This is a genomic window from Bartonella sp. LJL80 (genome assembly GCF_054871565.1).
Window position 1 is genome coordinate 230687 of record NZ_JBTXLM010000002.1, and the last position, 57671, is coordinate 288357.

The 57671-nt window shown below is 48.7% G+C and carries 54 protein-coding genes, 1 tRNA gene, 1 pseudogene and 1 riboswitch (1 of these 57 cut by a window edge); of the genes and pseudogenes, 23 read left to right on the forward strand and 33 right to left on the reverse strand.

Annotation, left to right across the window (positions count from 1 at the left end):
- Window positions 1-206 precede the first annotated feature (206 nt).
- Window positions 207-281: transfer RNA gene (locus tag ACYSNS_RS05300), tRNA-Gln, on the forward strand.
- Between the two features lie 88 nt (window positions 282-369).
- Here the strand turns inward: ACYSNS_RS05300 and ACYSNS_RS05305 are convergent.
- The 3 genes from ACYSNS_RS05305 to ACYSNS_RS05315 all read right to left on the reverse strand — a co-directional run bounded on the left by ACYSNS_RS05305 (window position 370) and on the right by ACYSNS_RS05315 (window position 3361).
- Window positions 370-603: a hypothetical protein gene (locus tag ACYSNS_RS05305; protein ID WP_461722103.1), complete on the reverse strand. Its 234-nt coding sequence runs from the start codon at window positions 601-603 to the stop codon at window positions 370-372.
- 449 nt (window positions 604-1052) lie between these two features.
- Complete coding sequence (locus ACYSNS_RS05310; RefSeq protein WP_461722104.1) at window positions 1053-2045, reverse strand: magnesium transporter CorA family protein; 993 nt, start codon at window positions 2043-2045, stop codon at window positions 1053-1055.
- Window positions 2042-3361, reverse strand: a complete 1320-nt coding sequence (locus ACYSNS_RS05315; RefSeq protein ID WP_461722105.1) for a methylmalonyl-CoA mutase family protein — start codon at window positions 3359-3361, stop codon at window positions 2042-2044. The genes ACYSNS_RS05310 and ACYSNS_RS05315 overlap by 4 nt, the downstream gene beginning before the upstream one ends.
- 192 nt (window positions 3362-3553) lie before the next feature.
- Between ACYSNS_RS05315 and ACYSNS_RS05320 the strand changes: the two are divergent.
- The 3 genes and pseudogenes from ACYSNS_RS05320 to ACYSNS_RS05330 all read left to right on the forward strand — a co-directional run bounded on the left by ACYSNS_RS05320 (window position 3554) and on the right by ACYSNS_RS05330 (window position 7064).
- Window positions 3554-4236, forward strand: a pseudogene (locus ACYSNS_RS05320) (FadR/GntR family transcriptional regulator).
- Window positions 4233-5450 (forward strand): CynX/NimT family MFS transporter, encoded by a 1218-nt coding sequence (locus tag ACYSNS_RS05325; RefSeq protein ID WP_461722106.1) that lies wholly within the window; start codon window positions 4233-4235, stop codon window positions 5448-5450. The pseudogene ACYSNS_RS05320 and the gene ACYSNS_RS05325 overlap by 4 nt, the downstream one beginning before the upstream one ends.
- Window positions 5451-5543: 93 nt before the next feature.
- The gene (locus ACYSNS_RS05330; protein ID WP_461722107.1) at window positions 5544-7064 is read left to right on the forward strand and encodes a helicase HerA-like C-terminal domain-containing protein; all 1521 of its coding nucleotides are present in this window, start codon (window positions 5544-5546) and stop codon (window positions 7062-7064) included.
- Window positions 7065-7392: 328 nt separating this feature from the next.
- Here ACYSNS_RS05330 and ACYSNS_RS05335 read toward each other — a convergent pair whose 3' ends face one another.
- Window positions 7393-8091: a L,D-transpeptidase family protein gene (locus ACYSNS_RS05335; RefSeq protein WP_461722108.1), complete on the reverse strand. Its 699-nt coding sequence runs from the start codon at window positions 8089-8091 to the stop codon at window positions 7393-7395.
- A 270-nt stretch (window positions 8092-8361) separates the two neighbouring features.
- Between ACYSNS_RS05335 and ACYSNS_RS05340 the strand changes: the two genes are divergently transcribed.
- Entirely contained in the window at window positions 8362-8958 is a 597-nt protein-coding gene (locus tag ACYSNS_RS05340; protein ID WP_461722109.1) for a superoxide dismutase, read from the forward strand.
- A gap of 200 nt (window positions 8959-9158) precedes the next feature.
- Here ACYSNS_RS05340 and ACYSNS_RS05345 read toward each other — a convergent pair whose 3' ends face one another.
- From ACYSNS_RS05345 to msrB, 5 genes are all read right to left on the reverse strand, one after another.
- Window positions 9159-9494 carry a hypothetical protein gene (locus tag ACYSNS_RS05345; protein WP_461722110.1) on the reverse strand — a complete coding sequence of 112 codons (336 nt, stop codon included), beginning with the start codon at window positions 9492-9494 and terminating at the stop codon, window positions 9159-9161.
- Between the two features lie 33 nt (window positions 9495-9527).
- Window positions 9528-9839 (reverse strand): hypothetical protein, encoded by a 312-nt coding sequence (locus ACYSNS_RS05350; protein WP_461722111.1) that lies wholly within the window; start codon window positions 9837-9839, stop codon window positions 9528-9530.
- An 8-nt stretch (window positions 9840-9847) separates the two neighbouring features.
- Entirely contained in the window at window positions 9848-10153 is a 306-nt protein-coding gene (locus tag ACYSNS_RS05355; RefSeq protein WP_461722112.1) for a metallophosphoesterase, read from the reverse strand.
- 294 nt (window positions 10154-10447) lie between these two features.
- On the reverse strand, window positions 10448-12535 hold the full coding sequence (locus ACYSNS_RS05360) for a S9 family peptidase (RefSeq protein WP_461722113.1): 2088 nt from the start codon (window positions 12533-12535) through the stop codon (window positions 10448-10450).
- Window positions 12536-12556: 21 nt separating this feature from the next.
- Window positions 12557-12967, reverse strand: coding sequence for a peptide-methionine (R)-S-oxide reductase MsrB (gene msrB, locus ACYSNS_RS05365; RefSeq protein WP_461722114.1), 411 nt, complete (start codon window positions 12965-12967; stop codon window positions 12557-12559).
- Window positions 12968-13486: 519 nt separating this feature from the next.
- On the opposite strand from msrB, the gene ACYSNS_RS05370 reads away from it, so the two are divergent.
- The gene (locus ACYSNS_RS05370; RefSeq protein WP_461722115.1) at window positions 13487-13924 is read left to right on the forward strand and encodes a Ros/MucR family transcriptional regulator; all 438 of its coding nucleotides are present in this window, start codon (window positions 13487-13489) and stop codon (window positions 13922-13924) included.
- A 181-nt stretch (window positions 13925-14105) separates the two neighbouring features.
- Here the strand turns inward: ACYSNS_RS05370 and ACYSNS_RS05375 are convergent, their stop codons facing one another.
- Together ACYSNS_RS05375 and ACYSNS_RS05380 are read right to left on the reverse strand one after the other, a co-directional pair.
- The gene (locus tag ACYSNS_RS05375; RefSeq protein ID WP_461722116.1) at window positions 14106-14516 is read right to left on the reverse strand and encodes a SufE family protein; all 411 of its coding nucleotides are present in this window, start codon (window positions 14514-14516) and stop codon (window positions 14106-14108) included.
- 77 nt (window positions 14517-14593) lie between these two features.
- A complete protein-coding gene (locus ACYSNS_RS05380; protein WP_461722117.1) occupies window positions 14594-14983 on the reverse strand; it encodes a DUF5330 domain-containing protein in 390 nt (129 codons plus the stop codon).
- 404 nt (window positions 14984-15387) lie between these two features.
- Here ACYSNS_RS05380 and ACYSNS_RS05385 point away from each other — a divergent pair, with 404 nt between their 5' ends.
- The 3 genes from ACYSNS_RS05385 to ACYSNS_RS05395 all read left to right on the forward strand — a co-directional run bounded on the left by ACYSNS_RS05385 (window position 15388) and on the right by ACYSNS_RS05395 (window position 17795).
- A complete protein-coding gene (locus ACYSNS_RS05385; protein WP_461722118.1) occupies window positions 15388-16515 on the forward strand; it encodes a sensor histidine kinase in 1128 nt (375 codons plus the stop codon).
- 7 nt (window positions 16516-16522) lie between these two features.
- The gene (locus ACYSNS_RS05390; protein WP_461722119.1) at window positions 16523-17362 is read left to right on the forward strand and encodes a peptidoglycan-binding domain-containing protein; all 840 of its coding nucleotides are present in this window, start codon (window positions 16523-16525) and stop codon (window positions 17360-17362) included.
- An 82-nt stretch (window positions 17363-17444) separates the two neighbouring features.
- Window positions 17445-17795, forward strand: a complete 351-nt coding sequence (locus ACYSNS_RS05395) for a DUF1491 family protein (RefSeq protein ID WP_461722120.1) — start codon at window positions 17445-17447, stop codon at window positions 17793-17795.
- A 9-nt stretch (window positions 17796-17804) separates the two neighbouring features.
- Here the strand turns inward: ACYSNS_RS05395 and ACYSNS_RS05400 are convergent, their stop codons facing one another.
- The 3 genes from ACYSNS_RS05400 to ACYSNS_RS05410 are packed head-to-tail and all read right to left on the reverse strand — an operon-like array spanning window position 17805 to window position 21104.
- Window positions 17805-18338, reverse strand: a complete 534-nt coding sequence (locus ACYSNS_RS05400) for a DUF1254 domain-containing protein (RefSeq protein ID WP_461722121.1) — start codon at window positions 18336-18338, stop codon at window positions 17805-17807.
- A complete protein-coding gene (locus tag ACYSNS_RS05405; RefSeq protein WP_461722122.1) occupies window positions 18331-18927 on the reverse strand; it encodes a DUF1214 domain-containing protein in 597 nt (198 codons plus the stop codon). Before ACYSNS_RS05405 ends, ACYSNS_RS05400 begins: the two co-directional genes overlap by 8 nt.
- Before the next feature lie 17 nt (window positions 18928-18944).
- On the reverse strand, window positions 18945-21104 hold the full coding sequence (locus ACYSNS_RS05410; RefSeq protein WP_461722123.1) for a transglycosylase domain-containing protein: 2160 nt from the start codon (window positions 21102-21104) through the stop codon (window positions 18945-18947).
- Window positions 21105-21625: 521 nt separating this feature from the next.
- On the opposite strand from ACYSNS_RS05410, the gene ACYSNS_RS05415 reads away from it, so the two are divergent.
- From ACYSNS_RS05415 to ACYSNS_RS05425, 3 genes are read left to right on the forward strand one after another with little or no spacing between them, the layout of a single operon-like run.
- A complete protein-coding gene (locus ACYSNS_RS05415) occupies window positions 21626-21859 on the forward strand; it encodes a hypothetical protein (protein ID WP_461722395.1) in 234 nt (77 codons plus the stop codon).
- A gap of 25 nt (window positions 21860-21884) precedes the next feature.
- The gene (locus tag ACYSNS_RS05420; protein ID WP_461722124.1) at window positions 21885-22553 is read left to right on the forward strand and encodes a response regulator transcription factor; all 669 of its coding nucleotides are present in this window, start codon (window positions 21885-21887) and stop codon (window positions 22551-22553) included.
- The gene (locus tag ACYSNS_RS05425; protein ID WP_461722396.1) at window positions 22553-23971 is read left to right on the forward strand and encodes an ATP-binding protein; all 1419 of its coding nucleotides are present in this window, start codon (window positions 22553-22555) and stop codon (window positions 23969-23971) included. The genes ACYSNS_RS05420 and ACYSNS_RS05425 overlap by 1 nt, the downstream gene beginning before the upstream one ends.
- A gap of 117 nt (window positions 23972-24088) precedes the next feature.
- Here ACYSNS_RS05425 and ACYSNS_RS05430 read toward each other — a convergent pair whose 3' ends face one another.
- Window positions 24089-25453, reverse strand: a complete 1365-nt coding sequence (locus tag ACYSNS_RS05430) for an LLM class flavin-dependent oxidoreductase (RefSeq protein WP_461722125.1) — start codon at window positions 25451-25453, stop codon at window positions 24089-24091.
- Window positions 25454-25668: 215 nt separating this feature from the next.
- On the opposite strand from ACYSNS_RS05430, the gene ACYSNS_RS05435 reads away from it, so the two are divergent.
- The 10 genes from ACYSNS_RS05435 to ACYSNS_RS05480 all read left to right on the forward strand — a co-directional run bounded on the left by ACYSNS_RS05435 (window position 25669) and on the right by ACYSNS_RS05480 (window position 38193).
- Window positions 25669-26070 carry an RT0821/Lpp0805 family surface protein gene (locus ACYSNS_RS05435; protein ID WP_461722126.1) on the forward strand — a complete coding sequence of 134 codons (402 nt, stop codon included), beginning with the start codon at window positions 25669-25671 and terminating at the stop codon, window positions 26068-26070.
- 76 nt (window positions 26071-26146) lie between these two features.
- A complete protein-coding gene (gene ccmI / locus ACYSNS_RS05440) occupies window positions 26147-27313 on the forward strand; it encodes a c-type cytochrome biogenesis protein CcmI (RefSeq protein ID WP_461722127.1) in 1167 nt (388 codons plus the stop codon).
- Complete coding sequence (gene ccmE, locus ACYSNS_RS05445; RefSeq protein WP_461722128.1) at window positions 27310-27807, forward strand: cytochrome c maturation protein CcmE; 498 nt, start codon at window positions 27310-27312, stop codon at window positions 27805-27807. Before ccmI ends, ccmE begins: the two co-directional genes overlap by 4 nt.
- On the forward strand, window positions 27797-29779 hold the full coding sequence (locus ACYSNS_RS05450) for a heme lyase CcmF/NrfE family subunit (RefSeq protein ID WP_461722129.1): 1983 nt from the start codon (window positions 27797-27799) through the stop codon (window positions 29777-29779). The genes ccmE and ACYSNS_RS05450 overlap by 11 nt, the downstream gene beginning before the upstream one ends.
- Window positions 29780-29814: 35 nt before the next feature.
- Entirely contained in the window at window positions 29815-30243 is a 429-nt protein-coding gene (locus ACYSNS_RS05455; RefSeq protein ID WP_461722397.1) for a cytochrome c-type biogenesis protein, read from the forward strand.
- Window positions 30244-30413: 170 nt separating this feature from the next.
- Entirely contained in the window at window positions 30414-31916 is a 1503-nt protein-coding gene (locus tag ACYSNS_RS05460) for a Do family serine endopeptidase (RefSeq protein WP_461722130.1), read from the forward strand.
- 71 nt (window positions 31917-31987) lie between these two features.
- The gene (locus ACYSNS_RS05465) at window positions 31988-32674 is read left to right on the forward strand and encodes a response regulator transcription factor (RefSeq protein ID WP_461722131.1); all 687 of its coding nucleotides are present in this window, start codon (window positions 31988-31990) and stop codon (window positions 32672-32674) included.
- Window positions 32671-34062, forward strand: coding sequence for a sensor histidine kinase (locus ACYSNS_RS05470; protein ID WP_461722132.1), 1392 nt, complete (start codon window positions 32671-32673; stop codon window positions 34060-34062). The genes ACYSNS_RS05465 and ACYSNS_RS05470 overlap by 4 nt, the downstream gene beginning before the upstream one ends.
- A gap of 201 nt (window positions 34063-34263) precedes the next feature.
- Window positions 34264-37185 carry a bifunctional [glutamine synthetase] adenylyltransferase/[glutamine synthetase]-adenylyl-L-tyrosine phosphorylase gene (locus tag ACYSNS_RS05475; RefSeq protein ID WP_461722398.1) on the forward strand — a complete coding sequence of 974 codons (2922 nt, stop codon included), beginning with the start codon at window positions 34264-34266 and terminating at the stop codon, window positions 37183-37185.
- 132 nt (window positions 37186-37317) lie between these two features.
- Window positions 37318-38193, forward strand: a complete 876-nt coding sequence (locus ACYSNS_RS05480) for a methylated-DNA--[protein]-cysteine S-methyltransferase (RefSeq protein ID WP_461722133.1) — start codon at window positions 37318-37320, stop codon at window positions 38191-38193.
- Between the two features lie 103 nt (window positions 38194-38296).
- Here ACYSNS_RS05480 and ACYSNS_RS05485 read toward each other — a convergent pair whose 3' ends face one another.
- Both ACYSNS_RS05485 and pepN read right to left on the reverse strand, forming a co-directional pair.
- Complete coding sequence (locus ACYSNS_RS05485) at window positions 38297-40615, reverse strand: sensor histidine kinase (protein WP_461722134.1); 2319 nt, start codon at window positions 40613-40615, stop codon at window positions 38297-38299.
- A gap of 522 nt (window positions 40616-41137) precedes the next feature.
- Entirely contained in the window at window positions 41138-43765 is a 2628-nt protein-coding gene (gene pepN / locus ACYSNS_RS05490; RefSeq protein WP_461722135.1) for an aminopeptidase N, read from the reverse strand.
- A gap of 293 nt (window positions 43766-44058) precedes the next feature.
- Here pepN and ACYSNS_RS05495 point away from each other — a divergent pair, with 293 nt between their 5' ends.
- Complete coding sequence (locus tag ACYSNS_RS05495) at window positions 44059-44973, forward strand: DMT family transporter (protein ID WP_461722399.1); 915 nt, start codon at window positions 44059-44061, stop codon at window positions 44971-44973.
- A 75-nt stretch (window positions 44974-45048) separates the two neighbouring features.
- Here the strand turns inward: ACYSNS_RS05495 and ACYSNS_RS05500 are convergent, their stop codons facing one another.
- From ACYSNS_RS05500 to ACYSNS_RS05575, 16 genes are all read right to left on the reverse strand, one after another.
- Entirely contained in the window at window positions 45049-45873 is an 825-nt protein-coding gene (locus ACYSNS_RS05500) for a uracil-DNA glycosylase (RefSeq protein WP_461722400.1), read from the reverse strand.
- 50 nt (window positions 45874-45923) lie between these two features.
- Window positions 45924-46499, reverse strand: coding sequence for an SAM-dependent methyltransferase (locus ACYSNS_RS05505; RefSeq protein WP_461722136.1), 576 nt, complete (start codon window positions 46497-46499; stop codon window positions 45924-45926).
- On the reverse strand, window positions 46477-47229 hold the full coding sequence (locus tag ACYSNS_RS05510; protein WP_461722137.1) for a PIG-L deacetylase family protein: 753 nt from the start codon (window positions 47227-47229) through the stop codon (window positions 46477-46479). The genes ACYSNS_RS05505 and ACYSNS_RS05510 overlap by 23 nt, the downstream gene beginning before the upstream one ends.
- Entirely contained in the window at window positions 47223-48332 is a 1110-nt protein-coding gene (locus ACYSNS_RS05515) for an acyl-CoA dehydrogenase family protein (RefSeq protein WP_461722138.1), read from the reverse strand. The genes ACYSNS_RS05510 and ACYSNS_RS05515 overlap by 7 nt, the downstream gene beginning before the upstream one ends.
- 173 nt (window positions 48333-48505) lie before the next feature.
- Window positions 48506-49261: an endonuclease/exonuclease/phosphatase family protein gene (locus ACYSNS_RS05520; protein WP_461722139.1), complete on the reverse strand. Its 756-nt coding sequence runs from the start codon at window positions 49259-49261 to the stop codon at window positions 48506-48508.
- 292 nt (window positions 49262-49553) lie between these two features.
- Window positions 49554-49694, reverse strand: a complete 141-nt coding sequence (locus ACYSNS_RS05525; RefSeq protein WP_461722140.1) for a hypothetical protein — start codon at window positions 49692-49694, stop codon at window positions 49554-49556.
- A gap of 65 nt (window positions 49695-49759) precedes the next feature.
- Window positions 49760-50182, reverse strand: coding sequence for a hypothetical protein (locus tag ACYSNS_RS05530; RefSeq protein WP_461722141.1), 423 nt, complete (start codon window positions 50180-50182; stop codon window positions 49760-49762).
- Between the two features lie 44 nt (window positions 50183-50226).
- On the reverse strand, window positions 50227-50760 hold the full coding sequence (locus tag ACYSNS_RS05535; protein WP_461722142.1) for an O-acetyl-ADP-ribose deacetylase: 534 nt from the start codon (window positions 50758-50760) through the stop codon (window positions 50227-50229).
- A gap of 35 nt (window positions 50761-50795) precedes the next feature.
- Entirely contained in the window at window positions 50796-51584 is a 789-nt protein-coding gene (locus ACYSNS_RS05540; RefSeq protein WP_461722143.1) for a hydroxymethylpyrimidine/phosphomethylpyrimidine kinase, read from the reverse strand.
- Window positions 51554-52159, reverse strand: coding sequence for a thiamine phosphate synthase (locus ACYSNS_RS05545; protein WP_461722144.1), 606 nt, complete (start codon window positions 52157-52159; stop codon window positions 51554-51556). The genes ACYSNS_RS05540 and ACYSNS_RS05545 overlap by 31 nt, the downstream gene beginning before the upstream one ends.
- Window positions 52156-52929 carry a thiazole synthase gene (locus ACYSNS_RS05550; RefSeq protein ID WP_461722145.1) on the reverse strand — a complete coding sequence of 258 codons (774 nt, stop codon included), beginning with the start codon at window positions 52927-52929 and terminating at the stop codon, window positions 52156-52158. The genes ACYSNS_RS05545 and ACYSNS_RS05550 overlap by 4 nt, the downstream gene beginning before the upstream one ends.
- Before the next feature lie 4 nt (window positions 52930-52933).
- Window positions 52934-53131 carry a sulfur carrier protein ThiS gene (gene thiS, locus ACYSNS_RS05555; RefSeq protein WP_461722146.1) on the reverse strand — a complete coding sequence of 66 codons (198 nt, stop codon included), beginning with the start codon at window positions 53129-53131 and terminating at the stop codon, window positions 52934-52936.
- Between the two features lie 3 nt (window positions 53132-53134).
- Complete coding sequence (locus ACYSNS_RS05560; RefSeq protein ID WP_461722147.1) at window positions 53135-54085, reverse strand: FAD-dependent oxidoreductase; 951 nt, start codon at window positions 54083-54085, stop codon at window positions 53135-53137.
- Window positions 54082-55917, reverse strand: a complete 1836-nt coding sequence (gene thiC / locus ACYSNS_RS05565) for a phosphomethylpyrimidine synthase ThiC (protein WP_461722148.1) — start codon at window positions 55915-55917, stop codon at window positions 54082-54084. Before thiC ends, ACYSNS_RS05560 begins: the two co-directional genes overlap by 4 nt.
- A gap of 81 nt (window positions 55918-55998) precedes the next feature.
- Window positions 55999-56129: riboswitch (TPP riboswitch) on the reverse strand.
- 291 nt (window positions 56130-56420) lie between these two features.
- Window positions 56421-56786 (reverse strand): DUF423 domain-containing protein, encoded by a 366-nt coding sequence (locus ACYSNS_RS05570; protein ID WP_461722149.1) that lies wholly within the window; start codon window positions 56784-56786, stop codon window positions 56421-56423.
- A gap of 4 nt (window positions 56787-56790) precedes the next feature.
- Window positions 56791-57671, reverse strand: partial view of a pyridoxal phosphate-dependent aminotransferase gene (locus tag ACYSNS_RS05575; protein WP_461722150.1) — the 3' portion only. The gene runs 241 nt beyond the window's last position; the window shows 881 of its 1122 coding nt (coding positions 242-1122); its start codon lies beyond the right edge, outside the window; its stop codon occupies window positions 56791-56793.

The following is a 57671-nucleotide window of genomic DNA, read 5'->3' on the forward strand; positions in this document are numbered from 1 at the left end:
GGCATCGCAATTTTACGACAATCTTTATGATATGCCGATGGCGAGCAAGTGTCGCTTCTTTGTCGCACAGCCTGCCATGAACTGCAAGAAATGCGCATTTTGCAAAACAAGGTGATGAAAAAAAAGTGCTGCTTTCGGTTTGACATATTGCGCAATCAAACATGAGTCGTTATAAGGCCCGAGCAAAGCACGTTTTGACTGCTTTTTGGGGTATAGCCAAGCGGTAAGGCACCGGTTTTTGGTACCGGCATTCCCTGGTTCGAATCCAGGTACCCCAGCCACTTCTCAAAATAAAATGATCGTTAAACTGTCGCGCTTCTAAATACGCTTGATGAAGCCTAATTCTGGCTACGTTTTGAGGACTCTTGCCTATCGTTTTAAATTGACGATCTGCGCCATAACATCGTCAGCCATTTGAAAGACCCGGAAATTGGCTTTGAAAACATGTTCTGACATGACCATATCGGTCATGTCATTGGCAATGTCGGTATCATTATTGCCCATAGCGGTTGCGGAAGCGACGTTCTCTGAAACCTGATAAAGCGAATCTGCCTGCCGGTTCATTCCCTCGACAGAAACGCGCATAGCCAATCCAATACCCATTTGTCAGCTCCTTTGAAGCTTGAGGCATCCTGACATCTGACCGTATACCAGAGCAGCGATAAAACCTCGATCATCATACGCTTCGCTTATCATATCTCTATAGCACAAACTCAGAATTGTTGTAAGTCGGTCGTTTTACAAACTGCGCTTGCGGTTTTTGGCGAAGATATATCGACTAAGGTCGGGACCTATTCATTTGAATGCTACGGCACAATAAACAGCCAAAAGTAGCGCGAAGGAAAGCGAAATGCGGGTGGGTATACTCAGCTATGAGCAATTCGACCAAGCAGATTAAAGCTGTTTTTCTGTCGCTTCGGGAAATGGTCAATTTTCCCGAAACCAAAGTCGAGCAGCCTTGAAAATATTCGGAGTTTCTGCGGTTCTTCTCATCGTTAACAACGAAATTCCTTATACCGTTTCATTCAGACCAATAGGTCCTGAACCAAGGCTTAGAGCCAGCCCTTTTTCCTGAAATAGACCAGCGGCAAAACAGCCGACACGACCATCAGCAATAAAGCAATCGGATATCCCCACGTTTCATTCAGCTCCGGCATGAAATGGAAGTTCATACCGTAGATTGAAGCAATGAGGGTAGGCGGCATGAAACCCACCGCCGCCACAGAGAAAATTTTGATGATGGCGTTTTGCTCGGTGGAAATCATACCAACAACCGTATCCAGCAAGAAAGTCATCTTTGATGACAGGAAATCGGCATAATGCTCCAGCGATTGCGTATCGCGTTCCAATGATTTGATCGTTGCTTTTACATCTTTTTTTGGCGTGATCGTCTTGCCATAGGCTTCAACATACACCAAAAGACGACTTATACCGGCAATACTTTCACGCACCATAGACAGGAAGGTTCCCTGACTGCCTATCTGGGTGAGAATTTTACGAAAGTCGGTTGTCGACATGGGAGGGGAATTCTCATCCCGATGAAAAATATGCCGCGATGCTTTTTCTATCCGGCCCGATACAGCTTCAAGCAAATCCGCAAGCCTGTCGGTTGCCGCTTCAACAAGCCCGAGAAGAATGGTTATGCCAGTGCATTGTTGGTTGATGAGACCATTGCCAGCTTTGGTCGTGCGAGTGATGAATAATTCAATCGCCTTCGGCTGGCTGTAGCGCACTGTTACCAGCCGCGTGCCTGCCAGAATGAATGTTACGGGCGCAATGTCACGCTTGTCACCATCGATCACATAAATCAACGGAGCAGTGAGATATTGGGCTCCATCTTCCATATAAAAGCGGCTTGATTCCTCGATCTCGACCATGTCGTCATGGGTTGGGATGGGAATATTCAACCATTGTTCTATGGTTTTTTCTTCATTCTGTGTCGGATCCAACAAATCAATCCACAAAACGTCATCTTCGGGTATACCACTTGCAGTCAATGGCACTTCTACCAGACGGTCGGTGGCTGAACGAAAACTCCGTATCATTGAACATCTTTCACCAGTTCAACCGGTGCCATTTTCTGCACTTCCAATAAATCCTCATCCCAGCGGCCCCGTGCCAAAGGCTGGCAATGCGTGATACCCTCGGCAATGAAAGCTTTTGGCTTTGCATCCAATATGCCGAAAGGCTCTGTTCGGGCCGCGGTAAATATGGATGTACCGACAATCGCTCTTTCTTTTTTATGGTAACTTACCAAACGCAGATCGCGTGCCTCTTCAATACGACGCTCGAGATTGCCATCAATCAGGCTTTGCATGATGCCGCCTTCATCTTCGAGGCGCTGAAATTCCTGCCATGCTGCTTCAGCCAACGCATCGGCATCCGCCGCGCGACGATTGGGATGTTTGGAAAGCGGTGTGGCGTTTTCATCAATCAGAATGCGCTGGCTGTTGCGGGCAACACGCCGTGCCGCGCTATCGGGAAGACCGAAAACGAAACTATGCGGGAGAATGGAAAGCGAGCTTGCTCCACCGGAAACGGCAGCATAGGCCGCCATCGATGCGCGCGCGATGTTGGTTTCAGCGTCCATCTGCGTCATCATACGCATCGATGTTTCAACATGAATAACAGCAGGGAAGGGGGTTGGAACGCCGCGTTCTTCCTGCAGTTTGCGCCACAAGTGCCTTATGGTACGCATTTTCGCCAGTCCCATAGCGGGGTCTTGATCCAATGCAGTGGCAAAGCCGATATGGGGAAGTGCATAAACAATATGATGGCGCGCCTCTTCAACCATCTTAAGATGTCCGAGCGCAACCGATAGCATGGCACCGATTTCCTGTGCAGCGGTTGCACCCGCATTATGATAAGGACGCCCATCGGCTTCCAAGACGACGCCCGGTATACCTGAAGAGAAAAAGCCGGACATGGATTGCGGCAAAGATGCCTTTAAAGCGGCTATAGACATTTTCAACTTGCCCGTGGTGGCCAGGACAGCCGTCGGATCCGTGCTGAAGGTCAGCTGGGTCCGATTGGGATTGATACGTCTTTGCTGTAGGTAATCGATAAAGCCGTCTGCTATGGCCCGTCCGTGTGGGTGGTTATCCAAACGGATGTGGATTCCATCAAGATCGAGGCCATCGAACAATGTCGGTATCGTTTCCACTTTTGCAGGAAGGCCAAAGCCGAACGCGCTGTTGGCACCTTCAAAAATAAGTGCAACGCCAGTGGCGCCGTTGGCAAGATCGTCGACAAGCTGTTGGCGGGCCCGCTTAATGTCAGGGTCGTCCGCACGCTGCATAACTGACCAAACCGGATTGCGGGTTTGATGTGTGGAGGATGTATGGGACTGTTTCGGGCTCATGAGCAAACTTGGATCCTGCTAAACAATTGCGCGCCGTTTCTATAGGCTGAATGACACAACCATAAAGCCATAACCGGCGCAAGGCCAACCTATTTATCTTCAACCAGCTTTTAATTTACGCAAACGTCGCAGTCTTGACAATAAGATAAAAAGAAATGATGATTAAATCATCAGATGAATTGAAGAGCAGTCATGAAACCGGTTGAACGTTTATCTTTAACAGAAACAGTCGTAGCGCGGCTGCAGGAAGAAATCATGTCGGGCAGGTGGTACTAGGCGACCGCATCCCCAACGAGGCAGGCCTATGTGAGATGTTGGCTGTCAGTCGTGGCACGGTGCGTGAAGCTGTGCGAGCCATGGTGATGAAAGGTCTTTTGGAAACGCGTCAGGGCTCAGGTACTTTCGTCGTGTCCACCGTCGATCCAGCAGAATCATTCGCCCGTATCACCCATCTCAGTCTGCGTGACCGCTTTGAAGCCCGTACCGCATTAGAGGCCGAGGCGGTGCGTTTGGCAGCGGTGCGAAAAACACCCGAGGGTATAGCCCATTTACGCGATCTTTTGACGATACGGGGTGAGTATTCTTCCAATAATGCCGACAACTATGTCGAAAATGATTTTCGATTCCATCAGGCTATCGTGGCGCTGGGAAAGAATCAGGCATTGATCGAACTCTATGCGTTCTTTTCCACCTCGATCCGCGAGACGATTCTATCCACACTTGATGGCCCGCTGATCGAACCGGATATGGAAGCCCATGCCAAGATTATCGATGCAATCAATACGGGCGATCCGCATATTGCTGCCAATGCATTGCGTGATTTCATGAAGCCAATGATGATGCAGATTGATGAATTGCTGAGAGTATCGCCATGAGTGAACAGAAAACATCGACGACCCGCGGGACGCTGACCAGTGTCATTTTAGGGTTCAGCCTGACGATGATTGCGTTTAACCTACGCCCGGTCTTTTCATCGCTTTCGGTGCTTTTGCCTGACATTTCAGCTGATCTGGGTATGACTGGTACCTCTGCCGGTATTCTGACGACACTTCCCGTATTATGTCTTGGACTGTTTGCACCGCTTGCACCTTATTTGTCGCAACGTATAGGCTCGGAAAAAACACTCTTTCTGGTTCTTTTATTATTAGCAGTAGGACTGGCTTTACGGGGAACGGGAAATTTTTCGTTGCTCTATGTCGGTGCCGTTTTTGCGGGCGGGGCGATTGCTATGGGCAATGTTCTGCTGCCAGGGGTCGTAAAACGCGACTTTCCGCATCAGCTGGCTTTGATGACCAGTCTTTATACCATGGCATTATGTGGTGGTGCTGCATTGGCTGTCGGGCTGACCGTGCCACTAAAAACCTTGTTTGGCGGCTCGTGGCAAATGGCGTTGGCGTTTTGGGTCGCACCCGTCATCCTTGTTATGATCTTGTGGTTGCCACAGTTAAAGGGGCCGGGCCTTCATGCTGCAAAAGACCGCTATCAGGTCAAGGGATTGTTACGTGATCCTTTAGCTTGGCAGGTGACCTTTTATATGGGGCTACAATCGTCGCTTGCCTATTGTGTCTTTGGCTGGTTGGCGCCCATCCTGCAAGAGCGGGGGCTTGCCGGTGCGCAGGCGGGCAAACTCATCTCTATCTCCATTTTTATTCAGGCGGTAGCGTGCCTTATCACACCGGTAATTGCAGGGCGCAGGGCAAGCCAAAGTGGTCTGAATGTTTTGCTCTGCCTTTTGGCGACAGCGGGTCTTACTGGATTCATATTCGCTCCACTTTCAACCGTATGGCTTTGGGTAGTCGTTCAGGGAGTCGGCCAGGGTGGATTGATTGCGGCCGCCATGATGATGATCGTTCTGCGTGCGCGAGATGCCCATGTTGCCTCACATCTTTCCGGTATGGCGCAATGCATCGGTTATTGTCTTGCAGCATTCGGGCCATTGCTTGTTGGTTTGGTGCATGATTGGAGTGGTGGTTTTCAATGGTGCAGTGTGGTGTTTGCCGGTTTCGGCTTGGGTGCGGCAATAGCCGGCTATCTATGTGGTCGGCCGCGCTTGACCAATACACACACGGTTAAACACGAAAAAGCGTGAAGATTGCGCTATTGCCCTTATTGATTTGCATCTAGTCTGTTACATTTAGGTACAAAGCCGATAACGCGATATGCAGCAAAGGATCAATTGGGCATGACCGATAGCAGGGGCATTTTTTTGGGCGCCAGCCACCAAACTCAGGCGCAGGAAATCAAGCAGGAATACATCTGGTTAAAATATGCCAATCGACATGGCTTGATCACTGGTGCCACGGGTACGGGTAAGACTGTAACTTTGCAGGTGTTGGCCGAATCATTTTCTGCAGCAGGCGTTCCCGTTTTCTGTGCAGATATCAAAGGAGATCTTTCAGGTATCGGCAAAGCCGGTACATTGAACGATAATGTCAAATCACGCGCTGAAAATGTTGGTCTCGTCGATATCACTATGAAAGCAAGCCCAGTTATTTTCTGGGATCTTTTCGGTGAGCAGGGGCACCCGATACGTGCGACCGTTTCAGAAATGGGGCCTTTGTTGCTTTCCCGTTTGATGGATCTCACCCCTGCGCAGGAAGGTGTTTTGAATATTGCTTTCCGTATCGCTGATGAAGAAGGTCTGCTTCTGCTCGACTTAAAAGACCTGCAATCAATGTTGGCGCATGTTGCAGACCGTGCCGCAGAACTTTCCACGCGTTATGGCAATATATCCAAACCGTCCGTCGGAGCGATACAGAGGCAGTTGCTGGTGCTGGAAGAACAGGGCGGCAAACACTTTTTCGGCGAACCTGCTTTGAAGCTGAACGACATCATGCGCACGACAACAGACGGGCGTGGGCAGGTGAACGTCTTGGCTGCCGATAAATTGATGTCCAACCCGCGCCTTTATTCAACCTTCCTACTTTGGCTCATGTCTGAGCTTTTCGAGCAATTGCCTGAAATTGGCGATCCAGAAAAGCCGCGCCTTGTGTTTTTCTTCGACGAGGCACATTTGCTTTTTAACAATGCGCCCAAGGCATTGATTGAACGTATTGAGCAGGTAGTTCGTCTGATCCGCTCAAAGGGTGTTGGTGTGTATTTCATTTCGCAAAATCCACTTGATGTGCCTGAATCAGTGCTCGCGCAGCTTGGTAATCGTATTCAACATGCTTTGCGTGCCTATACGCCAAGGGAAACCGCCGCCGTGAAGGCCGCTGCTTCCACCTTTCGCGCTAATCCTGACTTCGATACGATGGAAGCAATCGGCCAGTTGGCGACGGGTGAGGCACTGGTTTCCACGCTGGAGGAAAAGGGGGTGCCATCTGTGGTGCAACGAACGACAATCCGTCCCCCTGTTTCACAAATTGGCCCTATCACCGCGCAGGAACGTCAACAACTCATCGCCACCAGTCCTGTCAGCGGCCATTACGACGAGGTTGTGGACCGCGATTCGGCTTATGAAATGTTGGCGCGCAACGCAGCGGAAAAAACAGCGGCCAATTCCGAGCAGGAGGAAGGGAGCTTCTGGGACACAATTTTTGGAAGCGAGAAAAAAGGACGCGGTCGACAATCTGTTGCTGAAGCTGCGGTAAAATCGGCCACGCGATCAGCCGCCAATTCCATTGGTCGCTCTTTGGCGAAGGCAGGCGAAAACATTTTGCGCGGTGTCCTTGGCAATCTACTCGGCGGCAAGCGCAAATAATACGTTTGCAAGTGCGGGCGCTGCAGCCTTGGAGTATTTCAAACTCTAAAGTTGAATAACTTTTTCGCTCGGGAAATACGTAAAAAGAAAAATTTAGAGTGAATCTGTGCCTCTTGCAAAAACAGATCCACTCTAGAGCATGTTCGGTATTTGATGAATCAAATACGTGCTCTAAGCTTTTAATTTTTCCGCATTTTTTGTCTGAAAGCCGCTTCACACTTTTCGGAAAATGCTCTAGCGCCCTTTGCAACCAAAGGAAAATAACATTTTACATGTCGCAAGTTGTTATTTCTGCGACATGGAGAGTGTAAGAGATGAGGCGATAGGATTACACAACGAGGATCGGTGTTTTTTCCGGTACACGGTCAAAAAGGTCGATGATATCCTGATTCATCAAACGGACGCAGCCTGACGATGTTGCCTTGCCGATAGACCACCATTCGGGCGAACCATGAAGGCGATAAAGCGTGTCCTTACCATCTTGGAAAATATAAAGTGCGCGCGCTCCGAGAGGGTTTTTCAAGCCCGGTCTCATACCACCATTTTCTGCACTGTATTTTTTAAGCTCAGGTTGTCTTACAATCATCTCTGCTGGTGGCGTCCATGTTGGCCATGGGCGTTTATACTGAATAATCGCACGACCAGACCAAGCAAAGCCCGCTCTGCCAATGCCGACGCCATAACGAATAGCTTTGCCATTTTGGCGTACGAGATAAAGGTAACGGCGCTTCGTATCGACAACGATGGTGCCGGGTTGCTCGCCGGTGGGGTCGTCAACGATTTGACGCAGAAATTGCGGATCTATTTTTCGATAAGGGATTGCAGGTAGATCAAAACCGCCATCCTGACGGGCGGCGTACATAGAGGCGAAGGGTGCCAAGGTGTCATTCGGGGTATTCCCCATGATCATACCTGATCCGAATGATAAGCCATTGGGGCCGGATGATGTACATCCGGCAAGACCGCTTGCGGCTGCGCCAACGGCAAAAACACTTAGAAAGCTGCGTCGTGATATAGGGGGATGCATAGGCCGATCCGTTCTCGTTTCATTTGATGACCATTATTGGCATAGGAAGTTAAAAAGACGCAAATCGATTTTACTCCATCCAACCAATCAAATTCTGGTCTGTTTCTATTCAGCGTATAAACCCCAACATTGGTTTTATGGACAAGCTTGCCCGAGTTTTCCAGTCAAACTCGCGTGAAAACGAGAAAGCCCCTTGTCTTTCACGCCATGTCACGCCAAATTAACAATCCGGCTTTATGTTAAAAGAAGAATTTTTGAGGAGTATTCAATATGGCTTTCGAATTACCCGAACTACCTTACGACTATGATGCACTTGCCCCTTATATGTCGAAGGAAACCCTTGAGTACCATCACGACAAACACCATCAAGCCTATGTAACCAATGGAAACAATCTTCTAAAGGACTCTGGTCTTGAAGGTAAAAGCCTTGAAGACGTGGTGAAAGAAAGCTTTGGAAAGAATCAGGGGCTCTTCAACAATGCTGCTCAGCACTACAACCACATCCATTTTTGGAAATGGATGAAAAAGAATGGCGGCGGTAAAAGTCTTCCTGAAAAGTTGGCAAAGGCAATCGACAGTGATCTCGGTGGCTATGACAAATTCCGCGCTGATTTTTTAAGCGCTGGTGCTGCGCAATTTGGTTCTGGCTGGGCCTGGCTTGCTGTCAAAAATGGCAAGCTTGAAATCATGAAAACAGCGAATGGCGAAAATCCGCTGGTGCATGGCGCTAAACCGGTACTGGGCGTGGATGTATGGGAACACTCCTATTATATCGATTATCGCAATGCGCGTCCTAAATATCTGGAAGCTTTTGTCGATCATTTGATCAACTGGGATCATGTACTGGAAATGTACGAGCAGGCATAAGCTGCTAAAATAAAAAACTTAAAGACAAAACAACCACTGCTATCAAGCAGTGGTTGTTTTTTATTGCTTCGAAAACCAATCGGGCAATCGCGATTTATGCACATGCGTCGAAATAGTCATTGATGACAATGGATGGGAACAAAAGCCATTCAGAAATATATCGGCGTCAAACTGAAGAAGCGTTCAGGCAGGTTTGCCTTTTAGAATTTTGTGCACATGCTCGCATCAATCGACTTTTCGTTGTAAAGATAGGTCATTGTTTTAAGCCATGACTGGCACTGAGTGGTTGTCTTGAAACATCGGTAACGCTCTACCGGCATCAAGCCATCGCCGCGATTTTGAAAGGGGGTCTGCTCCCATCCACGGAAAAAACCGGCCACGATTCCGCTGCCTTTCGGTGGCGTCGAACAACGCTCACCAGCATATTCGCTTGTCATATTGGCAACTTTACCGGGATCGCGCCCACTGGCTTCGACAGCCGTTGTGGTTAAGCAAGCCAAACCAATTAAAGCCAAAACCTTCAATGTATTTTTCATTCGAGCAGGCCTCCAGTGCCATAGGTCACGATATCAATATTGTGTGCATAATTTTGCACGCGGTGTTGGCGCACCGTATAGAGATTCCATAGTGTAAAGCCAGCCCCTGCATTCGTCTAGCGTCTTGAAACAACGATATCTGTCGACCGGTACGTATCCATCGGAGCTGACAATCGGATTATCCGTCATACCACTAAAGAAACCAGCCACGATGCCGCTGCCTCTGGCCGGTGTATTGCAGCGCTCGCCGGCATATTCATCAATGTTCTTGCGGATTGGAGCACTTTTTGAAGGTGTCAATGAAATAAAACTGGCAAAAAGAGTGAGATACATCAATTTTTTCATTTTTCGACCTATTTATAGTGCGTACAATAGGCAGTGCGTGGGGGAAGTGCATTATATTTCGCTTCCATCGTTGCAAGCCAACTGCGGCATTGTAACATTGTCTCAAAGCACCGACGACGATTGATTTCCTTCATATGATCACCTGGATTTTTGGGAAGGGCTTTTACGCCATTGAAATTTCCAAGCACCATGCCTTTTGGCATATTCTGACAGCTAATACCCGCATACTCGTCAGCGCCCTCCATCACGCCCGCCGCATAGCTGGGCAAAACAAGTTCGCAGATTAAAAAACACCCGATGAATAAAGTTTTCATGACGCCCCCGCCATTGGTTAAGTACTTACGCTGTTGAAATCAGGACCTATTCATTCAATATGGTACAATGGGCAACAACAAGAAGCTTGGATGAAAAAAGCGTGCTATATACCCGGTTGCGCTTTTCGACCAAGCTTATCGCAGCAGCTTTTTGCATCTGTTCAGGATAAGAAACGTTTAGCCGATGACCTTGGCGAAGCATCACTGATTCAGGAATATCACCTGCTGATCTTCGCCTTGTCTCGACAAATTTCTTTTATCATTTCGTTTGCATCAATGGATAACGACTTCAGCCTACACCTTTCCGACAATTTTTAATATATAGGCGTAAATATAGGCGCTTTCCTCAAGTTTCGAAAATCGACCCGCGGCACCTGCATGACCGGAATCCATATTTGTCCGCAAAAGGACAGGATTGTCGTTGGTTTTCAACGCGCGCAGCTTCGCCACCCATTTTGCCGGTTCCCAATAGGTGACACGGGGGTCTGTCAGGCCGGCCATTGCCAATATTGGCGGGTAGTCCTGTGCGGTAACATTGTCATAGGGCGAATAGGATGCAATCAACTTGTAATCTGCCTTGGACGCAAGCGGATTTCCCCATTCGGGCCATTCCGGCGGGGTTAGAGGAAGTGAAGCATCCAGCATTGTTGCCAGCACATCCACAAAGGGCACAATTGCAACAATACCACCAAAATCTTTTGGTGCCATATTGGCGACAGCGCCCATCAGCATGCCTCCAGCAGAGCCGCCATGGGCTACAATCCTGTCATGAGAGGTATATTTCAATGAAACAAGATGGCGCCCGCAAGCGATAAAGTCGGTAAAGGTGTTGCGCTTGAACTGGTGCTTGCCCTTTTCATACCACTCAAAGCCTTTTTCCTTACCGCCGCGAATATGGGCGATGGCGTAAATAAAGCCCCTATCTGCCAAGGAAAGTGCGTTCGTATTGAAACTTGCCGGTATGGAAATACCATAAGCCCCATAGCCATAGAGTAAGCAGGGGGCGGTTCCATCCAAAACCGTATCCTTATGATAGAAAAGCGAGATGGGGATTTCCGCGCCATCGTCGGCTTTTGCCATTACCCGTCGTGTGATATAATTTTTACTACTATGGCCGGAGGGTACTTCTTGGGTTTTCAAGAGATGACGGCTTCTTTCCGTCATGACATAGTCGAAAAGCTGGCTCGGCGTGGTCATTGAAGAATAGGAAAAGCGGATCGTATCGCTTTCATATTCCGCTGCACCATGCAGACCGAGTGAATAGGTTTCTTCATCGAACGAGATGGCATGCTGATTGGCATTGATGCGGTTCAATAATTGAATGCGCGGTAAACCTTCATAGCGTTCCAGCCAGACGAGAAAATTGCTATAGGCATCATGTGAAAGGATGAGCCTTCCCGGCTGGTGGGCGACAACCTCGGTCCAGTTGCTTTCCTGTGGAGCTGCAAATGGCGCCGACATGATTTTGAAGTCTTTAGCACCGTGGATGTTTGTCAGGATATAAAAGACATCACCGCCTTCTGTCAGCGTATACTCAACGCCCTTTTCACGCTTGCGCACGCATTGCGGAGGCGTCAATGGAGCATCAGCGGGGATAAGCCAAATTTCTGAAGTTTCGTGGTCGTGGATATCTATATAAATGACGTCATTACGGCTGGAACCACCGACACCTAGGAAGAATCCCGCATCATCCTCGCGGAATATCAGATGGTCAGAGGCCTGATCTTGTCCTAAACGATGGTAATAGAGTTCGGACGGCCGATGGTTTTCGTCCATTTTCGTATAGAAAAACCCTTCAGATGCAGCATCCCAAACGACATGGCCTGCTGTATTTTCAACGATTTCATCGGCATCAACAAGCGTTGTTAGATCGCGTAGTCTTGCTGTATAGTATTCAGATCCTTTGTCGTCATAGGTCCAAACACATTTCGTGTGATCAGGAGAATGTTGTACCGAGCCAAGATTGAAATAATCCTTGCCTTCGGCCAAGACGTCACCGTCCAGATAAACTGTCTCTTCGCCGCCTTCACGCGCTGTGCGAAAATAGCGCGGTTGCTGGCCGCCTGTCACGTAAGAAACGCCATAGGCGAATGGGCCGTGCTTGACTGGTACAGAACTATCATCTTCCTTGATGCGGCCCTTCATTTCAGCAAAGAGTAGCTTTTGCAGATCTAAAGTATCAGCCATCTGCTCGGTTTGATAAGCATTCTCTGCATCAAGATGAGCGCGGATATCACCGTCCAGCCGGGTCGGGTCCTTAAAAACCTCCTGCCAATTTTGCGCGCGCAACCATGCGTATGGATCTTCCCGGGTAAATCCATGATGCTGTTCGCTGTAAGGTATCTGTTTTGCTTTTGGCGGCTGGATTGGTGAATTTGTCATTTTATGTCCTGAAACAAAGCTTCATTTGTCCTGATCATATGTCAGAGCATATCCGTTCATGCAATAGCGCAGACCGGTAGGAGGAGGGCCATCAGGAAATACATGGCCAAGATGGGCATCACAATCCGCGCATCGCACTTCGGTCCGCACCATGCCATGGGAGCGGTCCTCGACCAAGATAACGGCCTGCTCATCAATAGGTTGGAAGAAACTCGGCCAGCCGCTGCCTGATTCATATTTGCTTTCAGAGCGATAGAGAGCATTGTCACAGCATACACACCGGAACGTACCAGCAATGGTTGTGTCAAAGTCAGGAGAGGAAAAAGCGCGTTCTGTCCCGTGATTACGGGTAATTTGGTACTGCACAGGTGTCAGTTGTTCCCGCCATTCTTCGTCGGTTTTTTGTATTTTGGGTCTATGTTCTTTGGTCATTGCAACATCCTTATCAGCTTCGTTGGGTCTGTCGCGTCGTTCAAACATCGACATCTTAAGGGAATAGATATGTATAGGCGCTGTGAAAAACCACATCATTATCGGATGTTATTTTTTTAGCCTTGGCTTTTTCATCGATATTGTAAGCAATCTGTTGGACGCAGTCGGCAAATGAAGCCATAATTTTACACAAATATAGGATCCATGCTTTTTTGTTATACTTCGTTAGAAAAACATTGTTTTTCAAAGAATATAGAAGAATATTTAGTGGGTTTTAATTGTATCAAAATGGGACAATATTTGAAAAACCGGCTGGAACAAGCGCGAATGTCTCTCAATTGCATAGTGTTTTGCCAAAAGTAGATTCTTTTCGCCGTTCACAATATCGCATATTGGTAAAAAATATGTCATAGAGGCAATTGACATTGTTTTGCATTGCGCAATATGAAGTAAACATTCCTTAGCCGATTTGCTTAAAGGAAGTAGAAAATAAAAAATCACAAATAAAGGAAAAACAAGATGGATAATGAGGCCGTCAACGAAACTGAGAGCGATTTCATCATTACGCTGGTTGCTGATGTTGTTGCTGCCTATGTCGGGAATAATTCGATCAGGCCGGCAGAAGTGCCAAGCTTGATTGCTGATGTTCATGCGGCATTCGTTAAAGCCGGGGGTGCTTCGGTTGAAGAGCCTGAAGTTGAAAAACAAAAACCTGCTGTCAATCCAAAGCGTTCGGTCTTTCCTGATTACATTATCTGTTTGGAAGATGGGAAAAAATTCAAGTCGTTGAAGCGCCATCTTATGACGCATTATGAAATGTCACCGGAACAATACCGTGAGAAGTGGGATTTGGATGCCGGTTACCCGATGGTTGCGCCTAATTATGCGCAGGCTCGTTCTGCACTGGCAAAGCAAATGGGTTTGGGCCGCAAACGCGGTAAAAAGAAAACAAAGTAAATTTTGATTTGGTCTATAAAAGCGCATCTCGATCCAGAGCTGCGCTTTTTTATTATCTGAGGCTCAATAAAAAGACTATAGAGCGCTTTTCGACCTGATGCTATCCGCCCGGCGCGTCTCAAGCTTTTGATTTGTCGTGGTATCTTATCCGATTGATGGTTCACATCAATCAGGAACCGCTCTAAGCAGCAGCTTCTGCGCGAATACGCGCCACCATGGATTTTAATCCGTTTGAACGCTGCGGTGTCAGGTTTTCATTCAATCCTAAAGTGGCGAACAATTTCTCAATGTCAGCATTGCGTATTTCTGAGGCTTTTTTGCCGGAATAAAATGCCAACAATATATAGACAAGTCCACGCACGATATGCGCATCGGAATCACCTTCAAACGTCATGATCGGATCATCGCCTTCGCCGCGATTTGTCAGCAGCCACACTTGGCTGACACAGCCTGGTACTTTATGTGTTTCATCCCGAGCAGCTTCGGGATAAGGTGAAAGTTCCCGACCCAGTTCGATAACATAACGGTAGCGGTCTTCCCAATCATCCAAAAGGGAAAAGCTGTCAATAATATCCTCAATCGTGTCTGCCATCGTGCTTAGCCCTTGTTTATATTTTTTCGGTGCGATGATGATTGTCCAATAAAAGCTCCATAACATAAATTGCTTTATTATGGGTGCTTTTGTATTGCGTCTTTTGGCGCTTGTGCAGGAATGTGAGATGGGATTGAGCCGGTGTTGATGTTTTCCGGCTTGTCCTGTTGCTCGTTTTTTTGTGTACCGAATGTTTTATCCAAATATTCATAGGCGATTTTTGCGCCATCGCGCGCGCGTTCTCCAAGTGAGCCCAAAAATGACTTACCGGTTTCACAGGTTTCTGCATTGCGATCACAAAAACCACCCAGATCACTCACCGTGTCTTTGACTGCAAGGAGCGCATCGACAGTGCTGGTCGCTTGATCACTCGAAGATGAGCCATCTTGCCGGCTCGGACCGAAAAAGGAGATCCCGACCAACAGCAAGGTTAGAAAAAACAAGGATTTGATAAAGAAACGTATCATGGGCTATCGACACAACGCTTTTACGAACGAGCAGGAACGCCCATAATAATCCTGTTTACTTGACGAAAGATTTACAAAATTCATTTCTTGATTGGTATTGCCCATGAACCTGCGCAAACCCTTCCGACTTGTTAACCATAGTGGCAGAGATGTGGCAATAACCGCGGCCAATCTACATTTATTATCTTTTCGTTAAAAACTTGCCGCCAAATTGCCAGTTATAGCATTTCCCGAAAAGTGTGAAACAGTCTTCGGATAAGAAATGCGTTAAAACAAACAGTTAGAGCAGATCTGCGAGCCAACATGCAATAGATCTGCTTTAGAACACATTTGATGGCGGCCTTTTCAGTTTGGCTGTCTGTCAACTATACCCTCGAGGGCGATATAGGACGCAGATTTAGGCAATGGAAACATTGAACTCCACTCTAATGGTCAATGGTCAGGGTATCGTGCTGTACCCGGCAGATGCATGCATATTTCTGGGCCATCTGAATGCGGGAGAGGCCATTGCTGATTATACCCACATTGCCGATCGTATCATTCTCTTATCTTTTATGGCGGACCTACGCGAAAACGGATACGCTTCACCGATATCCATCCGGTTAAACCATCCCGATAGAATAAGCTTTATGCATGTTAGACTGTCGTGTGAACAAGCTGTCTCAGATCAATTCAGTTTGAGCTTTAGCACCGATTTGCGCGCATTCGACACCGATAACATTGCCACGGTCTCGCCTTTGGCACGTGCTGCCCATGAGATGCGTACACCACTCAATGCCATACTAGGTTTTGCTGACTTGTTGGATTTTGTGGGAACAGACAGTGAAAAAGCTGAAAAACGTAAGGAATATATAAGCATGATCCGTCGAGCGGGACAGCATCTGCTCGGGATCGTTGACAAGACACTTGTGCAAACCCGTGAAGCTCATGACACCGTGATGACGGATTGCGCTGTCTTGGCAGATATCGCTTTAGAGACCATTGCACTGACGCAACCGTTGCACGGTAACCGCGTGGTTGAGATGATCCCGTCGGATGGAAACTATATGTGCGGGATTGACGTTTTGTCACTTCGCCAGATTTTATTCAATCTACTGTCTAACGCAATCAAATACACCGATAGCGATGGACGCATAACCGTTGAATGCAGTCGAATTATTCATGGCTATTGCCAGCTTATCATTGAAGACAATGGCTTGGGCATGGACGAGCAACATATGAGTAAGCTTGGAATACCGTTTCAGCGTGCCGCTGATGTCTCGATGCTTAATATAGAAGGTATGGGCTTAGGTTTGGCGCTCGTATTCGATCTTGTCAAACAAGCGGGGGGCAATATTTCTTTCAGCAGCCAAAAAGGTAAGGGAACGCGGGTTGTAGTCCTTCTGCCGGAGGTTCAAGCAATGTCGATCAAACACCATCAAAACCAAAATGTTCGGATATCAAACGGACGAGAATTTCAACCCGAAACACAGCACAGGAACAATGGCAAGAAAACGAAAGACCAGCAGGACCAGAAATGTAAAACGGCGTAGCATTTTGATGGCTGTTATGTCGGGATTGGGCAGATTACTTCAGTGGCTAGTAATCTGGACATACCGTCACGCACGTAAAAATCCGCTTCTGGCAGCGGGGTTCTTTCTATTTTTAATCGGCTTCGGGTTTGTTACATTCAATGCGTTATTCTATCAAACAACCAGCCATCATGGCGTATTCATAGAAACGCGTCCGGCACTGACATCACAAATTGAAAATCGTTCGCTGCAGGCGCCACAACATACAGCGCTTCCCACGTCACAGTCCAATGCGCATAACCAAGCGGATGACACGGCATCTGCAACGCAGTCTGGATTTGAAGCTCTGGCAAATAATTTGCTTGATGCGCAAAAAAAACTATCAGCCATGGGGCTGTATGATGGGCCGCTTGATGGTTTGGACGGGCCCAAAACGCGCAATGCCATTGCCCTATGGAAGCAGAAAGGCTCTGCTGCGCCAAGTGATCAACAAAAGGATGAAACCGGAAAAAAAGCCGACGATATAGCTTCGCTTATAGCAGGTGAAACGCCGTCAGCCTCCGTTGACAAGATGACAACGAGGGCCTTGCCGGCGGAAAAAACACCCCCCACGAACGACGCTACATCCACACCGTTTGCCTCCGTACCGATGACTGATGACAATTTCAAACCGGATACGGCTGATATCATGCGTGTACAGGCGGGGTTGCGCGCATTTGGGAATGATCGTGTCGAGGTAACCGGAAAAGAGGATGACGAGACATCGGATGCACTCAAGCAATTCCAGAAAATGTTCAGCCTTAACGTTACCGGACGGATAAATCGTGAAGTTCTAAATAAGATGAGGGATATTGGTCTGTTAGGCTAAAAAACATCGAAGCTAAGTGTTTTCCCGTTGATCGACACGGGGTATCAATAGCAGATAATCATCTTTCGCTCAGGAGTATAAAATGCGATTGACGTCTGATTTCTGGTGTTCCGCCCTCATGCGTCGTGTCCGTGCTGCAGGTGGTTTTGCCTATCTCACCCGTCGCGGCTCTAGCGAAGCTGGTACGATCTTTATTCTTTTTCGTCAGCGTAACGGTTTGGTTGATCTATACGGCCCGGCACCGCAAAGCGTTTATGATGAAAAATCCGATGCTGACGAACGGCAATTCATCAAAATCCTTTCTTCGGTTGAAGAGGGCGAAGCGGTTGAAAAGCTAGAGAAGGAATTACGCTTCGATGCGGATCTCTGGCTGATCGAGCTCGAAGATTATCAGCCGAACGATATACCCTTTATAGTCGTGGAAATGCTTTAAATATCCCGATTAGTAATCAAGCGTCTGGCAGGTCGCACTATCCAGAAAATGGTTGTCATTTGATATCGTGCCAAGATCAAAGCTACGGAGAATGACAAAACCACGGGTTAAGTCCTCGCTGACAAGCACAGAATCCGCAATAGCTTCAGGGGCGGATTGTTTCAGCTCCATGATTTGTCCCGGATTGCCGACAACAAGATCAAGCGTTCCGTTTGGCGTTGTACGGTCATTCAGGCTATAGAAATTGACACCATCACGATCATAGATCGACATTGACCAAAAAGGGGTTGTGCCTTCGGCAGTTAAATGCACCGGTCCATCATCAAGATTGAATCGGCAGGCTTTCAGCTGGAAGAGTGGATCAGTCGTCGTGAGAATGGGATTTTCGGCATCAAGCGGTGTAAATACATATTCCGCGCCGTTTTTTTCCAAACGCGACCACGCATTATATTGCGCGTAATGTGGTACCATCAGCAAAACACAGATATGAACGACAACTGCGCCGATAAGGCCTGCCAAAATTGCATAGATCAGCTTAATCACAACCGCGTACCCCCGATGCTATGGGTTCGACAGTCGGCATGGCCAATGTTTGCAGCGCTGTCGATGTTGCAATCGGTGTATCATAAAGCGTCAAAATCAAACCGAATTCATTTGTACCCTTGGTCGCAAGCCAATTGCCTGCCTGTGCTGTTGGCGATATAGCAACGTTCAATGCGCCGTCCTGTTGGTAGATGACATTGCCGCTATACAACTCTGTCGGCAAATTGGCGACCAATCCTTGTGGACGCAAAGAACGGTCGGCGGCATAAAGAGTGAACAATCGTGCTTCCGGCAATAACCCCTTCAGCGCATAGCTACATTGAGCCTTAAGCGGATTATGATGGCTATCCTGCCAAAGTTGAAAGACCAAACCTTCCGTGCGGCCAAGCGATATATCGCCACGCTTGGAAGCCCGCGCACGCGCATAAGAATCGGCATCTATTGTGCCGGCATGGGGATAAGCTTCCCATTGGCCGATTTTTAAACGACCGAAACCGTCAAATGTTTTCAGTGTATAATCCACACTCCAAGCGCCTCCGCCAATGGCAATCACCAAGGGTAGTACAATGAAAGCAATGCGACGGAACATGTGATTGAGCCCTGCGTCTAGCGTATCTGGCTTGTCGAAGAAGAGACAATATGAGAAGAGGCAGGAGGGGTCAATGCTGGCGCTTTCTTGAAATCGTCAATGAGTGAACGGATAACGCTCGATGAAACCGGCGATAGCACCTGTGGAAGGTCGGGTGCAAGGCCGTCATCATCTTTTTGCGTTGTGGCAGGTTGTTTGTTAGATAGAATGGAATTCTCAACACCGTAAAGCGGCTTGATTGTTGTGTTTTGATGGGCGTAAAGCATCATACGGTGCCACATCATCGCTGGTACGACACCACCAAATGCCCTGTTCATAGATGAAAAATCGTCATTTCCCATCCATACGGCACCGGTATAATTACCAGTAAAACCGACGAACCAGGCATCGCGATAAGCTTGCGATGTGCCGGTTTTACCGGCGACGACTGTCATTGGCAATTGCGCACGCTTGCCAGAACCGCGGGTGGTTACGCCAACCATCATCTGGTTCATATAAGCGGCTGATTGAGCGCTCAATACCCGCCTTGGTTTATCGGAATCGCGAGACCAGTCCCAAACAACCCGCCCATCGGGTGTCGATATTTGCGTAAAGCCATGGCGATTTCCGGCCATACCGCCATTTGCAAATACATTAAAGCCCGTCGCCTGATCTAAAGGCGTCATATTGGATGTACCGAGCACCATGGTTTTATGCGAAAAAATATTCGCATCAATCCCCATGCTTTTAATGAGATCACGGATAGGTTGTGTATCGCGGTTCAGATATTGATAGGTAATGCGTACCGGCACCGTGTTGATGGAAAAGGCCAATGCTGTCGCGATGTCTACATTGCCACTATAGCGGCCCGAATTGTTCTTCGGCGACCATCCACCCCAATTAATTGGCGCATCGGAGATGATGGTCTTTGGTGTCAGGCCATGTTCCATTGCAACCGCATAGACATAGGGTTTGAAAGATGAACCAGGTTGACGCCCGCCCTGGGTTGCACGGTTAAACTGGCTTTCCCCATAATCGCGCCCGCCGACAATGGCGCGCACCGATCCATCATTATCGATGATAACGGCAGCCGCTTGGGTGGCTTTATATTGCGGCCCATATTGCCGGAGATGGTACTCGATGGATTCTTCGGCAGCTTTTTGAATGCCAAGATCCAACGTTGTGCGTACAACCAGATTGTGGCTTGGCAGCTTGTTGCCGAGTTTACGCACCTCGTCAAATGCCCAATCCAGAAAGTAATTCGGTTGGTTGTCCTCGGCTTCGGTGACGACGCTTGCAGGATGTCTGCGCGCGCCGATCACTTGCCCTTCCGTCATCAATCCATCATCCACGAGATTAGACAGTACAACATTGGCACGCGCACGTGCTGCTGGCAAATTGACATGCGGTGCGTATTTACCCGGTGCTTTGAAAAGTCCGGCCAGCATGGCTGCCTCGGCGAGTGAAACATCCCGCACATCCTTGCCAAAATAGAACTCCGATGCCGCCGCAATGCCGAATGTGCCGCCGCCCATATAGGCACGATCAAGATAGAGCTGGAGGATTTGCTTTTTTGTCAGGTTTGCTTCAAGCCATATCGCAAGATATGCTTCTTTGACTTTACGTTCCAGTGTACGTTCATTGCTGAGAAAAAGGTTCTTGGCCAATTGCTGCGTCAGGGTCGAGCCGCCTTGCACAACGCCGTTGGCGCGCATATTTTGACTGAATGCGCGGGAAAGGCCGTAAAAATCGATGCCCCAATGTTCAAAAAAACGCCGATCTTCGGTCGCCAAAACCGCTTTGATAACATAATCGGGCATTTCGTCTATCGGTACGGCTTCACCATGCAGTGCTCCACGGCTACCAATAGAATTACCATGACGGTCAAGGAAATTGACCGCGAAATCTTCTGGCGAATGCCAATCTTTCTTGGTCATGCCAAATACAGATATTCCGACAAAGGTAAAGACAGCAAAACCAATGAGTCCTAAAGTTAGAGCTTCATCGAGAATTTCAACCGTAAAGCGTTTCCAACCGCGCACGCGCAAACGCCGAGAAAATATGGTGGCATTTTCCCATAAAACAGAAAAGGCTGCCCGCAACCGGTAAAGCGTGCTATCAACCCAAGCATCCAGCCCGATAAGCAAGGGGCTTCGAAACGGTTTTTTTCGACGTTTATTATTGTTAAAACCGAACATTCCCGGCTACCCGCACCCTAATACATACTATCGACAGCATTTCCACTCTATATCATGACTTATATGGCGCGAAGTTTTTTCTTTGCCATAGGCATCAAAATAAAATGAAACGTGACTGACAGGTCACAGACATATAGCGGTTTGCGGAATGTCTAATACCATATCAAAAAACGTCTCTGTTTAGTATGCGCACAATATAGCTTACCAAGCTCTAAATTTATGGCTTGTACCTGATTTTTTCTGAGCGGAAGCATTTATCCCTGCAGCATATTTAGACTAAATTTACGAAGTTGATTAAAAAGGAATTACAACTTAAATAGCCGCCGACGAGGTTACCGGTTCAAATTTTTGTCAAAAAATGCCGTTTTTAGGATGTTTTCGGGAAAAATGTGCTAGGTTTTTAGGCAACTATCTTGGGGGAGTTGAATTCTATTGAATAGTTGGTGTTTAATCGTCCATCGCGTAGTGACGATTTTCGTTCATTTTGTATTCAGATATAATGGTTTATAAAGCTTAACATGATGAAAAAAGTTCTTTCGCTTGCACTTGTTACATTTTTGTTCGGTACACCGGCGGCCTTTGCTGCCGATTGTGCCGAGGTGGGGAAACGCGTTGCCGATGAGCAAGGGGGAACCCTTACACGGTCAACACAGGTTTCGCAAAATGGCAACGACATGTGTGTAGTCGTCGTGCTCATTCCTGCGCGCGATGGTGAAAAGCCGCGTCGTGTCGAAGTGGCGGTACCGGCAAACTGAGCCCTATAGAGGGATAAATCTGACGATGCGCATCCTTATTGTCGAAGATGACCGCGAGCTCAACCGTCAATTGGTTGAAGCCGTCAACGATGCCGGTTATGTGGCCGACAGAGCCTTTGACGGCGAAGAAGGCCACTTTCTAGGCGATACAGAGCCTTACGATGCTGTGATCCTTGATATCGGGCTGCCGCAGATGGATGGTATCAGCATTGTTGAAAAATGGCGCCGTGATGGGCGCACAATGCCGGTCTTGATGTTGACTGCACGCGATAGATGGTCGGATAAGGTTGCTGGAATTGATGCCGGTGCTGATGATTATGTAGCCAAGCCGTTCCATATGGAAGAAGTTATGGCAAGATTGCGGGCGCTTATCAGGCGGGCAGCCGGACACGCGTCAAGCGAGCTAGTATGCGGACTTGTTGTGCTGGATACAAAAACGTCGCGTGTCACCGTCGACGGCAGGCTTGTAAAACTGACATCGCTTGAATTTCGTCTTCTGTCCTATCTTATGCATCATCGTGATGAGGTTGTTTCACGCACAGATTTGATCGAACATCTTTATGATCAGGATTTTGATAGAGATTCCAATACGATAGAAGTTTTCGTAGGACGCCTGCGCAAGAAATTGGGTGTCGATATGATCGAAACGATACGCGGCATGGGCTATCGTTTGAAAGACCCAGAAAATCAATGATGCAGGTACGGCAGGGCCGAGGCGGATTTAAAACCCTTTTTTGGATATTTGGCAAGTCGCTCGGCTTAAGGGTCAGCATCCTTTCGACATTGTGGGTCGTGATTGCGCTATCAGCCGTTTCTGCTGTCAGCGTCGTTTTTTATAAACAATCCAATGAACAATATCTCGAGCGAATTCTCACAGCGCATCTCTACAGCCTTATTTCCGCCGTCAGTGTTTCCGGTGACGGACGTCTTCAGGGTACGCCGGAATTAGGCGATATACGCTATCTTGATCCGACTTCGGGTTGGTATTGGGAAGTTGTATCTTTGTCTAGCAATTTGCGCGGCAGGCTGACTTCCGCCTCGCTTGGCAGCAAACGCATATCGTCACCTGGTGAAGCCGTTGAACCTTTTGACGCGAAATTCTTCCGTTCCTACCGTGCGACCGGGCCAGATGGCCAGCTTCTGCTTGTTATCGAGAATGATGTCATTCTTGATAGTCAGAACAGGGTGGCGCGCTTTCGTATCATGGGCAATATCGACGAAACACGCGCTCAATTGCGGAAATTCAAGGATACATTACAGCTGTTTCTTTGGACGTTTGGTATTGCAAGCGTTCTCATCAATATCATTATTATCTATTTCAGTCTGCGGCCTTTAAGGCGGATCAGGCAATCATTGGCAGATATCAGAGCGGGAAAGGCCGACCACTTGGATACGGATCTGCCGCTCGAGGTTATGCCCTTGGCAAGGGAAATGAATGCACTCGTTGACAATAATCAGCGTATCGTCGAGCGTTTTCGTACTCAGGTCGGGAACCTCGCCCACTCGTTGAAAACGCCCTTATCGGTTATTGCTAATGAAACCGACCGGATGCAGACGGCGCAAGCGACGCTTTTGCGCGAACAGGCAAAAGCCATGCAGGCGCAAATTGACCATTATCTTCAGCGTGCACGTATTGCCGCCCAGCGCGATAGTGTCATTTATCAAACGGCAGTACGTGAAATTTTGCAGCGTCTGGTGCGCGTTATGGAAAAGCTCAACCCGGAAAAAACAATCGACTTCAAAATGTTGGAAGACGATGCGGTCTTTGCGGGCGAAAAAGAAGACCTTGAAGAAATGGTCGGAAACCTTATGGAAAATGCCTGTAAATGGGGGCGTGAAAGGATAGCGCTTAGCTGTTTTTTGTTGAAAGCCGAGGGTCAGCAGGGTGTTTTATCCATCTCGGTTGAAGATGATGGTCCGGGCCTCAATGTTCAGCAAAGGGACGAAGCTATCAAGCGCGGTAGAAGGCTGGACGAAAGCAAGCCGGGAACAGGGCTCGGACTCGCAATCGTTACTGATATGGTACGCGAATATGGCGGCAATATCAGCCTTGATGATTCGACGCTGGGCGGGCTTTGCGTAACCATTTCACTTCCCAGTGCGCAAAGTTGAGTGTAACCGCGCCGCTGAACCACTGCGCACATGAACAATTGAAGAAAGTTCGTGCCGTTCACATATTACATTTACTGTTGGTTAAAGCGGCTGCCTGCCGCAATAACGGTCATCCAGCTAATGGGTAAGGTGTGAAGTGAAACTGCTTTTCGCTACGCTATGCGTGCGCAGTCTAGGGTTCGCATCATCAACCGGTAAACCAAAACGCTCACGCAGCAATTCACCGGCTACGGGGGATTTACGCAAGCACCTCTGTTCCAAAAGTGGCATGACATTGCGGCTGAAAATTTCAATGTCGTCGGGAAGGGACGGGAACAGCACGTTGAAACCATCCGCAGCACCACTTTGGAACCAATCCTGCATCGTGTCGGCAACCTCTTCGGCTGTTCCAACAATCATCAGATGGCCGCGTGAACAGATGAAGCGTTCAATCATCTGCCGCAATGTTCTTTGAGCACGTCTGGCGTCTTTGAGAAGTAATCTTACTCGGCTCGGTGCCTTGTTATCATCGGCGCGTTTCAAGATGTTGTCGGGCAAAGGCTGGTCAAGGTCAAAGCCGGAGAGGTCGATACTCAGAATGTGTGACAGGCGGTCGATTCCCGATTCAGGTAAAGCCAGCTGATTGAGGTAGTCCAGCTTTGCCTGCGCTTCTTCACGTGTTTTCCCCAATACCGGAACAATTCCGGGAAAAATCAGAATTTCTTCGCTATCTCTGCCGGATTCGATGCTGCGCTGCTTCAGATCACTGTAGAAAAGCTGAGCGTCTTTGAGATGCGATTGCGCCGTAAACACCACATCGGCATATTTGCCTGCAAAATGCCGTCCTATTTCCGATGCTCCGGCTTGTGCCAGTAATGGCTTTCCCTGTGGAGAACGTGGCACGGTCAAAGGCCCGATGGAACGGGTATAAGTGCCCGTATAATTTGTGTTATGGACAGCATTTTTGTCAAGATAGAGGCCACTTTGTTTGTCGGCAATACGCGCGCCCGGTTGCCAGCTTTTCCACAAAGCGGTAACTGCATTTAACACGTCCTCAGCGCGTGCATAGCGTTCTTCATTGGGAGCAAGAACGTCACGACCGAAATTCTTAGCTTCCGAAAGCGTTGAAGAGGTAACGATATTCCAACCAACGCGGCCATTACTGATGTGATCGAGAGAAGCAAATCTGCGCGCGATATGGTAAGGATGATCAAAAGTTGTTGAAGCCGTGCCAATAAGGCCAATGCTGGTTGTAGTCGCAGCAACGGCAGAAAGTACAATGATGGTGTCAAGAGCGCCGCAAACGCTGTAGGGCGCCTCATGGGGCAGGGCAAGTACATCGCCTAAAAACAGAGCGTCAAAGCCACCACGCTCGGCTTTTTGTGCAATATCCGTCCAATAGGACAAACGTGTAATCGCTAAAGGGTCGGCATCAGGCAAACGCCATGAAGCAGCATGGCTTCCCAAACCAAACACCATGGCATTCAGGTGCATACGTCGCATGTTCTCAACCTCTTATGCTTTTTGCTATGGTACAGCGCCTACGCATTATCCAATCTTTTTGATAAAAGACTTTTTTATCGCAATTTACTATAAAACATTCCGTGAGGTGTTATCATTTTTAGGTGTCGATAGATGGTCAATAATATAAGAAAAGCTTTGTATTTCAGGGGGCTTGACGCTATTACATCAGACTGAGACAGAAAAACGGTGTCGATATGAAAAAGAAAATTTTTATCGCTTTTATGGGTGTGGCAACTTTATCGGCATGTAGCCAACGGTCGGTGCCGGAACCGAAAGTGGCTGATACGCGTATTATCTTGCATACGATGGGGAACGGACTTTTGGGGCGCTCTGCTACTTCGCTGTCGCCCGCTGATCGCGGTAAGGCTTTGGAGGCAGAATATAAAGCTTTGGAATATACCGACGCAGGAAAATCGGTGAACTGGTCTTCTTCGCAAGGTGGCTCGTCAGGTTCCGTTACGCCGGGGCAACCCTATCAGGTCGGATCACAGAATTGCCGTCAATATAGCCACTCATTTGTAATCGGCGGTATACCGCAGACCGCGCGTGGCAGTGCTTGTCGGAATGCCAATGGAAGTTGGTCGCCACTCACATGATTGCGGCAATCACTTCGACGCGAGGCGCTTGATTTCCTATGGCTTTTTTCAATACATATTCTATGATGATAGCATCATGATATTCTGGATTTGTGCAGCAGTTTTTGCCGCAATTGTTACGATGTTGGTATTATGGGCGGTCAGTCGTAGTGTTCCAACCGAACGCGCGCTTGACCCTGATGATTCCATGACTGCGGATATCACCATCTACAAAAATCAAATGGATGAAATAGACGCCGATTTGCGGCGTGGTTTGATTGATGGTGAGAGTGCGGAAGAAGCCCGTCTGGAATTATCACGCAACATTCTTGCGGCAGAAAAGAAAGTTCCTGAAAAAGGCTTTTCCCGCCATCGTTCCACTGCGATGCGGGCTATCTTGACGCTCGGTGTCCTATTCATTCCGCTCGTTACATTTGGCGTTTATTCTTTGGCGGGACATCCCGGTGTTAAAAGCCATCCGTTCAACGAATTGATGCGTGCTGACCCTTCCGTTTTGACGGCGCCAGAAAACTTGGTGCGGACCGAGGCTTTGTTTGCGCGCAACCCAGACGATGGGAAATTGGCTGACGAGTTGGCCGCTGCCTATCTGGTGGCCGGTCGCTTTCAGGATTCCGTCAATACCTATCTTGATGCACTTCGTTTGAATGGTGAAACCGCGCCGCGTTTGGTTGGCTATGGTATGGCACTTGCAGGTTACGAAGGTGGCACAATCACCCAAGATGCACAAAAGGCGTTTCAAAAAGCGTCAGAGCTTTCACCTGATGATTTTTACCCCAGATTGTTTATTGCAGAAGCACTAAGGCAGGCGGGCAAGGCTGGTGAAGCAGCAGATGGTCTTCAAGCATTTTTGGAGCGTTCGCCTAAGCAAAGTCCATGGCGTTCCCGTGTAGAAGCGATGATCCAGCAATTGCGCGCTCTGCCCTCTCAATCGGCGCAGCAATCGCAAGAAGAACAACCGTCCGCTCAACTAAAGGATCCGCAGCAAACCGATCAAGAGCAACAGGATATGATTGCTGGTATGGTAGAAGGATTGGCAAGCAAACTTGCGCAACAGCCCGATGATTTGGAAGGCTGGAAAATGCTGGTCCATTCTTGGCTGGTATTGAAAAATCAAGACAAAGCCAAAGCAGCACTTGCACAAGGCCAATCGAAGCTGGCACCTGAAAAAGCAGCGGAGCTTGTCAATTACGCCAAGGAACAGGGTCTTGTATCTGCGAGCATTTCAGGTGAAAATAGGCCATGACAAATGCGCAAATCAATACACGGTCATCTATCCAGCTTGGGCTAAAGCGACGTAAGAAAAAACGGTTGTTGATGATTTTGCTCGGGCTCGTCGTTTTGGCGATAGCTGCGGGACTTGTGCTTTATGCCATGCGTGGCACGGCCAGCTTTTTTCGGATGCCTTCGGAAATAACGCAGGAAGACATGCAGTCTGGCAGGCCGTTGCGACTCGGCGGTTTCGTTGAAAAAGGCTCCGTTAACAAAAAACAGGGTACCGAAGTGAGCTTTGTTGTTACGGATTTTTCAAAGGAGGAACCGGTGCTGTTCAACGGTATCCTGCCGGATCTTTTCCGTGAGGGGCAGGGAATCATTGCCGAGGGACGATTTGATCAATCTGGTAATTTCATAGCCGATCGCGTTTTAGCCAAACATGATGAGACATATGTGCCAAAGGATATCGTCGACCGATTGAAGGCCCAAGGACTATGGGAGGCTTACCAGAGCCATGCTCGTTGAGATTGGGGCTTTTTCACTGGCTGCGGCACTCGCTGTTGCGCTGTTTCAAGCGTTTTTTCCAGCAATCGGTGTGTTTTGCGGCGATCGTCGGCTGGTAGCTTCAGCTGCGCCGCTTGCACATCTGCTGTTCATCCTCGTACTGCTATCTTTTGTCATCCTCGTCCATGCCTATGTGATATCGGATTTCTCCGTTTTGAATGTGGTGCAGAACTCGCATTCAGAAAAGCCGATGATCTATAAGATAACCGGTGTATGGGGAAACCACGAAGGGTCGATGCTCTTATGGGTACTGATCCTGACATTTTTCAGTTCACTCGTTGCTTTATTCGGACGACAACTTCCGGTACGTCTGAAAGCCTTGATTTTAGGCTGTCAGGCTTGGATAAGCACGGCGTTTCTTTTGTTTATTCTTCTAACATCGAATCCATTCCTGCGTGTGGACCCGCCGGCCTTACAGGGAAATGATCTCAACCCGATCTTGCAGGATATTGGTTTGGCTATCCATCCGCCGCTGCTTTATCTCGGCTATGTTGGTTTTTCTGTCTGTTTTTCCTTTGCCATTGCAGCTTTGATAGATGGTCGCGTTGACGCCTCATGGGCACGCTGGGTGAGGCCATGGACATTGGTTTCATGGATATTTCTAACCGGTGGCATTATGGTGGGGTCCTACTGGGCCTATTATGAGCTTGGCTGGGGTGGCTATTGGTTTTGGGATCCCGTTGAAAATGCTTCTTTGATGCCTTGGTTGGCGGGAACGGCCCTTTTGCATTCAGCCATCGTGCTCGAAAAACGCGGTGCACTGAAAATCTGGACGTTGTTTCTGGCTATTTTGACTTTTTCCCTTTCGCTTATGGGAACATTTCTGGTGCGTTCAGGAATTTTAACGTCTGTCCACAGTTTCGCCGTCGATCCTGCGCGTGGTCGGGCTATTCTGGCTATCCTGTTCTTCTTCATTGGTGCCGCGCTCTTTCTATTCGCCTTACGCGCCTCGTCGTTGAAAACCGGCGGTTTATTTCGACCTATTTCGCGTGAGGGCTTATTGGTATTCAACAATCTCTTTCTGACGACAGCCACTGCAACCGTGCTGATTGGAACGCTTTACCCTTTATTGCTGGAAACTTTGACGGGGCAGAAAATCTCCGTTGGGGCACCGTTTTTCAATCTAACGTTCGGCCCGCTCATGGTACCGCTCCTTGCGTTGGTTCCTTTCGGGCCATTAATGGCGTGGAAACGTGGTGATCTTTTGGCCGTGGCGGAACGTCTTTGGGGTGCATTTGCTATCGCGCTTATTGCAGTTGGCATAGTGTTATACGCAACCTTTATGCGCGAGATATTGGCTGCTCTTGGTATTGGTCTTGCGACTTTTGTTTTCTTTGGCGGACTTGTCGACCTTTGGACGAAAAGCGGTGGCCGAAAGACCGCTCTTGCTTTACGCGCGCAACGACTGCGTGGCCTTCCGAGGGCAGTTTATGGTACAGCGCTCGCTCATATGGGCTTGGGTGTTACTCTGTTTGGTATACTCGCCGTTGCAACCTTCGGGCAAGAACGTATTCTGACAATGCAAGCCGGGCAGTCGACTGATATAGCGGGTAAGACGATCACGCTTGAAGGGGCACGCAATGTGCATGGATCAAATTACACAGAAACCCAGTTTGATTTCGGTATCACCAGCGGGTCGAGTGTTGATGGTCGTGTGATCGCGTCAAAACGCTTTTATCCTTCGCAAAAGATGCCCACGACAGAAGCCGGCATCCAAAGTCGCGGGTTTTCACAGCTTTATGTCGCCCCGGGTGATGTAAACGACCAAGGATTGGTCTTGCACATATGGTGGAAGCCTTATGTCATCTGTATCTGGTTTGGCGCATTGATGATGATGCTCGGCGGCTGTTTTTCATTGTCAGACAGGCGTATGCGGATTGGTGCGCCACGCCGTGCTGCTTCACGTGCGGCAACGGAGAAAAAGGCTGGCTGATGCGTTCAACTTTCTTGATTTTTCTGAGTCTTTTTATGGTACTGGCTGGTTCAATCACGGTACAAGCAGTGCAACCGGATGAAGTCTTGCCAGATGCAAGGCTTGAAGCACGCGCCCGCGATATTTCATCGCATTTGCGCTGCCTGGTTTGTCAGAATGAATCAATCGATGATTCCAACGCACCTCTTGCAAGGGATTTGCGCCTTCTGGTGCGTGAACGTCTTGTCGCGGGTGATAGCAACCAACAGGTGGTCGATTTTCTGGTGGCGCGCTATGGCGAATTCGTTCTGTTGAGGCCACGTTTCAATCGTGACACGCTTCTGCTATGGGGCGCGCCGGCATTTTTGGTCATTATTGCTGGAGGGATTATTTGTTGGCGAGTGCAAAGGCGTAAACACAAAAAGTTGATGCCGCTGAACGAAGATGAAAAAAAGCGTTTGAATGCGCTCTTGAATGGTGGTTGACGCTGAAAATAAGCGGGATTTAGCATAATCAAGCGATATATATGAGAGTTAAAATAATCCGAATTGCTTCACCTTACAAAATTGTAACCAAATAGACAGGCGATGGTAAGGTTTACTACCCTATCTCTTTGTTCAACGCGCAAACTTGCGCAATGATAAGGAGTTTTAAAATGGCAACATCGACATTTCGCAAGACTTTGGCAGCGATAGGTTTGTCAACGGCCTTGGCAGGTACCATGGTATTTACCGGCCCGGGCATGACGATCGGCGTGGTTGAAGCCAAGCCTGTTTTTGTAGAAGGTGCCCAGCAGCAAGGTTTTGCCGATGTGGTATCACAGGTTAAGCCTGCAGTTGTTTCCGTACAGGTTAAAAGTGATAAAAAGGATGATGATCAAGGTTTCAGCGGTTTCTTCGGCGGCCCTGGCATAGATCAACTTCCCGATGATCATCCGCTCAAGCGCTTTTTCAAGGATTTTGACGAACGTCGTCAACCGCATGCCAAACCATCACAGCGTGCTAAACCACGGCCGGTGGCACAGGGTTCTGGATTCTTCATTTCGGAAGACGGCTACATTGTTACCAATAACCATGTCGTATCAGACGGTACGGCCTATTCCGTTGTATTGGATGATGGCACAGAGCTAGATGCAAAATTGGTGGGTACAGACCCACGCACCGATTTGGCCGTCTTGAAGGTCGATGATAAGCGCAAATTCACCTATGTCGATTTTGCCGATGACGCCAAGGTTCGCGTTGGCGATTGGGTTGTAGCAGTCGGTAATCCTTTTGGCTTGGGTGGTACAGTAACGGCTGGTATTGTATCAGCGCGCGGCCGTGATATCGGCGCAGGCGTCTATGACGATTTTATCCAGATTGATGCCGCTGTAAATCGTGGCAATTCGGGCGGTCCAACGTTTGACCTCAATGGTCAGGTTGTCGGTATCAATACAGCAATCTTCTCGCCGTCAGGCGGTAATGTCGGCATCGCTTTTGCCATTCCTTCCACCACAGCCAAGCAAGTGGTAAATCAGCTGATAGAAAAAGGATCGGTTGAGCGTGGTTGGATTGGTGTACAAATCCAGCCGGTGACAAAAGAGATCGCGGATTCCATTGGTTTGAAGGAAGCCAAGGGCGCGATGGTTGCCGATCCTATGGACGGACCAGCAGCAAAGGCTGGCATCAAGGCAGGTGATGCGATCATCTCGGTCAATGGAGAAACAGTTGCTGACGCGCGCGATCTTGCACGGCGCATAGCCAATGTTGCTCCTGGTGAGACTGCGACCTTGGGCGTTTGGCGCGCAGGCAAGCAGGAAGATGTTAAAGTCAAGATAGCTGCTATGCCGAAAGACCAAAACAAGGGTGATACAGCACCAGCCAAGGGCGGCGATAGTGGTTCATCAGAAACGCTTGATGATTACGGTTTGACTGTAACGCCTTCGGAAGACGGCCCAGGCTTGGTTGTAACCAATGTCGATCCTGATTCCGACGCGGCAGACAAGGGAATCCGCCCCGGTGATGTCATCATGACTGTCAATAACCGCGAAGTCAAAAAAGCTGCCGATATTAGCGAAGCCATCAAGGAAGCGCAAAAATCCGGTCGCAGTGCGGTGTTGCTGCAGGTGCAAAGCAACGATCAAAACCGTTTTGTCGCTCTACCGATTGCGACAAAATAAAATAGCTGGCACAGTCGGGCTATGGCCTCTATGGGACATAGCCCGACGGCTATAAAAAGGAGAAGCGCATCATGAAAATTCTGGTCATAGAAGATGATCGCGAGGCGGCGCGCTATCTCGAAAAAGCCTTGTCGGAGGTTGGTCATTCTGCCGATGTCGCAGGTGATGGCGAAACCGGTTTTGCGTTGGCGGAAACCGGCAATTACGACGTGTTAATCGTAGATCGTATGCTGCCGCGTCGCGATGGTCTCTCGGTTATCGCTGGATTGCGCGCTCAGGGTAACGAAACGCCTGTTCTTATCTTGTCTGCGCTTGGGCAAGTGGATGATCGGGTGACAGGGTTGAGGGCCGGTGGCGACGACTATCTGACAAAGCCTTATGCCTTTTCCGAGTTATTAGCGCGTATTGAAGTTTTACAGCGGCGTAAAAGCCCTAAAGAGGCCGAAACGGTCTATCGCGTAGGCGATCTGGAACTTGACCGCTTGGCCCATACGGCCAAAAGAGGCAATCAGGATATTGTACTCCAACCGCGTGAATTCAGGTTGTTGGAATATCTTATGCGTCACGCAGGGCAGGTTGTAACACGCACAATGCTGTTGGAAAATGTTTGGGATTATCATTTCGATCCGCAAACCAATGTCATTGATGTCCATATCTCACGGTTGCGCTCCAAAATCGAAAAAGATTTTGAAACACCACTCCTCCATACCGTTCGAGGTGCGGGCTATATGTTGAAAGCGGCAGGCAAAAAAACATGAGCCGTATCACCAATATGATGCGCACGACGGCGCTGCGCCTTTCAGCGCTCTATATCTTGCTGTTTGGTTTGGTTGCTGTTGCGCTGACTGTCTATATGACGTCGCTCTCTGTTTCGATGTTGACGGATCAAACCGAACAGGCATTGCGTGAAGAGCTCGGCAATATAGAACATGCCTATCAACGTGGCGGCATCCCGATGCTGGTTCGTACGATCGACCGGCGGTCGCGGCAGCCCGGTGCCTTTCTCTATCTTGTCGCAGACCCTTCAGGACGCATATTGGCTGGTAATGTCGCAAGTATCGAACCGGGTTTGCTCAACGGTGACGGCATGTTGCGCGACTCGTTTGTCTATTCTCGCTTTGGCGACAGTGGTGAAAAAGTTGAACACCGCGCCATAGCAGCGGTGATCGATCTGCCAAATGCCATGAAGCTATTGGTTGGGCGCGATCTAGGCGAACCCGAGCGCTTTCTTGGCATTATTAAAAAAGCAATGATCATAGCACTTGCTGCCATGGCTTTCGGCGCTCTACTCATTTGGTTTTTCATTGGGCGACGCGCTTTGCATCGTATCGATAGGGTCACTGCTGCTTCGCAGCGTTTGATGGATGGCGACTTGACGGGGCGTCTGCCGGTCTCGGGTGCAGGAGACGAATTTGACCGTCTTTCCGCCAATCTCAACGTGATGCTGGAACGGATCGAAGAGCTAAACACGGGATTGCGACAGGTTTCTGACAATATCGCGCATGATCTAAAAACACCATTGACGCGCTTGCGTAACCGCGCTGAGGAGGCGCTTTCGGGCAAAAAGAAAAGTGGTGATTATCGACAGGCGTTGGAGGCTGTCATTGCCGAGTCTGACCAGTTGATTAGAACGTTCAATGCCATTTTGATGATATCACGCATCGAGGCCAGTTCATCCGTTGAACATCTCGACCGATTGAATGTCTGTCCGATTGTCGAGGATGCCGGAGAGCTTTATGAGCCTGTGGCAGAAGAGGCTGGCGTGGACTTATCAATGGGCGAGACGTTTGATGTTGAGCTCTTGCTCAATCGTGAGTTGGTGGCGCAATCTATCATCAACTTGATTGACAACGCTGTGAAATATGCAGGATCGCCCGGCCGTCATGCTGAGGTTTGCCTATCTATGCACCAAGATGAAAAACATGCTCAAATTATAGTTTGTGATAATGGCCCCGGCATCGCTGCGGAAAACAGGGAACGTGTGACAGAGCGATTTGTCCGTTTGGAAGAAAGCCGCACTCAACCGGGCTTTGGTATCGGGCTTAGTCTTGCAAAAGCGGTCATGAAGCTACATGGTGGGCAATTGATACTGGAAGACGCTGAACCAGGATTGCGGGCGATACTGTCATTTCCAAAACCAGAATAACAAAACTAACCCTGATGTGTTGCATGTTTACTTGTAACGCACAGGTAGTTTTGCTCTCTATTTAATCGGCCAGTAAATTATCGGCTGCCAATCGTTTTTTGATTGCCGAGTAGCGTGTAATGTTCTTCTATAGAAAACAAAACGCATCTTTGTATGAAGCCATATCTGCGTCTTACAAAGATCGATAGAGAGAATGGCGCTATGCAAACAGTTTTCTGGGACCAAACATTAAAACATCTCACACCGCTCGACAGCAGTGGTGCACAATGGCTTGCCGATGTTATCGAGAAAGCACGTTCGGACGGTCTTATAGAACTCGCCGATTCTTTTGAGGCAGGCGTCGGTCAAACAGACTTCATTGCGGCTGTGATGACGCTTTCGCCGTTTCTTCGCGAGACATTTACGCGATACCCTTCCTATCTGGAACCCTTGCGTCATATGGGTATCGAACATCGACTTGCACTGATCTTGGATAACATCGGGCGATGCGATGTTACAGAAGGTATTAACGAAGCCGGTTTAATGGCCACTTTGCGGATGCAAAAGCGCGAAGCGCATGGTTTGATTGCATTGGCCGATCTTGGGGGTATTTTTACCACGGCCATGACCTGTGAATGGTTGACCCGCTTGGCGGAGGCAACATTGGGTGCAAGCCTGCGCTTTCTCCTGCGGGAGGCACATGACCGCGGCAAGATCAATTTGGCCGATCGTGATAATCCGGAAACCAGTTGCGGCCTGATTGTATTGGGTATGGGCAAGCTGGGAGCGCGTGAGCTTAATTATTCATCCGACATTGACCTCATTGTTTTCATTGACGAAATGTCACCACATATTGGTGAACCCTATGAAAGTGTCGATGTATTTTCAAAAATGATGCGCCGTCTTATTCGCATCATGCAGGAACGTACCGCCGATGGTTATGTCTTTCGGGTCGATTTGCGCTTAAGACCGGATCCAGGTTCGACGCCATTGGCATTGCCGGTGGGTGCTGCGTTACATTATTATGAAAGCCGCGGACAGAATTGGGAACGCGCTGCGATGATCAAGGCGCGGCCGGTTGCAGGCGATATTGGGGCTGGCTTAAATGTCATTCAAGAGTTATCGCCCTATATTTGGCGTAAATACCTCGATTATGCGGCGATAGCCGATGTTCACTCGATCAAACGCCAAATCCACGCCCATAAAGGGCATGGGGAAATTGCAGTCAAAGGCCACAATGTCAAACTTGGCCGCGGCGGTATCCGTGAGATTGAGTTTTTCGTTCAAACCCAGCAACTGATTGCTGGGGGGCGGTTTCCGCAATTGCGGGGGCAACGTACCGTTGAGATGCTAGCCGAACTTTGCGATCTGGGTTGGATCAATGAGGAAACGCGCGATACTTTGACTGAAAAATACAGTTTTTTGCGTAATGTTGAACATCGTATCCAAATGCTGGCGGATGAACAGACCCACATTTTGCCAGAGGACGAAGAACAGTTTCTCAGTATTGCCTATTTGATGGGCTATGCCGACAGTGAAAGCTTTACCCGCGATTTTTTGGCTGCATTGAAGATAGTCGAGAAGCACTACGCCGCTCTGTTCGAACAGGAACAGGAACTCGGCTCCGAACAAGGCAACCTTGTTTTTACCGGCGAGGATGATGATCCGGAAACGCTGGCCACATTGGCCCGGCTGGGGTTCGCGCGACCTAGCGATATTTGCAGGATCATCCGCACTTGGCATTTCGGCCGCTACCGTGCCACCCAATCGGCTGAGGCGCGCGAAAGGCTTACCGAGCTGACACCATCTTTGCTCAAGGCATTCGGGGCAACGAAGCGTGCTGACGAGGCGCTTTCGCGCTTTGATGCGTTCTTGCAAGGGCTGCCTTCGGGCATACAGCTTTTCAGTCTGTTGCAATCAAACCCGCCGCTTCTCGATATGCTTGTGTTGATTATGAGCGCGGCGCCGCGATTGGCTGATATTATCACCCGAAAACCCCATGTTTTTGATGGAATGTTGGATCCTGCTATTTTTGCGGAAGTGCCGACCAAAAACTATCTTGAAAATCGACTGGAGCATTTTTTAAGTGGCGTGGAAATCTATGAAGATATTCTGGATCAGTTGCGGGTTTTTGCAGATGAGCAGAGGTTCCTGATAGGTATCAGGCTTCTAACGGGCGCGATTGATGGTGTCAGAGCCGGATTGGCTTTTACGGATCTGGCCGACCTGATGATCATGCAAGCATTGGATGCGGTGGAAGAAGAATTTTCGCGTCGCCATGGGAAAGTCAAAGGTGGACGCATCGGCATTTTGGGCATGGGGAAACTTGGAAGCCACGAACTGACCGCGGGTTCGGATGTCGATCTCATTCTTCTTTATGACCATGATCCAGATGCCGAAATGTCCGACGGTGAAAAGCCGCTTTACATATCACAATACTATATGCGGTTGACCCAACGGTTAATATCTGCCCTTTCCGCCCCGATGGGAGAGGGCGTGCTTTACGAAGTGGATTTGCGACTGCGACCTTCGGGCAATAAGGGGCCAGTCGCCGTGCCGTTTGAAGCCTTTGGCAAGTACCAACGTAACGAGGCATGGGTATGGGAGCATTTGGCGCTCACACGTGCACGCGGTATCGCTGGTGACCAGATGTTTTTGCAGAAATTGGAAGACGAGGTTTGTGCCATTATAGCGCTGAACCGGGATGCCAAAACTGTTGCGAATGACGTCTCCGAAATGCGGGCATTGATTGCCGAGGAGAAACCGCCGCTCAATCAATGGGACTTAAAAACCATGGATGGCGGCTTGGTCGATCTGGAATTTATTGCGCAGTTCGCAGCTATAACCCATCAGGCTGATTTCGAAATAGGTCGTACAACTGCCGATGTGCTGGCGCATTTGCCGCAAACCTTTCTGGATAGTTCCTCTGCAAGTGAACTTCATCATGCCTATCGGCTTTATACCAATTTGAGCCAGATGATGCGTCTTTGCCTCAATGAACAACTCGACCCCGACGACATGCCGCCCGGGCTTTCGGACTTGCTGCAGAGGGCCGCGGGAGAACCGGACTTACAGCGCGTGGAAGGTTTGATCGCCGAAACAGGTCATAGCGTTGCTGAAATATTCAGGCATGTTATCCGCTAGCATCTTGGCTTTCGTTTCACGCACAAACTATTGCACGGGTAGATAGTACGACGATTTCAGTCATGCGCAAGAAACGGAGTGAAGGGCGTATTTTCCTTTGTCATAATGGGATCGGTTAACGAGATAAAGACAATGAGTGACAAACAAAGCGTTCTGAAAACAAACAATTTGATAACGCCGCCCGATATACAGCAAAGAATGCTGACAGCAGTGAATATGATCGAGAAAAGCCAGGGCGAAGTCGGGTTGGACCGCATTGCATCCGCACTTGGAATTAGCGCCTATCACTTCCATCGCCAGTTTAAGAAGCATGTTGGCGTGACGCCCAAACAATATGCAATGGCTATTCGCAACCGTTCAATCCAAAATGAACTGCATAATGCTGAGCAGAGTATAACTGCAGCGATTTACGGTGCCGGTTTCAACTCGGGCGGGCGTTTCTATGCGGTATCCGATTCGATGCTTGGAATGACCCCGACTGCTTTTCGTAAAGGGGGCGATAAGGTGCAAATTGTTTTTGCTTTGGCAGAAACTTCACTCGGGAGTTTGCTTGTTGCTAAATCTGAAAAAGGCGTTTGTTCCATTGCCCTTGGTGATGCCGATGAATTGCTACAGACTTTTCAAAGCCGCTTTCCCAATGCCAGCCTTGTCGCCAATGATAAGATATTCAACCAGCAAGTTGCAATGGTCGTTGCCATGGTTGAAACGCCGACAGTGGCTAAGGTGAATTTACCGCTCGATATTCGTGGCACCGCCTTTCAACAGAAAGTATGGGATGCACTGCGTAAATTGTCGTGTGGCGATAGGATATCTTATGAGGAGTTAGCACAAAGGATCGGTATGCCGAAAGCGAGCCGCGCTGTCGCACGTGCTTGCGCAACCAACGATCTTGCGCTCGCCATTCCCTGCCACCGTGTCGTCCGCAAAAATGGTGATTTATCCGGCTATCGATGGGGTGTCGAACGGAAAAAGATCCTGCTTGAAAGAGAAATGTCCAACAAAAGTTGACAGACTTTTGTATCCGGAAAATGCGATAAACAAAGAGTCAGAAAGGATCCATCTTTCAATACTAGATGGATTTGTTCTCATCTAAGCAGCCCATATTGATTGATCAACCTTGCTCAACCGGAAGAACAACCGTAACCGTTGTTCCCTTGCCCTCTTTCGAGGCGATATGCAGCTTGCCGTTATGAAGTTCGACAAGCGAACGTGAAATTGCTAGCCCGAGACCAGAACCCGTATGGGTTTTGGTAAACTGGTTTTCCACTTGCTCGAACGGTTGGCCCAGTTTTGAAATCGCCGACTTTGGAATGCCAACGCCGGTGTCTTCAATCACGCAGATCAGCTGATCGCCTTGTTGGTAGGCGCTGACGTTGATATGACCGCCCGCGGGCGTAAATTTCACAGCATTGGATAGTAGGTTCAAAATGACCTGACGGATTGCACGACGGTCAACATCGCCATGAAGTTGCGGGGCGATGTCTGCTGTTACGGAAACAGCTTTTTCCTGCGCTTGCGGCGTTAATGTACGAAGCGCTTCACTGATAATTGGTTCAAGATCAGCGTTCTCGCAATCAAGTGTAAAACGTCCGGCTTCAATCTTAGACATATCAAGAATGTCATTGATAAGCGTTAGAAGATGGGTGCCTGAATTATGGATATCGTTCATATATTCGGCATAGCGCTCCGAACCCAACGGGCCGAAGGTTGATTGGATCATCATTTCTGAAAACCCGATAATTGCATTAAGCGGCGTGCGCAATTCATGCGACATATTTGCCAAGAATTCCGACTTAGCCTTATTGGCACTTTCGGCGCGTTCTTTTTCAGATTGCAAACTTTCATTGAGCTTTTCAACCTGGTTGGCGCGTTGCTGCGCGCTTTGGCGAGCCAATTTAAGCTCTTGAATGAACGAATAGAGGCGGCGTTCGCTATCTTCCAGACTTTTCTGCTGCTGCTTCAATTCCGAAATATCGGTACCAACGGAAACAAGACCACCGTCCTGCGTACGTCGCTCATTGATTTTAAGCCAGCTGCCATCGGCCATTTGGCGGATGCTGGTGAAATTGCCGGTATTGTCTTCCTCGACTGCCTGTTCACTTATGGCTGGCCTCGACATAGCTTCAACGGTAACGCGTTGGACACCCGGCTGCAGCATATGATCGGGCAGGGATGCATATTCGCGGAATTTACTGTTTGACATGACAAGACGACCTTCAGAATCCCACAAAACAAAAGATTCGGAAATATTTTCAATCGCATCACGGATACGAAGGTCGGCTTGTGCGGTCTGTTCGGCAAATTGATGCTGTTCGCTGATATCGAATGAGATACCGACGAGATGGGCTTCTTCACCTTCAGCGACCTCGGCACGGATTCGCATCCAGACATAGTGCCCATCCGCGTGGCGCATCGGAACGTTAATGTCGATATGGTCTTTTTCGCCACTCATCAAACCACGTGCCAATTCATAGAGGTCGGCATCGGCCGGATTGATGATTGCTGTGATCTGCGAGATGGAAAGCAATGCATCCTGCGGCTTATAGCCGAGCATTTCGTACATTGAGCGCGACCAGTAAACCCGCCCGCTCGCCATATTCCAATCCCATAAGCCGCAACGGCCGCGCATCATTGCCATATCAATGCGGTTCTGGATTTTTTCCGATATCATGTCGGTGTCGCGGGCGCGTGCGGCTTGACTATAATAGGCATAAAGAATTGCCAACATCACACCCACCGTTCCAGCAAACAATGTGATGTTCAACGAAATGGTTTTGCGCCATTCAAGATACATCTGGTCGGTCGTTTCGGCGACGAAAACACCATATCGTCCCTGTCCTGCCTGATCGAATGATGCAAGGGCCGTTTCACCATCCATCTTCACCTGCATGACACCGGCACTGCGACCAAGAACAAAAAGAGCGGAGCTGTCGGCAATCGTATCGGTCAGCGGATGTCCAAGGATAGGTTCCATACCGGATGCGGCAACAACAACGCCGGCATCATCAACAACGGCAATACGCGCAAAGCCACTAATTAGCGCGCGCGTACGGAAATCAACAAGGATATTCTGCAAGTCATTGCCGGTTAATACAGCGTCGCCATTTTCTGTATGCTTGGCAAAAACAGCGCGGTCGACCGAGCTTCCAATATGCCCCGTGGCGAGCGTCAGAGCCGAGCGTGTCGATGCGTCGATTGTCTGGCGCCATTCATAGAGCGATATAAACCGTGTTGCTGCCAGCACAACCAGAAAAGCAATAATCAGAAGCGGGATTGAACGACGCAGCCAAGGCTCGACCACGAGCAACCGTTGATAGGTCGGCCCGGAAAGTAGATCAACATGTGCCGACCAGCCCTGACGTCTTTTTACAGACGGCTGGGAATCAACAAATGTCCCTGTGGGCGCGTCAAACGCGTCCAATTGCGCCATTTCTGGCCCCCTCGAAAAATAAAGAAAAAACCGGAGAACTGATTCGGTACGCAAAACAGCCGAACAAGGGCAATGAATCAAAACTGATTCGCCCTGTCCAGCTTTTTTTTTAACGCAAAATTAATTTTCATGGCTATAGTTTAAAATTCGACGCTTAATATAGCTTTAATTTTAAACCTCAAACCACTATTTTAAAAAGGTTTTTTTGCTTGGTGTGACTGGTAAAAAAGTCGGATTTCAGCTGAAAACATTTATTACATTATGGATTTCTTTTGTAGTAAGTCGATTGTTCTCACAATCTTTCGCTTTCGCCCATAGACTGTCCATATTCAATGCTTGACGGCCTGATCAATTCCAAAGCGCCCACCAGAGCGCTTCCGTTGCAAGTCGGCTCACGGAAGCACTAAAAAATTAATGTTGTCGCAATTTCCTCGCACATAGGCGCTTCACACTTTTCTGCAATTGATCCAGCATGTGAAGCGCAAGCCTGCGAAAAGAAAAAGGCCCGTTGGCGCGGTTAAATTATGCCAATGTACGTCGTACAATATCAGCTACATCGGTTGATAGATTTGGCTGTTGCGAAATATGTCGCAAAGCCGCTTCCAATTTTGCCCGTCTTCCTACTTCAAGCTGACGCCATGACCGCGTCAATGTCAGAAGTCGCGAGGCAAGTTGGGGATTTTTTCGATCAATCTTTAGAATTATATCGGCGAGAAATGTGTAGCCTTCACCATCTTCTCTATTAAAGCCGGTTTGATTGGCGCTGGCAAATACGGCAATCAAAGCACGGGTACGATTGGGATTATCAAGAGAGAAAAGCGGATTTTTCATCAGTTCCCGAATATGATCAAGCGTTTTCGCGCCAGGAACAGCAGCCTGCACCGAAAACCATTTATCCATAACCAACGGGTCGTGACCATAGCGGTTTGCAAAGTCGGAAAGGGCACTCTGGGTATCATCAGACTGGTTGAAACGATAGACCAGAATGGAAAGTCCCGCCATGCGATCGGTCATATTGTCGGCATTTTTATAGTGCGCCCATGCGCGCTCGGGACTGTTTTCGGCAACCGAGAGATAGTCTAGTAGGATATTTTTCAGCGCACGCTTACCTGCTTGGGCAGCATCCGGTGAATAGGCAGAACCATCCGACAAGAGCGTGAACATACCGCTCAATCTATCAGACAAAGCTTTAGCAAGTGATGTTATGAACCCCAATCTGACCATATAGATTCGGTCGGGATCAATGTCATGACCGATAATACGGGCAATCTCAGCTTCAGATGGCAATTGTAAACACAGAGCGCGGAAAGCTGGTTCCAGCGTATCATCCATCAATACGGTTTGCATGAGCGCAAGCAAACCTTCCGGCATCACCGCTTGCTGATTTGTATCGTCTTTTACGGCACCAACCAAAGCTTGTGTCATCAAGCGGTTGAGCGATTGCCAGCGATTAACAAGGTCGGTGTCGAAGCGGGCGAGAAAGGCCAATTCCTCATCGCTTTGCGCAATTTGCAAATTGACCGGTGCTGAAAAACCGCGCAGTAGCGACAATACGGGTTTTTCGGTAAGTTGCGATAGGCGGATCGTCTGTTTTTTTTCGGTAAGAATGATGACGTCGTTTTCAACGTGGTTGTCACCTATAAACGCCATTGCTTTACCATCTTGGCCGATCAGGCCGAAAGCAATCGGAATAACCATAGGTTTCTTTTCGTCCTGGCCGGGTGTCGGGGCCAGATTTTGTTCAATATCCAGCGTCAAAACGCCCTGATAATATGTGGTTTCCACTTGCAAGGTCGGGGTGCCAGCCTGCTCATACCATAACATGAATTGTTGAAAATCATGACCGGAGACATCGGCAAAACAAGCAATAAAATCTTCAATTGTGCATGCTTCTCCATCGTGACGATCGAAATAAAGATCCATGCCTTTCCGGAATACGCTTTCACCGAGAATCGTATGGATCATTCTGACAATTTCAGCACCTTTTTCGTAAATCGTTGTGGTGTAGAAATTGTTGATTTCGCTATATTGGCGCGGGCGCACGGCATGGGCAAGGGGCCCAGCGTCTTCAGGAAATTGTGCTGCCTTAAGCAATCTGACATCGCTGATACGATGCACCGCGCGCGACCGCTCGTCAGACGAAAACTCTTGATCACGATAAACGGTGAGCCCTTCTTTGAGACAAAGCTGGAACCAGTCGCGGCAGGTTATACGATCGCCTGTCCAATTGTGAAAATATTCATGGGCAATAACCCGCTCAATACCGGCATAATCGGCATCGGTCGCTGTATCTGGGTCAGCAAGAACATATTTGTCGTTAAAAATATTGAGCCCCTTATTTTCCATCGCCCCCATATTAAAGTCTGAAACGGCAACGATGTTGAAAACATCGAGATCATATTCGCGCCCAAAGCGTTTTTCATCCCAGCGCATAGAGCGTTTCAACGCGTCCATCGCATATGCTGCACGCTTTGCTTTGCCTTTCTCAACATAGATTCCGAGCTTTACCTCGCGGCCAGACATGGTCTCAAAATGATCTTCCAGATGGTCGAGATCTCCACCTACAAGAGCGAATAGATAGGAAGGCTTTGGATGGGGATCCTGCCAAACAGCGTAATGACGCCCCTCTGGCAAATTGCCGACTTCGACGAGATTGCCGTTAGAAAGCAGGATAGGGGCCGTTGCTTGATCAGCTTCGATGCGTGTACGATAGATTGATAGAACGTCGGGTCGATCATAGAAATAGGTAATACGGCGAAAACCTTCCGCTTCGCACTGCGTACAATAAACCTTGGCTGAGCGATAAAGACCCATTAATTGCCGGTTTTCCTCAGGATTGATTTGCGTGACGATTTCAAGATCAAAACTGCTTTCGGGCAGTTTGCGGATCTCTAGTCGGGAAGCTGTGGCGCTATATTCGTGCGCTTCCAATTTCTGTCCGTTGATAGCCACGGAAACGAGTGTCAGGTCATCTCCGTCGAGGACAAGCGGGGGAACGTCGGATGTTTTAGCGCGCGGCTCAATCGAAAGAACTGATGTGACAATGGTTTTTGTCGGGTGCAGCGAAAAACATAATTCTGTATGGGAAATGGCATAATCTGTCGGACGATAATCTTCTAGGTGATATACAGGATTGCTGTTGTCGCTCATAAAACTAACCTTCTCAATAAATCTGGAAAACCAAGTTAGTCGCATTTATGGGAAACAACAATAACCGGCTGGCGCAAAGCAATATCTCGCACAGTAATGTGATTGTTTGGAATAGAGGCTGGCATGGTGAAAAGAATTCATCTATCAATTTGATCTTGCGCTGATAAGTGGCGTGCTGAAGCTGTCTGAAAGAAGCTATCCGCAATCATGTTGTCGGCATATTGCCTGCAAAAGGAGACCATGACGTGGCGGACAAGCCTTCGACAATACCCGATAAACCGTCAGGCAATGTTATGCTCGGCATTTGGATGAAAATCCTTTCGGTCACATGTTTCGTCGTTATGTATAGCTTCCTGAAATCTGCAAAGGGTGTGCCTGCAGGCGAACTGAGTTTCTTTCGTTCATTTTTTGGTTTGGTGCCGGTTTTGATCTGGATTATCATGTCGAAACAGCTGACAACGGTTTTTTATACCCGCAATATCACCGGCCATATTTTCCGTGGCATGTTCGGGACTTTCTCTATGTTGTTCAGTTTCTACGCGCTGACGCTTCTACCTCTGCCGGAAACAATTGCAATCAATTATGGTGAGCCACTGATCCTGGTGATTTTATGCGCAATATTCTTGGGCGAGAAAGTGCGCATGTATCGCTGGAGTGCGGTTATTGTGGGGCTTATCGGCGTTTTAATCATTCTTTGGCCAAGGTTGACTGTCTTGGGAAGTGACAACGCTGATATTGGAGCTTCTATTGGTGCTGTATCGGCGATGATAGCTGCCATCATGGCGGCTATTGCCATGTTGCTCGTGCGTAAACTCGTATTTACAGAAAAAACAACAACGATCACGCTATACTTCATGATTACATCGAGCGTCATATCGCTTTTCACTGTGCCTTTCGGTTGGGTAGTGCCGGACATGTATCAACTTATCATGTTGATTTCGGCTGGTCTTTTTGGCGGTATTGCGCAAATCTTCATGACGCAAGCCTATCGTCACGCCGAGCCCTCCACGGTTGCGCCGTTTGAATATACATCCATGCTTCTAGGTCTCTTAAGCGGATATTTCTTGTTTGGCGAAGTACCAACACTTGCTATGCTGTTCGGTGCAAGTCTTGTCATTGCAGCCGGTATATTCATCATCCTGCGCGAGGCCCATATCATTGGGCCGGGAACCGGCCGCTGGCGTGCCCTGCGGCATAAAAACCGCTAAACAATATGCGGGGGTTCCCCTGTGTTCATCAATGTCGGCTTGTTGAAATGCCGAGCGCTGAGGCAGCCTCTGACCCTAGTCCAGATTGTTCAGCTGCTGTTTAATTTCGAGGAAATCAGCCCATACCAGCTTTTTCTGACTGGGCGTGCGTAACAGATAGGCTGGGTGGAAGGTCGGCATTACCGGTATATTAGTACCGTTTGTGGTTTCATGCGACAACCATTTCCCCCGGGAACGGATAATACCATTCTTGACGCCTGTCAGAACCTGCATGGCGGGCCCGCCAAGTGCTACCAGCAGACGGGGCGCGGCAAGTTCAATCTGCCTTTCGATAAATGGACGACAAAGCTCAGTTTCCATCGGTGTGGGCGTGCGGTTGCCGGGCGGCCGCCAAGGGATCGTGTTGGCAATGTAAACCTCATCCCGCTTAAGCCCGATGGCACCCAATATGCGGTTGAGAAGTTGCCCTGAACGGCCAACAAATGGAATGCCCTGTAGATCCTCGTCACGACCAGGCGCTTCCCCCACGAGCATCAAACGACTACCCGCCGTACCATCAGAAAAACAGGTGTTTTTTGCTGTCATTTTCAGGGTGCAACCATTGAACGACTGCAAAGCATGAAAAAGCTCATCCAATGTATTTGCACTTTTGGCAAGTTCTGCAGCTGTTGCAACATTTCGGTCATCCGACACAGTAGCACTTCGAATGGTTGCCGGCGGCGTTTGCGCCGGCGATTTATGAGCCGGCACCTCGAAGGCTGGTTTCAGCTGCTGTTCGAGCGGTGCGGATTGAGCAAAACGGTCTATCGCCGCGTCGGAAAGCGCACTATCTACGCCTGCGGCTTCGTAAAAGCCCAGCAATTCTTCGTAGGAAATGGTTTGCTCTCGATGCGTTGACATCATAACCTTCGGATGCATTTGTCTGTGTCAATTGCATAGACCAAGCAGGTTCAGTCTTCAAGGTTGAGTATGTCAATGCGGTAGTTTTCTCGCATGAGCGATAGTGGCGTGCTAAACGCGGAATCGGTATAAAATGCCTGACGGAAGATTTCGGATGCCTCGTCACCTTGAACCAATTCGGTCATTGGTTGGCGATAATTTACCACGACACAATCGCCACCAAATGCCAATGACATAGCGGCTTTATGAGCAAGATGGCGAATGATATCGGGCGGGAAATAATAGAGTATCTCGGAAAATACGATGAGATCGAACTGGCCTTCGGGCCACTCTTGTGGCAATTCTGCGCACACAAAGGATATTGCGCTGTCCGATCCACAATAGTGTTTGGCTTTTTCTAGAGCTGTTGGAGAACAGTCGATCGCGGTTATATGGCTGCATCGCTCTGCCAATCTTTCGGTCAAAACGCCGATTGAACACCCCACCTCCAAACCATGCTTGTAATGCGGCTTAGGCAGGCTCTTCAGTGTTGTTGCATATTTTTCCTGTTCGTAGGGTGAGAAGCAGTAGTTCCAAGGGTCGTCTTTTGATTGATAGAGTTCTTCAAAGCGAGCGATATTCATCATCTGCCTCCAAAAAGAATTCATTTGTTTGAACCAAGTGGTCGCGGGTCTGCGCTGTCATGACAAAACCACTTGGATCGTCGTCAATCAGCTGTGTCATCTGCGATTGGTGTGCCATGACGGCTCTGCTTTTTATCGATTGGAATTTGGTCGTATCGAAAGATAATGGCGTTGTATTCTTGATCTGATCGTTTTCAACAAAACGCCCCCAGACCGAATAGAAATAAAGCGCTGCTTCATCCCAATGACGTTGTAATGCATAGGCCAAACGGGCGGCATTTTGATGATCAATATGAGGGTCGCCAATCCAACTCGACCAAATGACACTGGGCCGAAAAGGCGATAGCATTGCTTTGACCCGGAGGCAGGCAAGTTCTATATCGGCGGCGGTTTGCGGGCTGCTTTGATCGGTGTAACCAAGCATATAGGCATTGCCTTTTCCACCGGTTAAAAGTGCGCTCGAACGATAGAATTCGGTGGCTCGCAGATTGATAAGTTTTTCTGGAGGCCATTTTTGCGAATTTTGATGGGATAAACGACCATCAGTCACACACACGATATGTATCTCCATGCCCGCGTCATTGGCGGCAGCAATGGCACCGCCACACCCAAGGGCCTCATCGTCGGGGTGGGGGGCAAGAACCAGAATTCTTCCTCCCGGTGCTATATCCTCCAAGCGCCCCTGTGTCGTAGGAGCGCGCATCAGGGTGCCTTGCGAAAAAGCTGTTACCATAGTGGCTGGCCTCCACGTTTTATCAATAATTTCGCCGCGTGAAGCAGCTTGCCATCAGGCGCGGCCTGACGGATAAATACTGTAAGATCGCGTCTCATGCGCTCTATCGGGCAGCGCTCCATAAAAGCTTCCATGCCAAGGGACTTTTCACAAAGCTGTAATACTTCGATACAAGTTTCTTCTGTTTTATCGCGAGCCAGTAGGGCAGCTAAAACCGCGTCGTCAACGGCGGTATCAACTGGGTTTCTCGCGGCACTATCAACCCGACGGGCAGCGTTCAACAGCATTGCCGCGGCTGCCAAAGTGCTTGATGTTGCTTTGGCCAGCCGTGCCAATTGAAAAGCGTCATCAAGCCTGTTGCGTTGCGCGAGTATAGTTTGCCATTCGGCAATTATTCTTTCGGCTGCACCGATATGGGCAATGCTATAACGCCAGATTCCACCTTGAAAATGCGGCTCTATCTGGAAATCACCTGGCTTACCCAGGAAATCGCTTTCGCTCATGATGACATCACTGAAATCGTATATGCCTGAAAGTGTCGGGCGCATACCGGATACGTCCCAATCGGTGACATTCTGACGTTCGCTGTCATTGACGTCAATAATGGCCAGCTGATCGGGATCACCGTCGCGTTCCCGCAGGCTGACAACCGCAAAATTGACCAAACCGAGCCCGGACGCAAAACGTTTTGCGCCGCTCAACTTGATAAACCCCGACGATTGCTTGTGATAGCGCAATGGAGGGCGATAATCAGCCCCCCATACACCTAGAAGTGCACCATCTTTTACCTGATTGAATATCCTCATTTTTAATGGTTCTTGAGCATATAGGCTGACAAGGCGTAGCGCATTAAGGTGTCCTTCAAACAGACGCGCAAGCGAAAGGTTTGCTCCCCCCAAGCGACGCAAAAACTCGTACACTTGATGGGTTTGTTCTTCTGTTTGGGGTATTGCCCAATTTTTTCCGCCCGCGGCTTCAGGCAGACAAGCCCTAAGCGCGCCGTTTTCTGTCAACCGCTGCAGATCGACACTTAAGCCATATTCCTCGGCATGATCTGCGCTCTCTGACAGCAAACGGAATAAAACATCATTATCTTTCCACATTGCATTTCCCGGTTGTTGTTACAACCGCTGATTGCCCCGGCAGCGGAAATAGGCATTTCGTCCTTTAATTGTTATGCAGTTAGCGCAGCTTGCAGCCAAGGCAAGACCGAGATGCTTCCAAGGCGTAAAACGGTTAATGGATTAAACCGGACTAAGAGATATAAAGATATGGTTTAATTAAACTGGAACTCAACCATAACGGGTAAATGATCGGAGCCGATGGACTGCAATCGTTTTACCGATATGACGCGAATATTCTTTGATACTAAAACCTGATCAATCGGGAGACCGAGATATTTTCGGAACTGGTCGGGAAAACGATAGCTTAGCCAGCTGGGCCCTATCTTTGAAACGTGGGTCGTGTCCGTCATTGCTTCCATACGTTTGACCGCATGGCTCCATGTGACTGCGTTGAAGTCGCCTGCAATGATGGTTGCCCGTCGCATATCGTGTCGATCGAGATGCTGGTTCAGGACGCCATTTTCCAAATCGGTGAGCTGTCTATCTTGTCCAAATGGCCATGGCCAAGAAAGATGCACGGACAGGAGATTGAGCGATAGGCCACCGTCAGCATCGTTGCTCAAAGGCAGCGCAAAGACATAGCCACGCGTTGTGGATGCTTTATGACAAGCGGCGGTTTGCGAAGATAGGGGGGAGAAGTGACTGCTGAATGTTCCCGATATTAGTATTCCGGTTGCCCCGATGGGATCATCCTTCGGCATACAGCCAGAAAGACTGTAGCCGCTTTCCTTCAATGTGGCGAGCCAATTTGAAGAAGCTTCCTGAAATATCACAATGTCTGGTTTTTCTCGTACAATTGCATCTAAAAGTTTGCTATGCGCTGCATTGTCGTACCGCAAGTTAATCTGTAAAAGCTTGTAAATCCTGCCAGGGGAGGCCGCTGCTTTAGGCGGTATGCCGCTGTTCATATCTCCTAGAGTGATCATCATTATCGCAAAAACAATTGCTGAAAATCCGGCTTTTCGTTGTCTTGTGAATAATAGAGGCAATGAAAGCAAAAGTGTTAAAAAGGCGAGTGGTACGCGAATGTCTGACAGTGAATCAAGAAGAGGATGCCAAGATGAAAATAGTCCCGCGAGCAACGGCAACGTGCTTATAAAAACCATGGTAAGCCACAGTTTTAATATGAGGTATATACGACGTTTTACTATTGGTTGCGCCATATGGTTTTGTAATGCGCGTCAAATTTCGCGTCAATGGTCACTTCAAGGCACTTGTTATCATTGGATCGATTAAGGGCTGGGCATAGGCAGGCGTTTTTGCGTGGAAAAGTGCCGCAGCCAGCGCAAGCGAGATGGAAAATAGCGCGATAGAAAGAATAGAAAAACGACGTATCAACATGACAAGGGCTCCGTTTATAAAACCACTTTGCATGAAGTCGATTGAACATAGGCTGAGAGTGTCGTTCAGCTGCCGTTCATCTCAGGATTGAAATCTCCGTCCGATCGCTCAGGCATCAATGTTCGTATGATTGCCTTATTGACGATGAAAAAGCCTTTTGCAGGTAAGGATAAACCTTCAAGAAATAGCGGAACAGAAACCAAAAGCAGAAGAGTAAGAAAGAGCAGCTTTTTGAGATTGCTGCGCTCTTCTGGTATATAATCTCGTTGCATCAATAGCGTATTGGCTTTTAGAGCAAAGTGAGAGGGAACCCAAAGCTCCATTCCACCAACCGCTACGGTGATTGAAAGGTTTGCCTGTAGAATATATTCATTGGTTAAAAAGACGGGAACGTTGTGCGCCTGCAGATAGGAGCGCGCTAAAAGTGTTTCGGTTAAGTTGAAGCCAGTGGCAATTTTTATCATATAGTTTGATGTTTTATCAGGCATTATCAAAACAAACTCCTCCCCGTAGAGTGCTTTAACTATTTAAATCAATTCAATGACTTGCGTTGTGCCACCAGTTCCTGACGATATGTCTTTTCGCTATCGTCATCGAAGCAACAAAAAATAACGTTTCTGGGTTTCTGATTGGCTTCGAGAAACGCAATTACCGTATTTACTGCGATATGTGCCGCCAGACTGATCGGATAGCCATACACTCCGGTGGATATCGCTGAAAAAGCGATTGTTTCGAACGCATGTTCTTTGGCAAGAGTGAGAGAGTTGCGGTAGCATTCAGCAAGCTTTACCGGTTCATCCTGTTCACCTCCGTGCCATATCGGGCCAACAGTGTGAATGACATAGCGAGCAGGCAAAAGGTAGCCTCTGGTTAGTTTTGCTTCGCCGGTATGGCATCCGTTCAGTGCGCGGCATTCTTCCAGCAGTTGCGGCCCCGCAGCCTTGTGGATCGCACCGTCTACCCCGCCACCGCCAAGCAGGCTTGTATTGGCGGCATTTACGATTGCATCAACCGCTAATGTGGTGATGTCTCCACGAAAAATGGCGATGCGGCCCTGTTCCACCATCTCTATGATCTCCTCACATACATGATAAAATCAAATCAGGATTGAGTGTTATATTCCAGCCCTGATTCGATTAAGGCCGCATAGACATATTTTTTTGCGATCTCGACGGCTTGTGGCAGTTTTTTTCCTAGCACCAATTGGCATGCAACCGCTGTTGAAAGCATGCATCCGGTGCCGCGCATCGTTCCATGAAGACGTGGCATGGAATAGTCCGTGACGACAGTGTCAGAAACAAGACTGTCAATGGATGCGTCACCGGACGCATGACCGCCTTTAACTAGGACATGCTTTGCACCGAGAGCCAATAATTCTCTGGCCTGTGAAAGCGCGCCGCTCTTATCTCGCGCCAATTCGTTACCGCTTAAAAGCGCCAGCTCATTCAGATTGGGTGTTAAAAGATCGGCATAGCGAATAAGCTTCATCGTAATCGCTTCTACTGTATCTTGGTCGGCTAGTAGACCGCCGGATGATGCTGCGATAACGGGATCTAATATAATGGGTATTTGCGGAAAATCATCGATCACAGAGCAGATAGCTTCAACCACCGCAACGCTGCCCGTCATGCCGATTTTAATAGCGCCAATCGGATGGGCCTTGAGGGCCGTAAGCATCTGTCCACGTAATATATCTGCTGTTACCGGCATTGTTGCGGCAACTTGCCGGTCGTCTTGAACATTGACCGATGTAATGGCCAATCCAGCTTTAACATGGAAATGCGCGGTTGTTTCAATATCACGAACAATTCCGGCGCCACCGGTCGGGTCTGTTCCGGCGACAATAAGAACGTGGCCGGTCAACGCCATTTTGCTGTTGCTCTGATCCATTCGTCAACTCGCGCTTCCGGATTTCCATTCAACACAATATCGGTCACGACGGCTGCACTATCCGCCCCGGCATCTAGTACGCCACATGCCCGCTCTGGCGTGAGACCGCCGATACCAACCAAAGGAATAGTGCCAAGCTGTTCTTTCCAGCGAGTCACCTTATCCAATCCTTGGGGCGCCCATTTCATCTTTTTCAAAATTGTCGGATAAACCGGCCCGAGAGCTATATAGTCCGGCTCTATATGGAGTGCGGTTGTCAACTCCTCTCCGTCATGCGTGCTAACGCCTAAGCGTAAACCGGCTTGTCGGATTGCGCCGAGATCGGCATCTGCCAGATCTTCCTGACCGAGGTGGATAAAATTGCAACCCTCTTCAATAGCGACTTGCCAATAGTCATTGATGATGAGCCGGCACTCATATTCAAGGCAAATGGCTTTGGCACGCTGGATATGCCGGCGCAGTGTTTCCGAGGTCACGTCTTTCATTCTCAGCTGAACAAGCTTCACACCAAGGGGAACAAGCCGTTCAATCCACTCGGCATTATCGACAATAAGGTAGAATGGATCAAGTTTCATGAAAACACCGCCTGACCGATAACGGGTGTCGAAGGTACAGCCACATCACGCGGCTCCAACATACCCGCGCGATAAGCTAAATAACCCGCTTCGACAGCTTTTGCAAAAGCTTGTGCCATCAAAACCGGTTCGCCGGCTTTGGCCACAGCTGTGTTGAGTAACACCGCATCATAGCCAAGCTCCATGGCGACAGCCGCATGCGACGGGCGTCCAATGCCGGCATCAACGATCAATGTCAATTCAGGAAAACGCGCTCTTATTGTGCGCAGGCCATCGGTGTCACGCGGTCCCTTGGCCGAGCCAATCGGGGCGCACCAAGGCATAATAACCCTGCAACCTGCATTGGCCAATTTCTCTGCCACGATCAAATCATCGGTTGTATAGGGAAAAACGTCAAACCCTTCTTCATTAAGAATGCGCGCGGCCTCGACCAGAGCAAAAACATCAGGTTGTAATGTATCCGCATTTCCGATGACTTCGAGTTTAATCCATTTCGTTTTGAAAAGGTCACGTGCCATTTTTGCAGTTGTGACGGCTTCCTTGACGGTATAGCAACCGGCTGTATTGGGCAGCACGGTCACGCCCAAATCTTTGATAAGCTGCCAAAATTGTCCGCCTTGCTGACCACCAGCCATCTCGCGACGCAGGGAAACCGTAACAATTTGGCAGCCGGAGATGGAGATGGCAGAACTCAGGATGGATGGTGACGGGTATTGAGCGGTCCCAAGCAAAAGGTGAGATGAAAATTCCTGATCATAAAGCTTCAACATATTCTTATCCACCCTGCATGGGGCTGAGTATTTCGATACGGTCACCATCATGCAATTGGCAACTGACACGGTCTTCGGCGGAAATAACCTCGGCATTCACCGCAGTTGCCAACCACTCACCATGATAATCCAGCTGTTCCAACAAATTTGCAAGATTTTCAGCTGTTGTTTCAATAAATTCACCGTTGACCGATAGTTTCATTTTTCAATCCATTGCCAGATGTGTTACGTGGCGCGCCATCTCTGGCGCTAAGAGATATCCATGGCGATAGAACCCGTTGATGGATATACGGTTGCCGTCTTTCTGAACACGGGGAAAATTATCGGCATAAGATGGCCGCACCCCAACACCCGCTTCAATAATTTCAGCTTCCGCAAATGCGGGATGAAGCGTATAGGCAGCATTCAAGAAATCCATCATCGAACGCGCGGTAATCGCGCCGTCAAAATCGCTTTCTATCATTGTTGCTCCAATCATAAAAATATGATTATCGCGCGGCACAATGTAAAGCGGAATACGCGGATGAAGTAATCTTACAGGGCGGGACAACGCAATCTCTCTGGTGCGGACAAGCAACATTTCACCGCGAACACCACGTAGGTCTTGATCAATACCCAATTTCGCAATACCGGTAGCGTCAACGACCAGATCAAACCCGCTCTCATCGCAGCCAATGTCGACGAATTCCACATGATTTTCACCGAGCTTGTTTTTTAGGGCCATCAGCGCATGTCGAGGGTCAATATGGGCTTCGGTAGCATAGAACAATCCGCGCGGAAAGCGTCCCTCGAGGTCTGGTTCCAGCTCTGCTATCTCGACATCATCGACTTTTCGATGTCCTGTCGTACGGGCAGCAAAGCGCTCAAGCTCCGATTGGTCGCGGGGAGGGGCTACCACCAAAGTCCCTTGATGGGTCACCAGTTCAGGCAGAACCTTATCCCACCATTGCATTGCTTCAACGCCTAAGTCTTCTACACGTTGTTCCGCACTCTCGCGTTCACAATAGGGTGCAAGCATGCCGCCCGCATACCAGCTAGCGGCACCAACCGGCGCATCGATAGGTGCCGATACGGTAACGCGAGCACCGGCCTGAGCCAGCATAAAGGCACTTGTCAAACCCGCGACACCCGCACCTTTGACCAGAATGTTCTTCATTTTACACCTGTTTCACTCGTTATTGCGGATGCATCCATATAAAGATCGCCGCCATTTCGATACTTTTGCGCCATCGTCACGAACCCTTCATCAATGGTTTGCGTTGCCGCCGCCGCTTCACGAATATCATGCGAGATACGCATCGAACAGAACTTTGGCCCGCACATCGAACAAAAATGCGCAAGTTTATGTGCTTCCTTCGGCATCGTTTCATCGTGGAAGGCGCAGGCTGTATCCGGATCAAGCGAAAGATTGAACTGATCCTGCCAACGAAAGTCGAAACGCGCCCGCGAAAGCGCATCGTCACGCCGTTGTGCCCCGGGCAATCCCTTAGCCAAATCTGCGGCATGGGCTGCAATTTTATAAGTTATAACGCCGGTTTTGACATCATTTCTATCTGGAAGGCCAAGATGCTCTTTTGGCGTTACGTAACACAACATTGCTGTACCAAACCAACCGATCATTGCTGCACCTATTGCCGAAGTAATATGGTCATAGGCTGGGGCGATATCTGTCGTCAGCGGCCCCAATGTATAAAAAGGTGCGCCATGGCAGTGCTCCAATTGCTTGTCCATATTGGCTTTGATTTTATGCATCGGCACATGTCCGGGACCTTCAATCATCACCTGAACGTCGCTTTTCCAAGCAATTTGGGTGAGTTCGCCAAGGGTTTCCAATTCTGCAAATTGCGCGCGGTCATTGGCATCTGCTATCGATCCGGGGCGCAGACCATCGCCGAGTGAAAGCGAGACATCGTAACGGCGGGTTATGTCACAGATTTCCTCAAAATGTTCATAGAGGAAGCTTTCCTTGTGATGATGCAGGCACCACTTGGCCATAATCGATCCACCACGTGACACGATGCCGGTGACGCGATCGACGGTAAGTGGAATATAGGGAAGACGCAATCCGGCATGGATTGTAAAATAATCGACGCCCTGTTCAGCTTGTTCGATGAGTGTGTCGCGGAATATCTCCCATGTCAGGTCTTCTGCAATTCCATGTACTTTTTCCAATGCTTGATAGATCGGTACGGTACCAATGGGAACGGGAGAATTACGCATAATCCATTCACGAATATTGTGGATGTTGCGCCCGGTTGACAGGTCCATCACCGTGTCTGCTCCCCATCGGATTGCCCAAACCATTTTTTCCACTTCGTCAGCCATGGACGATGTCACGGCGGAATTTCCGATATTGGCATTGATCTTGACGCGGAAATTACGCCCTATAATCATAGGCTCGCATTCCAAGTGATTGATGTTGCGCGGTAAAATAGCCCTTCCGCTGGCAATTTCTTCACGCACAAACTCGCCGGTAAAAAAGTCAGGTATTTCAGCCCCGAATGCTTCACCATCACCGCGGTTTCCGGCAGAAGATACAACGCGCCCTTCATTTTCGCGTATTGCCACATATTCCATCTCTGGTGTGACGATCCCCGCACGCGCGTAGGCCATCTGTGTCACGGCCTGACCGTGGGCGCTGCGTCTGACAGTTCTTTTTTTAGGAAAAGCCGGCGTTAAATGTTTTTCTCCTACAAATCCGTTATCTTCCAATTTTACTGCCCGACCCGTGTAAGTTTCGGTGTCGTGACGGTCTGCAATCCACTCTTCTCCGACAAGCGAAAGCCCTTTCGAGATATCAATCTCGCACGTCTCATCGGTATAAGGGCCTGAAGTGTCATAGCATAAAAACGGCTCTTCTCCGCTACCCTCGGTAAGCGATATTGCACGCAATGGAACCTTTAAGTTTGGAAAGATGGGGCTTTCGATATATGTTTTTTTTGATGCTGGCAAAGCGCCGCAGCTGACATTGGGGGCATTCTTTTGCAAAAGCTTTCTCCTCGAAGGCTAACAATTGAAAACCCAGTTAAAAGGCTAAAGAGGAGAATTGGCATTTCATCCAATACATGGCTGATATGCAAAACACCGTCCCTACGCCAGTATGAACTGGATCAGGTTCAACGGGTCACTGTGCTGCATAGGTAGAAGCCCGACTGCCAACAGAATCTCAGCCCCTTGTCGGGGCACCCCTGGTACAAGGACTATGTTTTGCTCAAAAGCATTTTTTGTCAATAAGAATTATGTGATGGAACCTATTCAACGAATATATTCTTCAACGATTTTGATCCGAATTTCCGCCAAATTTGTTTCTACATGCCATATTGATCAAGTAGAGAGAGCAATAAAAATCAAAACTCTCCAGAAACTCGATCGCTGTCTGATCTGGTTCTAGAGCGGTTCCCGATTGATGTAAATTATCAATTGGATAAGATACCGCGGCAAATCAAAAGCTTGTGACGCGCCGGCCGGATGCTATCTGGTCGAAAAGTGCTCTAAGCTGGCTCATCTTCGAATGGAAGAAAATTGGATATGATCAATAACAGCCAGCCCAATATGTTGATCGTGCCGCCCAACGGCGCTGCATAGGGAAAAAGCCTGCCTTGCGTCAGCTCCCGTACCATAATATCTGCTGCGAAAAGCGCTACACCGATGATGATCAGAGCTCCGGAAAGCCGCATGACTATGTTTGTTTTGGTTGCAATGGAAAGCGCCAGCAATGCCGCTGCATTACCCAATAGAATTGGTGCTACAGCTTCATACAAACCGCCAATATGCGAAGCTGCCGCATAGGCGGCAATACCACAAGCGCCGTAGAGACCGGCAAAACCGCCGAAAATACGTTGATTTAACCCAGACATCTCACTACCTCTTGTCTGCCGCAGCAAGGGCGGCACTGAACGCTTCTGCGAAAAGCGTCATTTCTTTTTCCGGTCCAACACTTACCCTGATCAACCGATCAAGGACAGGGACCATTGGCTTACGAACGAAAATGTCCCGCTGGATAAGTTCATCAAGCACAGCTTGTGCATAGGCACCATCCCTGCCACAATCAATTGCGACAAAATTGGTTGCCGATGGTAAAGTATGCAGTCCGTTCGCACGGGCTATGTCCACAATGGTTGATTTGGCGGAAGCAATTTTCGAAACGACATCACGCAGATATGCTTGTTCCTCTAGTGCCTTAACTGCTCCGACTTGTACCATTCGGTTGATTGAAAAATGATCGCGAATTTTATCAAATACCGAGATGAGATCAGGATGGCCAATGGCATAACCACAGCGCATGCCCGCAAGTCCATAGGCTTTTGAAAAAGTACGCATCCGCAGAACGTTAGGCCAAATTTTGGTGACGTCCGGCAAAGCATCAAACGGCGCTGTTTCACCATAGGCTTCATCAAGAATACATAAGGTATCGCTTGGTAAGCTCGCTATGAAAGTTTCTATGGCTGCGGCATTGTGCCAAGTACCAAGCGGATTATCAGGATTGGCAATATAGACAATTTTTGCTTTGTGGTTTTGTGCAGCCTTCGCCAAAGCCCCAAGATCTGCCTGATCGTCTTTATAGGGCACTGTCACTAAATTGCCGCCAAAGCCCGCAACATGATAGTTAAATGTCGGGTAGCCACCCAAAGAGTTGATAACAACATCGCCGGGTTGAATATATTGGCGTACAATCAGCCCAAGAATGGCATCTACACCGGCGCCAATCGTTAGACAATCGGCAGTTGTTTTGTGAAAGGCGG

Coding starts and splice junctions, on each gene's coding strand:
- ACYSNS_RS05420 (WP_461722124.1), top strand. CDS start 21,885: ATGCGCATCCTTATTGTCGAAGATGACCGCGAGCTCAACCGTCAATTG.
- ACYSNS_RS05415 (WP_461722395.1), top strand. CDS start 21,626: ATGAAAAAAGTTCTTTCGCTTGCACTTGTTACATTTTTGTTCGGTACA.
- ACYSNS_RS05515 (WP_461722138.1), bottom strand. CDS start 48,332: ATGTGGAAAGATAATGATGTTTTATTCCGTTTGCTGTCAGAGAGCGCA.
- ACYSNS_RS05345 (WP_461722110.1), bottom strand. CDS start 9,494: ATGAAAAATACATTGAAGGTTTTGGCTTTAATTGGTTTGGCTTGCTTA.
- ACYSNS_RS05435 (WP_461722126.1), top strand. CDS start 25,669: ATGAAAAAGAAAATTTTTATCGCTTTTATGGGTGTGGCAACTTTATCG.
- ACYSNS_RS05460 (WP_461722130.1), top strand. CDS start 30,414: ATGGCAACATCGACATTTCGCAAGACTTTGGCAGCGATAGGTTTGTCA.
- ACYSNS_RS05465 (WP_461722131.1), top strand. CDS start 31,988: ATGAAAATTCTGGTCATAGAAGATGATCGCGAGGCGGCGCGCTATCTC.
- ACYSNS_RS05485 (WP_461722134.1), bottom strand. CDS start 40,615: ATGGCGCAATTGGACGCGTTTGACGCGCCCACAGGGACATTTGTTGAT.
- ACYSNS_RS05405 (WP_461722122.1), bottom strand. CDS start 18,927: ATGTTCCGTCGCATTGCTTTCATTGTACTACCCTTGGTGATTGCCATT.
- ACYSNS_RS05545 (WP_461722144.1), bottom strand. CDS start 52,159: ATGAAACTTGATCCATTCTACCTTATTGTCGATAATGCCGAGTGGATT.
- ACYSNS_RS05450 (WP_461722129.1), top strand. CDS start 27,797: ATGCTCGTTGAGATTGGGGCTTTTTCACTGGCTGCGGCACTCGCTGTT.
- ACYSNS_RS05305 (WP_461722103.1), bottom strand. CDS start 603: ATGGGTATTGGATTGGCTATGCGCGTTTCTGTCGAGGGAATGAACCGG.
- ACYSNS_RS05425 (WP_461722396.1), top strand. CDS start 22,553: ATGCAGGTACGGCAGGGCCGAGGCGGATTTAAAACCCTTTTTTGGATA.
- msrB (WP_461722114.1), bottom strand. CDS start 12,967: ATGACCAAAGAACATAGACCCAAAATACAAAAAACCGACGAAGAATGG.
- ACYSNS_RS05455 (WP_461722397.1), top strand. CDS start 29,815: ATGGTACTGGCTGGTTCAATCACGGTACAAGCAGTGCAACCGGATGAA.
- ACYSNS_RS05570 (WP_461722149.1), bottom strand. CDS start 56,786: ATGTCTGGGTTAAATCAACGTATTTTCGGCGGTTTTGCCGGTCTCTAC.
- ACYSNS_RS05340 (WP_461722109.1), top strand. CDS start 8,362: ATGGCTTTCGAATTACCCGAACTACCTTACGACTATGATGCACTTGCC.
- ACYSNS_RS05495 (WP_461722399.1), top strand. CDS start 44,059: ATGCTCGGCATTTGGATGAAAATCCTTTCGGTCACATGTTTCGTCGTT.
- ACYSNS_RS05315 (WP_461722105.1), bottom strand. CDS start 3,361: ATGAGCCCGAAACAGTCCCATACATCCTCCACACATCAAACCCGCAAT.
- ACYSNS_RS05310 (WP_461722104.1), bottom strand. CDS start 2,045: ATGATACGGAGTTTTCGTTCAGCCACCGACCGTCTGGTAGAAGTGCCA.
- ACYSNS_RS05540 (WP_461722143.1), bottom strand. CDS start 51,584: ATGGATCAGAGCAACAGCAAAATGGCGTTGACCGGCCACGTTCTTATT.
- ACYSNS_RS05480 (WP_461722133.1), top strand. CDS start 37,318: ATGAGTGACAAACAAAGCGTTCTGAAAACAAACAATTTGATAACGCCG.
- ACYSNS_RS05560 (WP_461722147.1), bottom strand. CDS start 54,085: ATGAAGAACATTCTGGTCAAAGGTGCGGGTGTCGCGGGTTTGACAAGT.
- ACYSNS_RS05475 (WP_461722398.1), top strand. CDS start 34,264: ATGCAAACAGTTTTCTGGGACCAAACATTAAAACATCTCACACCGCTC.
- ACYSNS_RS05505 (WP_461722136.1), bottom strand. CDS start 46,499: ATGATGAATATCGCTCGCTTTGAAGAACTCTATCAATCAAAAGACGAC.
- ACYSNS_RS05380 (WP_461722117.1), bottom strand. CDS start 14,983: ATGATACGTTTCTTTATCAAATCCTTGTTTTTTCTAACCTTGCTGTTG.
- pepN (WP_461722135.1), bottom strand. CDS start 43,765: ATGAGCGACAACAGCAATCCTGTATATCACCTAGAAGATTATCGTCCG.
- ACYSNS_RS05410 (WP_461722123.1), bottom strand. CDS start 21,104: ATGTTCGGTTTTAACAATAATAAACGTCGAAAAAAACCGTTTCGAAGC.
- ACYSNS_RS05395 (WP_461722120.1), top strand. CDS start 17,445: ATGCGATTGACGTCTGATTTCTGGTGTTCCGCCCTCATGCGTCGTGTC.
- ACYSNS_RS05525 (WP_461722140.1), bottom strand. CDS start 49,694: ATGTTGATACGTCGTTTTTCTATTCTTTCTATCGCGCTATTTTCCATC.
- ACYSNS_RS05335 (WP_461722108.1), bottom strand. CDS start 8,091: ATGCATCCCCCTATATCACGACGCAGCTTTCTAAGTGTTTTTGCCGTT.
- ACYSNS_RS05470 (WP_461722132.1), top strand. CDS start 32,671: ATGAGCCGTATCACCAATATGATGCGCACGACGGCGCTGCGCCTTTCA.
- ACYSNS_RS05520 (WP_461722139.1), bottom strand. CDS start 49,261: ATGAACAGCGGCATACCGCCTAAAGCAGCGGCCTCCCCTGGCAGGATT.
- ACYSNS_RS05325 (WP_461722106.1), top strand. CDS start 4,233: ATGAGTGAACAGAAAACATCGACGACCCGCGGGACGCTGACCAGTGTC.
- ACYSNS_RS05530 (WP_461722141.1), bottom strand. CDS start 50,182: ATGCCTGATAAAACATCAAACTATATGATAAAAATTGCCACTGGCTTC.
- thiS (WP_461722146.1), bottom strand. CDS start 53,131: ATGAAACTATCGGTCAACGGTGAATTTATTGAAACAACAGCTGAAAAT.
- ccmI (WP_461722127.1), top strand. CDS start 26,147: ATGATATTCTGGATTTGTGCAGCAGTTTTTGCCGCAATTGTTACGATG.
- ACYSNS_RS05550 (WP_461722145.1), bottom strand. CDS start 52,929: ATGTTGAAGCTTTATGATCAGGAATTTTCATCTCACCTTTTGCTTGGG.
- ACYSNS_RS05355 (WP_461722112.1), bottom strand. CDS start 10,153: ATGAAAACTTTATTCATCGGGTGTTTTTTAATCTGCGAACTTGTTTTG.
- ACYSNS_RS05430 (WP_461722125.1), bottom strand. CDS start 25,453: ATGCGACGTATGCACCTGAATGCCATGGTGTTTGGTTTGGGAAGCCAT.
- ACYSNS_RS05360 (WP_461722113.1), bottom strand. CDS start 12,535: ATGACAAATTCACCAATCCAGCCGCCAAAAGCAAAACAGATACCTTAC.
- ACYSNS_RS05500 (WP_461722400.1), bottom strand. CDS start 45,873: ATGTCAACGCATCGAGAGCAAACCATTTCCTACGAAGAATTGCTGGGC.
- ACYSNS_RS05350 (WP_461722111.1), bottom strand. CDS start 9,839: ATGAAAAAATTGATGTATCTCACTCTTTTTGCCAGTTTTATTTCATTG.
- ACYSNS_RS05330 (WP_461722107.1), top strand. CDS start 5,544: ATGACCGATAGCAGGGGCATTTTTTTGGGCGCCAGCCACCAAACTCAG.
- ACYSNS_RS05370 (WP_461722115.1), top strand. CDS start 13,487: ATGGATAATGAGGCCGTCAACGAAACTGAGAGCGATTTCATCATTACG.
- ACYSNS_RS05535 (WP_461722142.1), bottom strand. CDS start 50,760: ATGGTGGAACAGGGCCGCATCGCCATTTTTCGTGGAGACATCACCACA.
- ACYSNS_RS05390 (WP_461722119.1), top strand. CDS start 16,523: ATGGCTGTTATGTCGGGATTGGGCAGATTACTTCAGTGGCTAGTAATC.
- ccmE (WP_461722128.1), top strand. CDS start 27,310: ATGACAAATGCGCAAATCAATACACGGTCATCTATCCAGCTTGGGCTA.
- ACYSNS_RS05510 (WP_461722137.1), bottom strand. CDS start 47,229: ATGGTAACAGCTTTTTCGCAAGGCACCCTGATGCGCGCTCCTACGACA.
- ACYSNS_RS05375 (WP_461722116.1), bottom strand. CDS start 14,516: ATGGCAGACACGATTGAGGATATTATTGACAGCTTTTCCCTTTTGGAT.
- ACYSNS_RS05385 (WP_461722118.1), top strand. CDS start 15,388: ATGGAAACATTGAACTCCACTCTAATGGTCAATGGTCAGGGTATCGTG.